The following is a 57,003-nucleotide window of genomic DNA, read 5'->3' as shown; positions in this document are numbered from 1 at the left end:
GTCGAAACGTCACTCAAAACAAAAACGAGCGAGGACCTCAAAATCCTCGCTCGTTTTTTTATCCGGCAGTTAGGGACGTTCCTTTTCTGCCGGCAGTTTAGGAACGCCCCTAACTGCCGGCTCGGGAACGACAAAGCGCTACTTCACCTCGACGGGTGCGGCGCCGGGGTAGCGGTCCTCAAAGTCCAGACGGTATTTGTTGTCGTTGGTGCCCGCTACGTTGTCGCGCGCCAGCGGCGCCACGATCTCGTCCTTGTGGTTTGCGGGGCTGGAGTACTCAAGGCTGATCTCCCAAGCGTCGCAAATGACGTCGATGCGATTCTCCAGGTCGTCATAGAGCGTGATGATATCTTTCCACGAGCTGTAATTCTGCGAGTCGATGGGAACGTCCAGGTCCTCGACCTCGTCCTTCAGGTCGTCGATCTGATCCTCGAGCGCCTCGGCGGCATCGCTGGCCGACTGACGCGAGCTTCGGTCATCCTTAAGGTAATACGTGTTGAATGTGGTGGCGCAGTCGCGAACCTGCTGATCAAGATCGGAGAGCCTGCTGTAGTAGGAGCTCAGCTGGTCGTAGACGTTCTGCTCGCTGATGGTGGCGGCATCGTGGACGTCATCGTCATCATCATCGTCAAGCTTGTTGGGGTCGCCCTTGACGGACGCATCGTCGTTATCGTGGTCGATCTTGACCTTCTCGATGGTTGTGCCCTTGGAATCGTCGGCGTTCTTGTTGAACGGTCCGATCATAAAGAATGCGACCAGCGCGATAATCACGGCGACCAGCACGGCGATGATGCCGATAAGCAGAGCGTTGTTGTTTTTGGGCGCGGCGGGAGCACCGGCCTGCGGAGCGGCGGTCGGTATGGGCTGCTGCGGCGCGGAGCCGGCTGGCGTCGCCCATTGCTGCGTCGCGCCAGCTTCCGGCTGGGGAGCGGGCGCGGGCTGATGGGCGGACTGTACGGTCACGTCTGCCTGCTGGGGCTGAGTCGCCGTGGGCTGCTGCGCAGACTGAACCGTGGTCGCGGCGGTGTCGAAGGCGGTGTCGGGCGCGGCGGCATGTTCGGCCGCCTGCGCATCCTCTTGCGACTGAGAGGCCTGGCCATCATCGGTTACCGGCGTTCCGCAGCTGGTGCAAAAACGCTCGTCGTCATTCAGAAGCTTGCCGCAATGGGTACAAAACCGGGACATGATGGTTCCTTCCATTCGATGTGTTGGCTAGATTATAAGGTGGTTCAGGTGCGGTTGGGCCGCGCCGGCCCAACTGGTTGTGTGAGGATAGTCGCGCCGCACAAGCCCTGTCGCATGCGTCACAATGAGTGCGGCGCGCTGGGTGTCCGGCGCGGCTGTTTATCGACGGCTCGGTAGAATGCGATGGTGGGGAGTGAGTCTGTGTACTGCGGCGAGCAAGGTCGGGGTGGCGGCGATAACACGGAGGCGTTCCGGTTCCCGCCGGGGGATGCGCCCCTCGCTGCGCGCGATTGCTCGCGTCGAGTGTTTTGTGCCGGGATGTTGACCGGAGCGCTTGCCTCGGTGATGAGTTTCGGCGGCTGTGCCGCGCGCCGCAACGAGGCTGGGGGCTCCGTTGCCCCTGCCAAACGAAAAGCGAATCATCCGTCCGCTCAAAAGGCGGAAGCTGTTTCCCGGGCTTCTTGGATCGCTGCCATTCAGCAAGATATCGAAGCCCTTGCCGAGCCGTATAGTGGGTCTACTTCGGTCTATGCTGTGGCGCTTGATCCACAAACGTTCGCGTCGCTCGATGGTGAAGTCGCTGTGGCGCCGGACGCGCGACGTGTGGCGGCAAGCATCATCAAGCTTCCCATTCTCGCTTGTGCGCTCGAGGCCGTGACGGCGGGCGAGCTGTCCCTCGACGAGCAGATAACGGTAACGCAACAGGATATCGTGGGTGGCAGCGGCAACATTCAGTCGCGCGGCGCGGGTGTGTCGTACAGTATTGACGAGCTGCTGCACGCTATGATCGCCCAGAGCGATAACGTGGCAGCGAACCTTGTTATCGGCAGACTGGGCATGGATACGGTCAACGAAACGTGTGCCGCATTGGGGCTGACCCAGACCGTGCTTGCTCGCCTGATGATGGATGCCGAGGCCCAGGCACAGGGTCACGAGAACTATACGAGCGCCCGTGATGCTGCGGTCGTGTTGCAGCGACTGGCGGCGGGGACAATCGCGACGCCCGAGCTGTGCGAGCGAGCGCGCGGATATCTGCTGGCGCAGGAAGACGCACGCGGTATTGTCGAGGGCGTTCCCGGCGGCGTTTTGGTCGCGCACAAAACGGGCAGTCTGGCGAATGCTCAGCACGATGCCGCAATCGTCTACGCCGAGCGCCCTTACGTGCTGGCAATCCTCACCCAGGACCTCGAACGCGAGCAGGCCCTAGCCCTCGAGCGCGACATTTCCTTCGCCATCAACGCCCGCGCCCACTCCTAACTTGCGGTGAAATAGGGATTGTATTTGCTGTTAGAAGGCGTATCTAGTCCCTATTTCACCGCAACTTAGAGGGTCGGCAGTTAGGGACATTCCTCTTCGGCCGGCACTTTAGGAACGTTCCTAACTGTCGCCTAGTCATTTAAGAACGTCCCCAATGACTAGGTGGGATTTGGGGTGCGCCGGACGCTGGGGTATCATGGCTTGGTTGCTATAACTTGCACTTTCGCGCCTTGTGGGAAGGGGATGCGCCCATGGCTTCTGAGCCCGCTCAACATAGCTTTATCACGCTCGAGGGCGTCGATGGCGCCGGCAAGTCCACGCAGGCGCGCCTGCTGGCCCGCGCGCTCGACCTCGCTGGCTATCAGGTCGTAACTCTGCGCGAGCCGGGCGGCACCGCCATCAGCGAAAAGATTCGCGCCCTGCTGCTCGACCCCGCCAATACGGCGATGGGCGACACCTGCGAGCTGCTGCTCTACGAGGCAGCGCGTGCCCAGCTGGTGCACGAGGTCATAGCTCCCGCCCTCGCTGCCGGCAAGGTGGTCCTATGCGACCGTTTCTACGATTCCACGACCTGCTACCAGGCGTTTGCCGATGGCCTCGACCGTCAGATGGTGCGCGATGCCAACAACCTGGCTGTCGCCGGTACGCATCCGGCGCTCACGCTCGTCTATCACATCACGCCCGAGCAGGCGGCGCTGCGCATGGCGGCCCGTGGTGTGGCCGATCGCATGGAGGCCAAGGGCATGGCTTTCCAGGAGCGCGTCTATCGGGGATTTTGTGCCATTGCTGCCGAGGAGCCCGCCCGCGTAAAGCTCATCGACGCCACTGCGTCGATCGCAGACGTCTTCACGCAAACGGTCGAGCTGGTTCGCGCGCACGGTCTCGACATTCCCCAAGATGCCGTCGCCGCCGCGCTTGCCCAGGAGGCTGAGTAACATGGCCCCCGCGCAGACAAGCCTGCTGGCCAAGCTCGACACCCAGGAACGCGTGCGCGACTTTCTGACCAACGCCATCGCAAGCGGCCGCGCATCGCACGCCTACCTGTTCTTGGGCGCGCCCGGGGCCGGTAAGCTCGACGCCGCATGGGCGCTTGCCCAGGCATTCCTGTGCGAGCGGGACGGCTGTGGTTCGTGCGACAGCTGCGTGCGCGTCGCGCGCCATACGCACCCCGACGTGCATTATTACACCCCCGAAAGCGCTACGGGCTACCTCATCGCGCAGACCCGCGAGCTGCTCGACGACGTGCCCTTGGCGCCCATCCGCGCCAAGGCAAAGGTCTACATCATCGACCGTGCCGAGCAGCTGCGCGCCAACACCGCCAACGCGCTGCTCAAAACGCTCGAGGAACCGCCCGAGGGTGTCATGTTCATCCTGTTGGGCACCTCGGCCGACGTGATGCTGCCCACCATCGTGAGCCGCTGCCAGTGCGTGCCGTTTCGGCTGGTGTCGCCCACTGTGGCCGCGCAGGCCGTGAGCCGCGCCACCGGTCAGGATCCCGCGCGCTGCCGCATGGCCGTCGCCGTGGCGGGAAGCCCTACGCGTGGCATCGAGTTCCTTAAGAGCGCCGAGCGCCAGGACGCCCGTCGCCAGATGGTCCGTGCCATCGACTCGCTCATCGCCGCCGACGAGGCCGATGTGCTCAGTCGCGCTAAGTCGCTCATCGTCGCCGTCAAGGCGCCGCTCGCCGAGGTCAAGTCCACGCAGGAAAAGGTGCTCGAGCAAAATGCCGACTACCTGTCGCGTGGAGCATTGAAGCAGCTTGAGGACCGCAACAAGCGCGAACTCAACGCGCGCGAGCGTTCGGGTATCATGGAAGCGCTGGCGAGCGCGCGGACGCTCATGCGCGACGTGCTGCTGACGCTTCAGGATGAGGCGGCAGACGTTGTGAACGAGGACGTGCGCGACACGATCGGGCGGCTTGCCGCGGCGACGAATGTTGCGGGTGCCACCCAGGCGCTCGAGGCGGTTGCCACCGCTGAGCGCAACATCGCCAGAAACGTTACTCCCCAGCTGGCCATCGAGGTCATGCTGTTCGATATCAGGAAGGCACTGAAATGCCGTTAGTCGTACCCGTTAAGTTTACCTACGCCTCGCGCGACCTGTGGTTCGACCCACAGGATCTGGATATCCTCGAGGCCGATTATGCCATTTGTTCTACCGAGCGCGGAACCGAGATCGGCCTGGTCACGGCCGATCCCTTCGAGGTGCCGCTCGACGAAATCGGTCAGCCGCTCAAGCCCGTGTTGCGCGTAGCGAGCGACATCGACCTGCAGCTTGCCGATGACCTGGCTATCCAGGGTGACGAGGCCATGGTCGACTTCCGCCGTCTGGTCAAGGAACTCGACCTCGAGATGAAGCCGGTCGGCGTCGAGTACCTGTTTGGCGGCGAGAAGGCCGTGTTCTACTTTGCGGCCGAGGAGCGCGTCGATTTCCGTCAGCTCGTCAAGGACCTGTCCTCGACGCTGCACATTCGCGTCGACATGCGCCAGATCGGTGTGCGCGACGAGACCCGCCTGGTGGGCGGCTATGCCCAGTGCGGCCAGGAGCTCTGTTGCACGCGCTTTGGCGGACAGTTTGAGCCGGTTTCGATCCGCATGGCAAAAGAGCAGGACCTGCCGCTCAACTCGTCCAAAATTAGCGGCGTCTGCGGCCGCCTGATGTGCTGCCTGCGCTACGAGTTCGAGGCGTACAAGGACTTTAAGAGCCGCGCGCCCAAAAAGAAGACGCTTATCGATACGCCGCTTGGCAAGGCGCGCATCCAGGAATATGACACGCCGCGTGAGCAGCTGGTGTTGCGCCTGGAGAACGGCAAAGTCTTTAAGGTCAACCTGGCCGACATGACCTGCTCCGAGGGCTGCAAAAAGAAGGCTGCCGAGCAGGGCTGCAACTGCCGTCCCGACTGCGTGACGCGCGATGTGCTCGAGCGTATCGAGTCGCCCGAGATGCGCCTGGCGCTTATGGAGCTCGACCGCGAGAACGGCGTCGACGTGGGCGATGGCCTGTCGAGCGCCGACCGTCTGGCCGGCACGTCGATGCCCAAGCGCCGCCGTCGCGATGCGGACGCCGATACCCGTGCCGGTCAGAGCCAGGGCGAGGGTCGCGGCCGCGGTAAGGGTCGCGGCAAGGCCGAGGCGCCCGAGGCTGAGGAGGCTGCCGGTGGACGTCGTCGCCGCAAGCGCTCGGGTTCGGGCGATGCCGGCGAGGCTGCTCCCGCAGGCAAGAATTCTCCCCGCGAGCGTGAGGCTCAGCAGCCTCAGCAGCAAAACCGCGGCGGTGGCATGAATCCCACGCGCCGTCGCCGCCGTCATTTGTCGAGCGAGGAGCGCGAGGACGCCTTCCGCGCCGCAGCCGCTCGCGAAGCCGGTGCCGCCCCCAAGGGTGGTTCGGGTTCCGATACGCCTGCCGACAAGGGTGGCAAGCAGCGCAACGATGACGAGCGCGCCCCGCGTCCGCGTCGTCGCCATTCCTCGGGCACGCAGCAAAAGCCCTCGGTGCCCTCCGTGGCCGATCAGGTCTCGGATGGCGAGGTCAAGGTCACGCGCCGTCGCCCTGGAGATGGCGGAGGGGCGGCTGCCAAGGCCGCGCGCGGCGCTGCTCGCGACGAACGCGAGTCGCGCGAAGATCGTGGTGGCGAGGGTTCGGCCGACCAGGGCCAGAAGCGCCGTCGCCGTCGTCGTTCCCGCAAGTCGCGTCAAGATGGCGGTGAGGGCTCGACCCAAAACTCGTCCGCACCGCAACCGCCCACCGGCGAATAGTGCACGCAAACGGATTTAACCTGCCTGACCCCAAACGCGTCGGGGTACCATGACGCTGAATCAACAACCCTCCCTGCGACCGAGCGTAGGGAGGGTTGTGTCGTGAAGAGACATTTGAATGTGTTGGGATGCCTGCAAGGTGCCGACATCCTACCGTTTGCGGATGAATTGCTACCGTTTGCCGAGCGGGCGGCGCACGAGGCGCTTGAGGCGTTGTCGCCCACGCGATGTGCCGGCTGCGAGCGCGCCGGTGCGCTTATTTGCCAAGACTGCCTGGCCGCGCTCGCGCTCATCGACCCGCGGCATAGCTGCACTCGATGCGGCGCCCCGTTTGGAGACTTGCTGTGCACCGAGTGCTCGGTCGAGGGTACGTCCTCGGCGATGGCCGAAGCTCTCGACCGGTGCCTGGCATGTGCCGTTTACACGCATCCGCTGCCGCGGATCATTAAAGCGTACAAAGACGCGGGCGAGCGACGCCTGGCGTCGTATCTGGCAGAGCTGCTATACGACACCGCCTTACATGCCCAGGTTGCGGCACCCGAACGCTTGGGCGGTGTGTTGTCCGGCGCCGATGCAGTGGTGTTTGTGCCCGCGACGGCGGCGGCGTTTCGGCGACGCGGCTTCGATCATATGGAAGCCATCGCGCGCCCATTTTGCGAGCTGTCGGGTGTTCCGCTGCTCGACGCCCTCGTTAAGTACGGCCATGGCGACCAGCGTGAACTCGGTCGTGAAGAACGCCGTGAACGCGCCCGAGGCATGTACGAGACCGTTGAGGACGTGCGGGGCCGCCGCCTGCTGCTTATCGACGACGTTATCACCACGGGTGCGACGATGGCAGCGGCTTCGGCGGAGCTCAAGCGCGCTGGTGCCGCGGCTGTTGATGGCCTCGCTATCGCACGCGTTTGGTAGGGGTGATTCGTGTGGCGGTAACAATCAGGCAGTGCAACAAACCGACAAAAGAGCAGCTAGCGGCTTCCGTGATCCTGACGGGCACCTCGGCGTTGCGTATGATTCGAGCCGAGCGCCGGCAGATGGGCTACATCGGCTGGAAGGACCTCAATCCCGATGAAGAGCGCCGCGTGCTGTGTACGTCATCGCCTTCGACCGAGGATATCTATCTTCCCGACCTGGTGCGAATTGGAGCCAAAAGCGGCGAGGTGCAAGAAGATCTGTGCTTGCTGGTGGGATCTGCGGCGCAGCGCCGACGCATGCCTGGCGTGGGCTGGTCCGTGTGTTCCGGGTTGCCTGTCGGCTCGATTCTAGAGGTGGAACCGGGGGTGTACAGCCTATCTCCCGAGGCCCTTTGTGTTGCCGTCGCCCGCGAGGTCGGCTGTATCCAGGCGTTTGCACTGGCCCAGGAACTGTGTTCCAAGATTTCACTAAGCGATCGCGGGAAGTATCTGCCTCCCTACACCTCGCCTGTTGCGAATAGACTTGCAAAGGACAAGGATCAACCGGCAGACGTGGGCTACTTTGAAGTCGAGCCGGTGCTGACGCCCGATCGCCTGGCAGATTACCTTGCGGCATGCAAGGGGAATGTGGCCAAACAACTGCTGCGCCTGTGTCCCTATCTGTCGGAAAACTTGCGCTCACCCATGGAGTGCATCATGCTCGCACTGTTTTCGCTTCCGTTTTCATATGGCGGATTTGCCTGCGGTCCCTTTAAGACCGACTACAAGATCGAGTTCGATGACCGCGCGCAGTCAATCTCGGGGATGCCGCATGCAGTTTGCGATGCGTATCAGGAAACAGCCCGGTTTGACCTGGAATACAACGGTGAGCTGGGCCATTCCTCCCGGAGGGGACGTATCCATGATGAAAAACGCAACACGGGCTTGATTACTATGGGAATCGAGGTCGCGACGGTCAACAACGAAATGCTCTGCGACATGCAAGCGATGGAAGCGCTCGCATGGCGCATCCACCAGCGTATGCGAAAGCGGTACCGGAATCGTGTCGATGCCCGCAGGAAGAAGCAAGAGGCGTTGCTTAACACGCTGCGGGCGTGTTTTGGGCTTAAGCCGGTCTAATTCGCGTCGAAAATAGGGGGTTAATCATATGCCCTGGCCAAAATATGGCAAATATGAGTACTGTCACTAAATCAGTAACAGCAAAATCAAGGAATTTAGGACTCGGAGGCGTCGTAAAGTAAGAAGATAATAAACAAATGTAGAATAACTAAGCATCAGGTTGGCGACACTGAGCGCAAAATCTGTCCGAGAGGCCAAAATTGTCTGCTACTAAATTGGTAACAGTACTCATATTTGCTATTTTTTGGCCACGGCACCCTGAGACGGGTGCCCCGGAGCTCCCCGTAGAGGAGCTCCGGGCTTCATGGGGGCACGAATAGTCCGCTCCGACCTGCAAAATCTGTGCTCACGGTGCGAATGACGCCCCTAACCTTAAACTTTAGCTTGAACTTAGCTATAATGCGCTACGTTCCTGCCAGGCTGTGGTTGCGGACGGACAAAATGTCCATCCTAGTCCAAGACAGACGCGGTCAAAGGGATCCACGTAAGCGACCGCGTGCGCGCGGCGCGATCATGGCGCGTCCTAGATGTAAGCCGCACCGTCCGTTCTACTTTCTTTGGGGCAATACCGCCTCGCGGGCGAGCGGGCCAGTCGTGAAGGTGGCTACGGCCTCCCGAGCAAACACCCCGGTGCGCAAGTGTGGGGTCAAATACCAGGTCAGCTGGTGGGAACAACCCGTTATTCCGCGCAACGCACGGATTGTATACGACACAGAAGGCAGGGTAGTGGACATGGTGAGGGGCAGCTTGATGCACGCGGCTCGGTTAGGTGCTGGGACCGCGGCGGTCATTGCCGTATTGGGCTTGAGCGGATGCGCGTTCAATCCGCTGTCCACGTTCACGACACCCACGATTGACCAGATCGAGCGCGAGACCGTCACCCCTGCGGTGTCGGACGATGCCCTGGTCACTCCCGGCACCCTGACGGTTGCCCTCGATACCTCCGATGCCCCGCAGGCCATGCAGGGCGCCGATGGCAACCTCACGGGCTACGCGGTCGACGCTGCCCGCGCCCTTGCAAGCCGCATGGGCCTTAAGGTTGCCTTCGTCGATGCGTCTTCTGCCGATTCCGCGCTTGGTGACAAAAAGGCCGACATCTTCATTGGTGACATCAATTCCACGGATGGTGACATCAGCACGCTTGGTACTTGCCTGTACGACGCTGCGGCAGTGTTCGGAAAGACGAGCGATGGCGAGTCGCTGAGCGTTTCCACCGAAACGCTTAACACCGCTACCCTGGGCGTTCAGACCTCTTCGGCCTCGCAGGAAGCGCTCGCCAAGCAGAGCATCACGGCCAACCAAAAGACCTTCTCCAACATCAACGAGTGCTTTGAGGCGCTCGAGTCCGGCGAGATAGACTACGTGATTTGCGATTCCACGGCCGGCGGCTACCTTGCGCGCCTGATGAGCCAGATCTCTTACGTCGGCGCGCTCGAGACACCCTCGACGCTCGGCGTCGCGGGCCTCGCGGCCAACGATGAGCTATGCCGTGCCGTGAGCGATGCCCTCGACGGTATCACGGTCGATGGCACGCTCGAGGCGGTCCACTCCATCTGGTACGGCACGATGCCCTATGACCTCACCACCAAGACGGTCTCGGGCGCCGACGTGCAGCCGACCGACACCGGATCCAGCGAGTCTGCATCCTCCGATTCGAGCAGCGAGGGTACAACCTCCGAGGATAAATCGTCCAGCCAGGAGGGCACTATCACCGACGACGACATTAACAAGCTCAATAGCTAGTTATTGCTAGGGGTGGCGTCTCCTATGCGCTAGGAGAGATGCCTCTTCACGGTTTCAACACGCACTACCGGGCTTCTCCAATAGGGGAGCCCGGCTTTTTCATCCAAATAAAACTAGCAGGTCAAAGCCAATTTTCGGGACCAAATACAAAGCCGCCGACGCCCTCCTATAGCGCACTTTGCCATGGAAAAGTACGAGACTTCGGTATGCGGTATCAAGCAATCGTTATTCGGGTCTTTAGGAATCCGCGTGATTAAATGCACGGCAATGGGTACATAGCCAGTACAGTAAGTCCCCGAGGCAGATTGGAGCCACGTATGGATATCAAGGTTTCTGGACGCAAGACGACGGTAACCGATGCTCTGCGTGCGCATGTGGATGAGAAGATCGGCGAGGCGCTCAAGGTTTTCGATATCGAGCCCATGACGGTCGACGTTGTACTTCGCTATGAGAAGAACCCCTCGAACCCCAACCCGGCAATCGTCGAGGTTACGGTTCGTGCCCGCGGCTCTGTGATTCGCGTTGCCGAGCACGGCGCAGATATGTATGCCGCCATCGATCTCTCCGCCGATAAGGTCACCCGCCAGCTGCGCAAGTTCAAGACCAAGGTCGTGGACAACCGCCAGGGCGGTGCCAGTGCAGCGGATGTTGCGCCGGTCGAGCGCGTCGAGGATCTGGCCGACCTGCTGCTGCCCGAGGAGGAGGACGACCTGCTCGTCCGCGAGAAGGTCATCGATGTCACCCCGATGACTGAGGAGCAGGCGCTGGTGCAGACCGATCTGCTGGGCCACGACTTCTACGTGTTCGAGAACGCGACGACTGGTCTCATCAATGTGGTGTATCACCGTAAGAATGGTGGATATGGCATCATCAAGCCCCGCATCGAAACACTTGACGAGTAAAATACGTTAACTTGCATGAGTTAACGGTTGGCGGCCATCCCATGCGGGTGGCCGCCTTTTTACGTAAGGAGTCGCTTTGATGGACAAGGCCGCATCCGCCGGTCATTCGAACCGTTGCCGCATCGTCGTCGATACCTGCTGCGACTTTAGCCCCGAGGTCGCTGCGAACCTCGATGTCGATATCCTGGGTTTCCCCTTCATTATCGATGGCGAAGAGCGCACGGACGACATCTGGTCGAGCATCACACCCAAGGAGTTCTACGACCGCATGCGCGCCGGCGCCCGCGTGTCCACCTCGGCTGTGTCGCTCGGTCGCTATATCGAGTTCTTTACCGAGTGCGCCAAAGAGGGCACGCCCACGGTCTACCTGTGCTTTACCTCGGCGCTGTCGTCGAGCTACAACTCCGCGTGCCAGGCGGCAGATGCCGTGCGCGCCGAGTATCCCAACTTTGAGCTGTACGTGGTCGACAACGCTCTGCCCTGCGCGACTGGCGCGCTCCTGGCGCTCGAGGCCGTGCGCCAGCGTTCGGCGGGACTGACCGCCAAGCAGCTGGTCGATTGGGCAAACGAGGCAAAGACCTACGTCCACGGCTACTTTACGCTCGAGAGCTTCGACGCACTGGCTGCTGGCGGCCGCATTCCGCCCGCGGCGGCGCAGCTCACGGCAAAGCTCGATGTCAAGCCCGAGCTCTCCTACGACCTGGCCGGCTCGCTGTCGCTGATCGGCGTCAACCGCGGCCGCAAGAAGGCGCTCAAGTCCATCCTCAAGTCGTTCCGCGAGAACTACGTGCCCGACCGCACCATGCCCATCGCCATCATGACGGCCGATGCCGAAAAGGACGGTGACTGGCTCGAAGCCGCCATCCGCAAGGAGGAGGGCTGCGCCGACGTCACAATCATTCGCAGCTCCGTGGGCCCCACCATTGGCTCGCACGTGGGCCCCGGCATGGTGGCCTGCGCGTTTTGGGGTAAGAACCGCGCCGACAAGGCGTCGCTTTCCGACCGCATCGCCCGTCGCGTGCGCGGTCAGTAGGCAAGTAACGCGGCCGTAATCGATCCCAGCTCACTGCCCAAACGCTGGCATCGAGTATTCAACCTGGTAACAACACCCAACCCAAAAGGAAAGGTTTCATGGCAAACAAGCTCTCCGTCGCATTTATCGGCACCGGAATCATGGGTGCCCCCATCGCCGGTCACATCCTGGATGCCGGCTATCCCGTCACGGTCAACAACCGCACCAAGTCCAAGGCTGCCGCGCTTATCGAGCGCGGTGCCGCTTGGGCCGATACGCCGGCCGATGCCGTGGCTAACGCCGATGTTGTCTTTACCATGGTGGGCTATCCCTCCGAGGTCGAGGAGCTCTACCTGGCGGGCGACGGCCTACTCGCGTGCACTAAACCCGGCGCGGTCCTGATCGACCTCACCACGAGCTCGCCCGAGTTGGCGCGCGACATTGCCGAGGCCGCCCAGGTTTCTGGTCGCATGGCGTTTGACTGCCCCGTCACCGGCGGCGAGTCGGGCGCTATCGCCGGTACGCTCACGGCTATCGTGGGCGCTACCGAGAACGACATCGCGCCGGTCCGCGACATCCTTGCCACCTTTGCGGCCAACATCTGCTGCTTCGACGGCGCCGGCAAGGGCCAGGCTGCCAAGCTCGCCAACCAGGTGTCGCTGGGCGCCTGCATGGTCGGCATGGCAGACGCCATGGCATTTGCCGAGCTGAGCGGCCTTGATCTGGAGAAGACCCGCCAGATGATCCTGGGCGGTACCGGCAAGTCCGGCGCCATGGAGAGCCTGGCTACCAAGGCGCTCGACGGCGACTACAAGCCCGGCTTTATGGTCGAGCACTTCATCAAGGACCTGCGCTTGGCGCTCGCCTATGCCGACGATCGCGAGCTTGCGCTGCCCGGCGCCGACGTGGCCTTTACGCTCTACGACATGCTCGATGCCATCGGTGGTGCCAAGCTGGGCACCCAGGCCATCACGGTCCTCTATAAGGAGGAGGCCGACGCCATCGCCGCCGGTCTGGACTGGTCGCAGTATCGTCCCGAAGAGCACGGTGCTCACGAGGACGGCTGCGGTTGCGGCGAGCACGGCGACGACCATGAGTGCGGTTGCGGCCACCACCATGGCGAGGACCACGAGTGCTGCGGCGGCCACGGCCATGATGATGGCCACGAGTGCTGCTGCGGCCACCATCACGGGGAGTAGCGCCCATGAGCTGGACGTTCGTGGTGCTTGCGCTGGTGCTCTTTCTCTTCGCGATCTACATTGGCTTTTTGTGCGGCCAGTGGGCGTGCGAAAAGCGCGTCATCACCAAGCGCGACTACTGGATTGCCAACTTTGCGGGAGCGGCGGCAGTCATCCTGCTGACCTGGGTGTTCTCGCTGTTCCCGCTGGTGCAGTTTGCGCCGATCGGCTGGCTCGGCGGCTTTATCGCCGGCCTTAAGATGAGCTTTGGCGAGTCCGTCGGTCCGTGGCGCAAACACGACGAGGTCTTTAACGTTAACAAGGCTCACCGCGCCGCCGCCGACGCGGGCGATGCCGAGGAGCGCCGCCGTGCGCGTCGCAATGGCGCGGCCGACCGACAGCTCATCTCGGTCACCGATGACAGCAAGGGTGCTGACAAGCACGCTAAGAAATAGTAAAAAGAGGTAACTATGGCAGAAAACAAAGACGAACAGCTCACCGACGAGGAGCTGGCACAGCTCCAGCTGGCAGAGGAGAACGAGAACGCCGTCGACCGCCTGGTCCAGGAGCTCGGCTGCCCCACGCGCCGCATCCGTCAGTTTGCCGCCCGCGTGCTGCACCTGCTTGCCGAGCGCGATCCGCAGCGTGTCGTGCCCTGCGTGCCCGCGCTGATCGAGGCGCTCGACCGCCCCGAGGCTCAGACCCGCTGGGAGGCTCTCGATGCCCTGGCGGCGCTCGCCACCACCTGCCCCGAGCAGCTGGGCGATGCCTTTGAGGGCGCCGAGACCGCGCTGTTCGATGAGATTTCGTCCACGCTGCGCTATGCCGCCTTCCGCCTGCTGTGCGTGTGGGGCGCCACGAGCGTCGAGCGTTCGCGCGAGGCTTGGCCCATCCTGGACGAGGCCATCCAGTGCTACCACGGCGACCTTGAGTATCGCGACATGCTCGGTTGCCTGTACGAGTTTGGCCGGGGCGAGATTGACGCCGAGGTCGCCGAGAAGCTCGCGCTGCGCCTTAAGTTCGACGCCGAGAACGGCAAAGGCAGCTATCTCAAGGCCCGTTCGAGCGAGATTTGCGAAATGCTTGTTAAACGTTTTGGCCTGGATCTCTCCAAAAAGAAGAAGCGTGCTAGCGTTAAAAAATCTGACGACGCCGAAGACGAGGAGTAACAGATTATGGCGCACGATGTAGTCCTGATTCCCGGTGACGGTATCGGTCCCGAGATTACGCAGGCCATGCGCCGCGTGGTCGAGGCCGCCGGTGTCCAGATCAATTGGAACGTCCAGGAGGCCGGTGCCGGTGTCATGGACGAGTTTGGCACGCCGCTGCCCCAGCACGTGCTCGATGCGGTCGCCGAGACCAAGGTTGCCATCAAGGGTCCCATTACTACGCCGGTTGGCACGGGTTTCCGCAGCGTTAACGTCGCCCTGCGCAAGCACTTTGACCTGTACGCCTGTGTGCGCCCTTGCCTGTCGCAGCCGGGCGACGGCTCGCGCTTCCGCGACGTCGACCTGGTCATCGTGCGCGAGAACACCGAGGACCTCTATGCCGGCATCGAGTTCGATGAGGGGGCTGCCGAGGTCGAGGAGCTCTCGCAGCTTGTCGAGCGCTCGGGTCAGAAGGCCTTCGCCGCCGATTCCGCTATCTCGATCAAGCCCATCTCCATCGCCAAGAGCCGCCGCATTGTGGAGTACGCCTTTGAGTACGCCCGCCGCTGCGGCCGCAAAAAGGTGACGGCCGTGCATAAGGCCAACATCATGAAGGCGACCGATGGCCTGTTCCTGCGCGTTGCGCGCGAGGTGGCCGCCAACTATCCCGATATCGAGTTCAACGACAAGATCGTCGACGCCACCTGCATGGGCCTGGTCCAGAACCCCAACGACTTCGATGTCCTGGTGCTGCCCAACCTGTACGGTGACATTGTGAGCGACCTGTGCGCCGGTCTGGTAGGTGGACTGGGTATGGCTCCGGGTTCCAACATCGGTGCCGACTGCGCCATCTTCGAGGCTACGCACGGCTCCGCGCCCGATATCGCTGGCCAGGATATCGCTAACCCCACAGCCGAGATTCTGTCCGCGGCTATGATGCTCGATCACCTGGGCGAGAACGGCGCGGCCAATCGCATTCGCGCCGCCGTTTCTGCCACGCTCGACGAGGGTGAGCAGGTTACCGGCGACGTTCGTCGTGCCCAGACCGGCTCCGTTGAGGGCGCTGTGGGCACGCAGGCCTTTGCCGATGCCGTTATCGCGCACCTGGCCTAAGGCATGCAGACTGCAAACGCCTAAATAGTACTTAAGTGTTTGCGTATAACCTGAGAATCAATACGCCCGGCGCTTTGTCGGGCGTATTCTATTGCGGACTATGTTTCCTAACAAGGAGTAACTGATATGGGTCTGATTCAAAAGAAGGACGAGAAGGACGAGATCGACGGCATCCAGATCATCGAGCGCGGCGAAGGCCCCGATGGTGATGAGGAGGAGAAGATCGATCTGGTCGCCGGTACGTCTGCCGAACATATTGCCGCCGGTACGACGGCCGAGGAGGAGGACGCTCGCCTGGAGGCAAAGATCGCCGCGGACGCCGCCGACGAGAACCTCATGCCCGAGGAGCAGGACGAGGACGACGATATCCTGGGTTCCGACGAAGACGACCGCGCATCCAAGCACAAGAAGACGATGATTGCCGCCTTTGTGGTTGCAGTCGTGATTGCTGCCGTGATTGGCTTCTTTATTGGCAATGGTGGTTTTGGCGGCAAGGGTGTCGGCTCGGCGACCCTCACCGAGGACCAGCTCGATTCGACCGTGGCAAGCTACAGCTACAACGGCAAGAAGAGCGACATCACCGCGCGCGAGGCCATTGAGAGCCAGTACAGCCTCGACACCGTCAAGGATGGCGATGGCAACTACACCGCTCCCTCTGCCGACGTCATCCTGTCCTACGTGCGCAACAAGATCCTGCTCGACGCTGCCGAGGACGAGGGCATCACCGTCTCTTCTAAGGAGATGAAGAAGTACGCCGAGGATTCCATCGGCACTTCGGACTACAAGACCATGGCCACGCAGTATGGCGTGTCCAAGGACCAGGCCAAGCAGATCGTCCGTCAGTCCGCGACGCTGCAGAAGCTCTACAAGAAGAAGGTGGGCGATAGCTCCGCAAGCATGCCGACCGCCCCGACCGAGCCTGCTGACGGCAACGAGGAGACCGCGAGCAAGGACTACGCCGATTACATCATCAAACTTGCCGGCGACGAGTGGGATAGCGAAAAGGGCACCTGGAAGGATGCCGACAGCACCTATGCCAAGGCCTTTGCCGACGATGCCTTTACGGCCGATAGCGCCACCTACAAGCAGGCCATGACCGCCTACTACACTGCTTATCAGCAGTATTCCTCGCAGGCTTCGAGCGCCAGCTCCAAGTGGACCGAGTATGCTAACGGCCTCTACGCCAAGGCCAACATCAGCATCTACGGCCTGTTTGCGTAAGGTTTGCCTGCACTACTGCGCGCTAACCGATCTACCTGATTGAGCCCGCTAGAACGGACAACGTTCTAGCGGGTTTTTTGTTACCGAAACCACTAGGGTAGGCCTCGCGCCCGCGCAAGCGCTCCATCGCGTATCCCCGATTCATATGGGAAAATAACTGTAAACGATTGCAAGTAACCGGTGAACGGTCGAAAACTACCGTTCACCGATAATCTCAAAACTGGTTCTAACTGGTATTAAGTCAAAAAGACCAATTCACATATCTTCACAATGACCTGCAATTTTTCTACACGCTATTTTTAGCCGCCCTGCGTTGTTTAGACACAGGAAAAGATCCGATCTTTTGCCAAAACATTTCGAAACGGTTTCAAAACCGCAGGTAGAAGTGTTAACGACCGGTAAACGGTCGATTTATCACCGTGAGCGGTGCAAAAACGTTTTACCGTATGAATCAACGAAAGCGACCTCTTTTGGGGTGATATAGTGACAACAACACGTCACGTGGTTACTACCAGTTTAGAAACCACTGGTCTTCAAAGAAGGCTTTCTAAGAAGCTTTAAGGGCGAGCGCCCGCTGGCTTCCGAAAATCATCGGACTCAGATTGTACACACCTTCGGAAGGGAAATTTGAATGGTTGGCTTTATTCTTACCGGTCATGGACAGTTCGCACCCGGCCTAGCTAGCGCTATCGCTATGGTTGCCGGCGACCAGCCCGCTTTTACCGTCGTTCCTTTTGAGGGCGACCAGGCTGCTTCCTACGGTGAGGATCTCCGCGCCGCTATTACCGCCATGCGCGAGGAGTGCGATGGCGTGCTCGTCTTTACCGACCTGCTTGGCGGCACCCCGTTCAACCAGTCGATGATGATTGCCCAGGATGTCGACAACGTCGAGGTTCTGACTGGCACCAACCTTCCCATGGTTATTGAGCTTCTGTTCCTCCGCGGCAATGCCACGCTCGCCGAGCTTGGCGAGCAGGCCGTGACCGTTGGCCAGACGGGCGTCACCGCCCAGACGGTCGCATCCGTTGCCGGCTCCGAGGAAGAGGATATCTTCGGCGACGAGGACGGCATCTAATGGCCGATTTCGGAGCCAACGTCCTGAGCTCCTCGGTCGCCCTTTTAGGCCTGCTTGTCATCATGGGCTTGATTTACACCGTCTGGTCGCAAATCAACATGAAGAAGAAGCAGAAGTACTTCAAGGAGCTGCACACCGAGCTCAAGCCGGGTCAAGAGGTTCTTTTCGCCGGCGGTATCTACGGAACCGTCAAAGGCATCGAAGGCGAGAAGGTCCAGATCAAAGTCCGATCCGGAGCCGTCGTAGATGTTTCGCGTTACGCGATTCAGGAGATCAAGTAACTGTCGTCAGCAAATAACGAAAGGAAGCTGATCAACATGGCAGAACCCAACATTCTTCTTACCCGCATCGATAACCGACTGGTTCATGGTCAGGTTGCCACCCAGTGGAACTCCACCCTGGGCTCCAACCTCATCCTCGTCGCCAACGACGACGTGGCGTCCAACACCATGCGCCAGAACCTCATGAAGATGGCCGCTCCCACCGGCGTCGCTACGCGTTTCTTCTCTCTGCAGAAGACCATCGACGTCATTGGCAAGGCGAGCCCGCGCCAGAAGATCTTCATCGTGGCCGAAACACCGGAAGACGTGCTTACGCTCGTCAAGGGCGGTGTGCCTATAAAGAAGGTAAACATCGGCAACATGCACATGTCGGAAGGAAAGCGCCAAGTCGCCACCTCCGTCGCAGTTAACGACGAGGATGTCGCTGCGTTTAAAGAGCTGCAGGAATTGGGGGTGGAGTTGGAGATCAGGCGCGTTCCGAGCACGCCTGTTGAGGACACGAGCAAGCTCTTCTCGTAATCCTCGTGATCCACGTTGTCAGGATTGAAACCCTGACGTTCTGTACGTGATATCCAAAGTGCGTACATACATTTTGAAAGGAGGAGCAAGATGGAATACACGATCTTCCAGGTCGCTCTGGTCTTCATCGTCACGTTCGTCGCGGCAATCGACCAGTTTAACTTCCTCGAGTCTCTCTATCAGCCCATCGTCACCGGCGCCGTCATTGGTCTTATCCTTGGCGACCTCAACACCGGTCTTCTCGTGGGTGGTACTTATCAGCTCATGACGATCGGCAACATGCCGATCGGAGGTGCTCAGCCGCCTAACGCCGTCATCGGCGGCATCATGGCAGCCATTCTCGCTATCGCTACGGGCCTCGAGCCCAACGCGGCAGTCGGCCTTGCCATTCCGTTCGCTCTGCTTGGTCAGCTCGGCGTTACCCTGGTCTTCACGCTTATGTCGCCGCTCATGTCCTCCGCGGACAACATGGCTCACAACGCTGACACCAAGGGTATCGAGCGTCTGAACTACTTCGCCATGGCTCTGCTCGGCCTGATCTTCGCTGTCGTCGTCACCCTGTTCTTCATCGCTGGCGCTACCATCGGTCAGACCATCGCTTCCGCCATCCCGACTTGGCTGCAGACCGGTCTCTCCGCTGCAGGCGGCATGATGCGCTTCGTCGGCTTCGCCGTCCTGCTCAAGGTTATGATGAACCGCGATATGTGGGGCTTCTTCCTCATGGGCTTTGGCCTCGCGCTCATCACCGTTGCCAACGATTCTCTGGCAACCCCTGCCCTGCTCATCCTCGCTCTCATCGGCTTCGGCATCGCTTTCTGGGACTTCCAGCAGCAGACCGAGCTGAAGGGTGCAGCTGTTTCTGACGGAGGTGACTTCGAAGATGGCATCTAATGAGTATGTGATCCCGGAGCACTACGAGGATCTCACTCCTGCTCCGCAGCTCGACCAGAAGACCCTCAACAAGATGGCTTGGCGCTCCTGCTTCCTGCAGGCCTCGTTCAACTACGAGCGTATGCAGGCCGCTGGCTGGCTCTACTCCATCATCCCCGGTCTGGAGAAGATCCACACCAACAAGAACGACCTCGCGGCTTCTATGAGCCACAACCTGGAGTTCTTCAATACCCACCCGTTCCTCGTCACCTTTGTTATGGGTATCGTGCTTTCGCTCGAGCAGAACAAGGTTGACATCCCCACGATCCGCGCCGTCCGCGTCGCCGCAATGGGCCCGCTCGGTGGTATCGGTGACGCTCTGTTCTGGCTGACGCTCGTGCCTATCACGGCCGGCATCACCTCCAACATGGCCATCAACGGCAACGCCGCTGCGCCGATTATCTTCCTGGTGATCTTCAACGTTGTCCAGTTCGCTCTGCGCTTCTGGCTCATGAACTGGTCCTACAAGCTTGGCACCAGCGCTATTGACGCTCTGACCGCCAACATGCAGGCCTTCACGCGTGCCGCTTCCATCATGGGCGTCTTCGTCGTCGGTTGCCTGGTCGTCACCATGGGTGGCACCCAGATCAACCTCCAGATCCCCAACGGCACCACCCGTGGCCTCTCCGCCACTACCGTGATCGTCTCCGAGAAGGAGGCCGAGAACTTCACCGGTATGGAGGGCATCGATACCGAGACCGCTGAGGCCGGTACCATCGCCATGACTAATGAGGACGGCGACGCCCTCACCGCCACCGATGCCGACGGCAACCCTGTCGAGTGCGGCGTCACCGATCTGGGCAACGGCATGGAGTCCGTTACCTACGGCACCGTTACCGAGGATCCGGTCAACTTCTCTGTTGCCGACACCCTCAACACCATCGTCCCGAAGCTTGTCCCGCTTATGCTTACGCTGCTGCTTTACTACATGTTCGCTAAGCACAGCTGGACCCCGACCAAGGGCATTCTCCTGCTCTTCGTCCTTGGCATCCTGGGCGCTGGCCCGCTTGGTCTCTGGCCGAGCATCTGGTAAGGCTCTAGCTTGAGGGGTGTGTCCCTACGCGGCTCACACCCCGACCCCTTAAGCCATGTGTATGTTAAAAGCCGCGTGCTCGAAAGAGCGCGCGGCTTTTGTTTTCTTGATGATTCGGGTGTGGCAGACTGATAATGCTAAACACCCTAGGTAGCTAGCCGAATTCGAGCAAAAGGGAGGATAGGATGGCGATCGGAGCGCGTAAGCAACCGCTGTACGATCAGCTGGTCGATATTCTGACCGAAAAGATTGACCATGAATATCGCGCCGGTGACATGATTCCTTCCGAGCGCGAACTTTCGGAGCGCTATGGTCTCTCGCGCACTACGGTACGCCTGGCTCTGCAGGAACTGGAGCGTTTAGGACTGGTGGTTCGGCAGCACGGTCGCGGTACCTTTGTGACCGACCGTTCGGCAAAAGCAACCAATCTTATGCAGTCCTACAGCTTTACCGAGCAGATGCGCGCGATGGGTCGAGAACCCGAGACCACGATTCTCGAGTTTTGCGAGATGGAGGCCGATAAGAATCTGGCCGAGCATATGGGATTGCGCATCGGTGATCGCATTTTTAAGCTCAAGCGCCTTCGTTCTGCCGACAACATGCCCATGATGGTCGAACGCAGCTATCTACCGGTTCGTCAATTTCTGTCCCTAAAGCGACCGCTGCTGGAGCGTAAGCCGCTTTACGATGTGATTGAGCAGGACTTTCAGCAAAAGATTCGCGTGGCCGAAGAGGAGTTCTATGCGAGCATAGCCCGTCCCACCGATGCCCACCTTTTGGGAATTGTCGAGGGCTCGCCTGTGCTCGATTTGGTCAGGACTACGTATAACGAGTCAAACGAGGTAGTGGAGTACACACTCTCGGTTGCTCGTGCCGATCAGTTTAAATACAAGGTTTACCACCAGCGCAGTAACTAGTGCTCGCATCGTTTCCATATGGTGATTCTTTGCATTTAACTGGTTACTACCAGATAACCAACCGAAGTGTATAATTGCACGTCAGAGGATTACTTCTAGAGAGAGGTATTAGAAATGTTCGAGAAGAGTGTCGAGGAGCTCACCGAGCTCGGCGCCCAGATCACCACGGCCGAGATTGCTCAGCAGCCCGAGCTTTGGCGTGATACGCTCAACATCTATCGCGAGAACAAGGAGGCCATCGAGGCCTTCCTGGCCGAGGCTCGCGCTATGGGCGAGGGTCGTCTGTCCGTTGTCTTCACCGGTGCCGGTACGTCCGACTATGTTGGCGATACCTGCGCCCCGTACCTGCGTCACGCTGGCAACACTGATCTCTACGACTTTAAGCCCATCGCCACGACCGACATCGTGAGCGCCCCGCGCGACTTCCTGCGTGCCGAGGATCCCACGCTCGTGGTTTCCTTTGCTCGCTCTGGCAACAGCCCCGAGAGCCTTGCCGCCGTTGCCGTTGCCAAGGAGCTCGTCCACAACGTCAAGTTCCTCAACATCACCTGCGCTCCCGAGGGCAAGCTTGCCGTCGAGTCTGCCGATGATCCCAACGCGCTGACGTTGCTCATTCCGCGCGCCAACGACAAGGGCTTCGCCATGACCGGTTCTTATTCCTGCATGACCCTGCTCTCCACCCTTATTTTCGACACTGCCTCTGACGAGCAGAAGGCCGAGTGGGTCGAGACGATTGCCAAGATGGGCGAGGAGGTCATCTCCCGTGAGCCCGAGATCGCCGATTACTTGGCTGGCGACTTCAACCGCGTGACCTACTTGGGTTCTGGCTCCTTCGGTGGCCTTGCCCAGGAGAGCCAGCTCAAGATCCTTGAGCTCGCTCACGGTCTGGTCGCTACTTCCTACGACACCTCCATGGGCTATCGTCACGGACCTAAGTCCTTCGTCGACGATAAGACGCTCGTCTTCGTGTTCGTCAATAACGACGCCTACACCCGTCAGTACGACATCGACATCCTCAACGAGATCGGTGGCGACGAGATCGCTCAGCACACCATCGCCGTTCAGCAGGAAGGTGCCACCGTCTATGAGGGTGAGTCCTTCACCTTTAAGGGCTACGAGGCACTTCCCGAGGGCTACCTTGCTCTGCCGTTCGTGATGTTTGCCCAGGCTATCAGCCTGCTCAACTCCGTGCGCGTGGGCAACACGCCCGATACGCCGAGCCCCACCGGCACGGTCAACCGCGTGGTTAAGGGCGTGACGATTCACCCCTTCACCGCTTAATCGCGTCCCCCTGTAAGGGCGCCCGTCCGCTCATAACGGCGGGCGGGCGCTTTTTGTTTTACGTGAGCTGGGTACAAGCATCACTACAGTCAACTGCTTTAGAAGCAAGGAGTGCATATGAGCACGTACGCAATTAAGGCTGACAAGTTCTTCTTGCCGGCAGGCCCGCAACTGGGCGGCTATCTTATGGTCGAGGATGGCGTCTTTGGCGCCTGGCAGGCCGACGAGCCCTCTTGCGAGATTAAGGACTACACGGGATCGTGGATCGCACCGGGTATGGTCGATACTCACATCCATGGCTTCTATAACCACTCAACTACCGATAACGATCCCGAGGGCATCGATATCAGCTCGACCGAGCTCGCCCGTCGCGGCACCACCAGCTGGCTGCCCACGACGTTCACCGATGGCGTCGAGCAGATCAAGGACGCCTGCGCCGCCATCGCTCAGGCGGACGAGGGTCGCGGCCCCGACTTCTGCGGTGCTCGCATTCAGGGCATCTACCTGGAGGGCCCCTTCTTTACCATGAAGCACGTGGGCGCACAGAACCCCGCTTACCTGATCGACCCCTCCGAGGAGGTCTTCGACCAGTGGCAGGAGGCTGCCGGCGGACGTATCGTCAAGAGTGCCATGGCCGCTGAGCGTGATGGCGCTGCCGCCTATGCTGCCGCCCTCAACGCGAAGGGCGTCGTGACCAGCATCGGTCACTCCGACGCTACCTACGATGAGTGCATTGCCGCCATCAATGCCGGCGCCAGCTGCTTTACGCACACCTATAACGGCCAGCGCGGTCTGCATCACCGCGAGCCCGGTGTCGTGGGTGCTGCCATGTCCACGCCCGAGACCTACGCCGAGATCATCTGTGACGGCAAGCACGTAAACCCTGCCGCCATCAAGGCGCTGCTGCAGGCAAAGGGCTGGCAGCACACGGTGCTCATCACCGACTGCCTGGGTTGCGGCGGCATGCCTGAGGGCAGCTACACCAGTGGTGGCATGGACGTCATCATGAAGGACAACCTGTGCTGGCTCGCCGACGGCAAGAGCATTGCCGGCTCGGTGCTCACGCTTGCCCAGGGCGTCAAGAACATCGTCGACTGGGGCATCGCCAGCGCCGATATCGCCATTCGCATGGCAACCGAGGTGCCGGCACGCTCCGCGCACATCGAGGGTAAGTGCGGCAGCATCATGCCGGGTCGCGACGCCGACTTTGTCGTGTTCGACCATGATCTCACCCTCGTCGAGACGTATGTTGGCGGCCAGAGCGTCGGCAACGCCTTTACCGAGTAACGATAGAAAAAGACGGCGGGCCCGAATCTGCTCGGACCCGCCGTATGGGTTAAACGCTCAAAAGCACCTTCACAGTTACAGTTTGTTGGCGATCTTCTTTGCCGTGCGCTTAACGCCGGCCACCAGACCTCCTGCAGGATGCTCCTTCTCGTATGCTAGGCGCTTCTCACGCTTGGCGTACTCTTCGACGATGATGTCGCCATACTCGTCTTCGATCTTGTCGAAGAAGTCGACGGCGCCCTTAATTTCCTCAGCGGTTGGGTGTCCCTTTTGGACACCGCCGGTGAGTTTGAACGGCCCCCACGTATCAAAGCCGGGGCAGCCGTAGACACCCATAAAGATGGCCTGCCTCATGCGGCAGATGCCATCGATATCCTTGCCGTACCACTTGTTTTTGCCGCCATAGGTCATAAGACCAAACACCTTGTCCTGCGGTTGCAGCACGTTAGTGAGCACGCGTGCCATATCTTTGTCGATCTCGGAGTAATAGATGCCCGTGGCGACACCGATCAGATGATATTCGTGCAGGTTGGGATACTCGTTTTTGCCGAGCGCCTTGACGTCGAGGGTATCGATCTCGGGGTGTGCCTCAACGATGGCGTCCACGAGCTTTTTCGTATTGCCGTGATGGCGCGAGGCGTAGAGGATGATGGTTCGCATAAGAAGGCCTTTCAGCTGTAATTGCATCAATGTCTGTATGGTACCCCGTTACATGGCTGGGATACCGGACGCATCGATGAACGTGCGGGTTTGTCCTTTGGTTAGGGCCGAGACGGGTACTTGCGAGCAAAAAGCAGTTGTTCGAAAGGATGGGCAATGGAATACGCTCTCTCCAACGATTCGATTTCTATTAAGGTGTCCACGGCCGGTGGTTCGTTTACCTCGATCGAGGCCGGAGGTCGCGAGTATCTGTGGCAGGGCGATCCCGCCGTGTGGTCCGGCCAGGCACCGATTTGCTTCCCGATTTGCGGAGGCTTGCGCGATAACAACGCCATGACGTTTGCCGGGCATCATGTAAAGCTCGCCCGCCATGGGTTTGCGCGCAAACAGGAGTGGAAGCTGCTGAGCCAGAGCGAGAACGAGCTGGCGATGTGCCTGGCTTCGGAGGATAACGCCGCGCTGCTGAGCGATTATCCGTACCCGTTTAAGCTTGTCGCTCGTTATACGCTCGAGGACGCTGCCGTGCGCGTTTCCTACGAGGTCACCAACGAGGGCACCGAGGACATGCCGTTCTTTATTGGCGGTCATCCCGGCTTTAGGTGTCCGCTCGATGAGGGCGAGGCCTATACGGACTACGAGTTGCGCTTTGAGAAGGACGAGGCTGCGGAGCTCTGCACCGCTGTCCCTTCGACTGGCTTGATTGACGTTACCAACCGCTCCAAGAACCCCATGGTGGGAAAGACGCTGCCTCTGTCGCATGAGCTCTTCGATTTTGCGGAGACCATCTTTGATGTGCTCGAGAGCCGTCAGGTCACGCTTTCCAAGAAGGGCGAGGACAAGGGCGTCCGCCTGAGCTTTGAGGGCTTCCCATATCTCATTGTGTGGAGCAAGCCCGAGGGCGATTTTGTGGCAGTTGAACCCTGGGGCGGCCTTTCGACCTGCTCCGATGAGGACGACGTGCTTGAGCACAAGCGCGGCTGCCTTATCGCCAAGCCCAAGGAGACCGTCGTTCGCTCGTTCACGATTGAGATTCTGTAATTCCGTTTTGTCGACTCGTATCGCGAGGCACAAGGAGCCTGCGAGATAAGGAGCTAAAAATGATCCTCACCGTTACGATGAACCCGTCTGTCGATACGCGCTATCAGCTCGATGAGCTCGTCATCGACGACGTCAACCGTGTGACGCCCGAAAAGACCGCCGGCGGCAAGGGCCTTAACGTAGCCCGCGTCCTTGGTCAGTTGGGCGACGATGTTGTGGCAACCGGCCTGCTTGGTGGCCATATGGGCGCCTATATGGCCGAGCTCATGGACGCTAACGGCATTAAGAATGATTTTGTGCCCATCAAGGGCGAGACTCGCATTTGCCTCAACATCCTCCACGCCGGCAACCAGACCGAGCTGCTCGAGAGTGGCCCGACAATTGCCCCCGAGGAACTCGATGCCTTTACTGCCAAGTTTACTGAGCTTGCGGGCAAGGCCGACGTCGTCACCATTTCGGGTTCTCTGCCCCGCGGTGTCGAGGCGGACTACTATGCCAAGATCACGGGCATTGCCGAGAACGCCGGAGCCAAGGTGCTGCTCGATACCTCGGGTGCTTCGCTCGAGGCCGCCCTTAAGTCCGAAATTAAGCCCGAGCTGGTCAAGCCTAACCTGACCGAGATCAACGGCCTTCTGGGTACGAGCTTTACCACCGACGATGTGGACGAGCTCCGCGCCGCGCTCGCTTCTGACGCCCGCTTCTCCGATATCCCCTGGGTCGTCGTGTCCATGGGCGCTGCCGGCTCTGTTGGCTTCCACAATGGCCGTGCGTTCCGCGCAAAGACGCCCGATATCCCTGCCGTTAACGCCACGGGCTCTGGTGACTCCACTATCGCGGGCTTCGCGCATGCCATCGCTGCTGGCGCAGACGACGAGACGGTGCTGCGTACCGCCAACACTTGCGGCAAGCTCAACGCCATGGATCCCATGACTGGCCACTTGGTTATGGATCGTTGGGACGAGGTCTACAACGGCGTTGTCGTGACCGAGCTGTAAGAGCTTGGGCATCGGCCTCGGCATCGCTTGCTAGCTCATGTTGACGACAAGTGCGGTAGCATTATGCCGGGGCGCGACGCCGACTTTGTCGTGTTCAATCCCGACCTTACCCTGGTCGAGACGTATGTGGGTGGCAACAGCGTCGGTAATGCGTTTACCGAGTAGCCGCCAAAGGAACGATCCGAGAGGGGATTTAGATGATTTACGGTGCATTGGGCGATATCGAGGAGTACCGCGGAATGCTCAAGGGCCTCGACGTGCTGATTGACTGGCTCGAGGAGAACGACCCGGCGGAGCTCGAGGTCGGCAGCCATCCGATTCTGGGCGACAAGGTCTATGCGAACGTCATGGCTCCCACGACGCGTTCGGAGGCCGAGGCCCACTACGAGACGCATCAGCGCTATCACGACCTGCAGATCGACGTCGAGGGTCGCGAGGCCTTTAAGGTCGCCACGGGCAGCCTGACTCCGGTCCAGGAGTTTGACGAGAAGGACGACTACGATCTGGTCGATTCAGACGCCTCGATCGCCGGCGATCTTGCCGACGACAAGTTCGCGCTGTTCGTTGCCGGCGAGCCTCACATGCCCACGCTCGAGTTCTCGGGCGATGGTGCGCAGCCGGTCAAGAAGATCTGCTTTAAGCTGCTTGCAGATGCTTACTGGGAGGAGTAACGCGCTGCTCGGCTGAGCTGTTCGTGTTGTGAGCGTTTTCCTTTGGGGGAGCGCGCTTAGGCCCCGCTGATCGCGGTTCCTTTGGGGATTGCGGCTGGCGGGGCTTTTTGTTGAGTAGGGGAGTTGCCGGCGGCGTTGTGCTTGGATTGGCGGATGCGCGCCCGAAATCGGCAACAAAAAAGCCGCCCGAAGGCGGCTATCTTGTGCAATGGAGCCAGCGACCGGGCTCGAACCGGTGACCCCCGCTTTACGAGAGCGGTGCTCTACCAACTGAGCTACGCTGGCGGCCATGTGATGGCGCAACTGAGGCGTCAACGGCTGTCTATGATACGGGACATCGCACATCCGCGCAAGGGTTCTGACGGCTTTTCTCACGTTAAATGCACTAATATTAGAGGCGTGATGTCTGCGGCGTCCATCTGGCGCTTGACCAGCTGTTGAGTTGGTGGTCGACGTCCCGCTCGTATGGGTCTCAAACAGAATGGGGCAGCCATGGCTCAACCCAAGATCCTTCTCACACGTATCGACGACCGTTTCATTTACGGACAAGACGTTGAGCTGTGGAACGAAGCCGTGGGTTCCAACCTTGTCCTAATCGTCAACGATGAGATCGCGGCAGATTCGCGCCAATGGGCACCCATGAGGGTGGCGGCGCCAGAAGGCGTTTGGACGCGGTTTTTCTCGGTACAAAAGGCCATCGACATCATTCATACCGCAACGCCTCGCCAATTGATTCTGATCATGGTGGCCTCACCCTCCGATGCGCTCGCGCTGGTTAAGGGCGGTGTGCCAATAGCCAAGATCAGCATCGGCCATATGCAGGCAGGGGAGGGCAAGCGCTCTGCAACGCCTGCTGTTGCCGTAGACGATACGGACATCGCCGCCTTCAAAGAGTTGCAAAAGCTCGGCATAGAGCTAGAAATTCGCTATCTTCCCAGTTTCGCCCCCGACTCCATCGGCAATCTGTTCAACTGATCCCTTGGGGACGGAGGAAAACGGATCATTTTGCCCTTGCGAGGGACGCGCGCGATGCCGCCTGTCAAAAACTATGCCCATTTACTACGTTTGATCGGTTATCGCCGAGCATGTCGAATTTGAGAAAAACAAAACCGCAGGTAGACGGCTCACGCATTTAACAAAAACCGGTGCATGGTCGAGCATCCCGGGCTAAACGTAGTAAATGGGCATAGTTTTGATATGTCACTCATACAGTCACAGCGAAAAAGAGCCCAAAAGATGAAAAACGCCCGTCGGCGGTGTGCCGGCGGGCGTTGCTGTGCGATATGTCGCGTTGTGGGCCTAGTGCCTCATAAAGTGGTATTCGATCACATTGCTGTAGGGATGACCGGGGCCCACGATGCCCTGGGGGAACAGCGCATGGTGCGGCGTGTCAGGATACATTTCGGCCTCGAGGGCAAAGCCGGCGCCCCAACCATAGTTGGCATCGTCTTTGGCGTGTTCGTCGCCCAGCCAGTTGCCGGTGTAGAGCTGCACGCCCGGGGCAGTGGTGTAATAGTCCAGCTCACGGCCGGTCCACATCTCCTCGACGTGCATCGCGCGGCGCAGATTACGGCCGTACTGATAGCCATCGATGCACAGGCAGTGGTCGTAGCCACGGGCCTGCTTAATCTGCGGGTCGTCGGCTTCCATGCCGGGCGCGACGGGGCGCAGCTCACGGAAGTCAAACGGCGTGCCCTCGACCGGAGCGATCTCTCCGGTGGGGATATTCTGCTCGTTGATGGGCAGGTAGTGGGCAGCGTTAGCAACAAAGAAGTGCTCACAGTCCATGCCGGCGTTGTGACCGGCAAGGTTAAAGTACGTGTGGTTGGTCATGGACACGTACGTGGCGCGGTCGCTCTCGCAGCCATACTCGACACGAAAGACGCCGGTGCGCGTCACGGTAAACACGGCCGTAAAGGTGCGGTTGCCGGGGAGGCCCAGTTCACCGTCCTCAAGCGAGGTGGTCATGCGCACGGCATTGTGAACCTCGTCGAGCTCAACGTCCCATACGCGCTTGTGCAGACCATGCTCAAGATCGCTGTGCAGGTTGTTGGTGCCCTCGTTGGCGGGCATATGCCAGTCCGTGCCGGCGATGGTGATCGTGGCACCTGCAGTGCGGTTGGCCACAGGTCCGATGGTCGCGCCAAAGCAGGCGGGGTTGTCAAAGTAATCCTCGAGCTTATCGAAGCCCAGCACCACATCGCGCGCGTTGCCGGGGATGTCGGGCACGTCGATGCCCAGCACGGTGGCGCCAAAGTCCATAATGCGAACGCAGATCTCGGGCCCGTTGAGGGTGTAACGATGAACGGGGGTACCGCACGGCGCGGTGCCGAAAAGCTCGGAAGTGATCATTTGGTTCCTAACATCGAGGTATTTCCGACAAACTGTAGCGCGAACAGGCGAGATTATCACTACACCCCACTAAAGCAGGGGGTATTTTTCTCAAAAAAGTGATGATTGAGCTGTACGGGCGTTCATTTTTGACACGCACGGGTCTGATACAATTTGTTCGTTACTGTTTGAATTGACGTGAGCGTGGAACAGCGAGGACTCATCGTGATTAAAGCGGAGCGACAGGATAAGGTTCGGCAGCTGCTCGAAGAGCAGGGCACGGTCTCGGTCAAGGAGATTTCGGATGCGTTAGGTGTCTCGGATATGACGATCCGCCGTGACCTTGAGGAGCTTGCGAGCCTGGGCGAGATCGAGCGCGTGCACGGCGGAGCCCGCAGTGCGCAGGGCCGTCCACACGCTATGCTGCGCCATGAGTATTCGCACAGCGAAAAGCGCACCAAGCATGCCGAGGAAAAGCTGCAGATTGCGCGCCGTGCTGTGGAGCTTATCGAGGAAGGCTCGACCATCTTTTTGGGCACGGGCACTACGGTGGAGCAGATGGCCTCGATGCTGCCGGCGTTTCGCCTGCGCATCGTGACTAATTCGCTTTCGGTGTTTAACCTGCTCGAGGCACGCGAAGACTGCGACCTGTGTCTCGTGGGCGGTATGTACCGTCGCCGCACCGCCGCTTTTGTGGGGCCAACGGCCGAGGATACTCTGCGTGCGTTGGGTATCGATGCGGCGTTTATCGGCGCCAACGGCATTCTGGATGGCGACGTGTCTACGTCTAATATGGATGAGGGTCGTATCCAGCAGCTCGCCTTTAGCAAGGCCGACTCGCGCTACCTCATCGCCGACTCCAGCAAGATCGGCAAGCGCGACTTCTACACCTTCTGTCGACTGGACAATTTGGACGCCGTGGTGTGCGAACCGGGCATCGCCGCCGAGGATCGTGTCGCCATCGAGGAACATACGCGGGTCATCTGCTAGCTAATGCTACAGACGATACTTCTGCCCCCTGCCGGCGCGGGGGTACCGCTTTACAATGACGCGTAAAAATTTGCGCGCCATTTTACGTGTCAACGTGACGCGATTTGACGCGCAAATAGGAATTCATGGGCGCTCGGAAGATCGACGGAGTTCGTGAACCTGCAACTTGGTTGGGTAGCGTACGAAGTCCTCCAGCGGGACCGAATATGTTTTCGGTATCATATCGGTATCAAATGATACCGAAAGTATGTTCGTGATACCGAAAACTAGAAACCATGCTTTATAACTGCTTGGAAAGTTCGGATTTGACTATCTTATTGTCTCGATCTGTAACAGTTAGACGGTTAAAAGTGGGCTACGTGTTACAGATTGAGATATTTCTGCTCGGGCGTTCTGTTTGTCTTGATCTGTAACAGCTAGGGCCGAAATACTCGACTAGATGTTACAGATCGAGACAAACGTGCGGCGCGGCTCGGTTAAAAACAAAAAGGCCGCATACGAACCCGTGGAGGGATTCGCATGCGGCCGACAGGGGGTATGCGGCGGAAACTAGGCCATGAGCAGGCCGGTCTCCGCGACGTTCTTGTACCAGTACGCGCTCGCCTTGGGATAGCGCTTCTGGGTCTCAAAGTCGATGTAGAACAGGCCGTAGCGCTTGTTGTAGCCGTTGGTCCAGGAGAACTGGTCCTGTAGCGACCACACAAAGTAGCCGTCGACGTTCACGCCGCCGTCGATCGCCTTGAGGATCCACGCGAGATGCTGGCGCATGTAGTCGATACGAGGGGCGTCGTCGATAAAGCCATCCTCGAAGTCGTCCTTATAGCCCATGCCGTTCTCGGTGATGTAGATCTTCTTGTAGTTGGGGTAATCGTTCTTAATGCGAAGCAGCAGGTCGTAGAGGCCCTCGGGATAGATGATCCAGTCCCAATCGGTGGTGGGAACGCCTTCGCGCACGCATGACTCGCCCACGCCCTTGAGGAACCAGCGCGAAGAGCCCTTGTCGCCGGTGCCATTGTGGTTGATGTCGTTTTCGCCCTCGGCGGCACGCAGGAACTGGCACTTGTAGGTGTTGACGCCCAGGCAATCGTTGTAGGGGAGCGCGGCGGTCAGCGCGGCGATGTCCTCGTCACGGACGTCGAGCTCGCCGCCGGCGATATGGGCCAGCTTGGTCGCGGCTTCCATGGTGTCGGCTGCATAGTGGCCGCGGAAGGTGGCGTCGAGTACCCAGCGGTTGTTGATGACGTCGGCCATGCGAGCTGCCTCGCAGTCGGCAGCGCTGCTGGGATCGAGGGGATACTTGGGCTCCAGGTTCTGGACAATGCCGATCTCGCCCTCAAAGCCGCCCTCGTGGAAGGCGACGACGGCCTTGGCATGGGCCACCATCATGTTGTGCATGAGCTGGAAGGCCTTGTCCAGGCGATACTTCTCGCCGTGCGGCCAGTTGCCGACGATAAAGCTGCCCTCGGCGGTTGCGGGAATCTCGTTAAAGGTAAACCAGTGCTTGACCTCGGTGAACTCGGCAAAGCAGAACTTGGCGTACTCGACAAAGGCGTCGATCGTCGTGCGCGTCAGGAAGCCCTCGCCGCCGTTCTGGTAAAAGGCCTCGGGCGTATCAAAGTGATCGAGCGTGACATAGGGGATAACGCCGGCTTTGTTGCAGGTGGCGAAAAGCTCGTGATAGAAGGCGACGCCCTCGGGGTTAATCTCGCCAGTGCCGTTGGGGAAGATACGGCTCCAAGCGATGGAGACGCGAATACCGTTGATGCCGAAGCGCTGGCACAGGTCAATATCGACCGGGTACTTGTTGTAGAAATCGCTTGCAGGATCGGGGGAGAAGCGACCCTGGGCTGCCAGGAAATCGTCCCAGGGCACTTTGCCCTTGCCGTGCGTACGGGTCTCGCCCTCAACCTGGTAAGCAGCGGTGGCGCCGCCAAACACAAAGCCGTCGGGGAACTGCATGGGGTTGGTCATGAGTCATCCTTTCTGTGGGATACGAATAGGGAGAGGTGCCCGAACCGGGAATCCGGGCACCAACAGAGGGAGGAACTAGTCGAGGTTCTCGCGGAGCCACTTGATGGCGCCAGCGGGGTCGCGGGTAAGGTCGATATATTCCTTACCGCGGGGAGCGAGCAGCTTAATGCCCAGACGATCGGTGTCGGCCTTCATGTCGTTGTAGTAGCTACGAACCTGCGGGGCGAGCACGATGACGTCGTACTGATCCATGATGGCGGTGTGCTGGCCATAGGCGCCTGCGGAGGAAGCGATGTTCTCTCCGGTCTGCGCGGCACCTTCCTTGATGGCGTTGGCAAGCATGGCAGAGGTGCCGGCGCCGGCGCACAGGACGAGGACTTTCAGGCCGTCGACATCCTTCTTAGCGGATGCATCGGCAGCGGGCTCGGGCTGATCGGCGACAGGCTCGCTGTCGGCGGCGGCAGCGGTCGTCTCGACGGAAGCGGTCGTCTGCTCGACAGCGGGCGCAGAGGTGCTGGCGGCGATGGTGGCAGCACCATCGGACTCAAGACCCAGCTCGGCGGCGCGCTCGGCCTCCTGGTCGCAGAGCAGCTTATCGTATGCCTTCAAGAACGGCAGGTAGATGATGGCGTCCAGCAAGATGATGATCGCGACAAACACCAAGGCGATAAGCTGGAAGTTCGTGGTGATGAAGATGCCGATGGGGGCAGGGGTGGCCCAAGGCACCACGAAGGAGAAGCCGTTCATGCCCACGTTATCGATAAAGAACTTGGCAACACTCACGTTGACGCAGCCGGCGGCAACAAAGGGGATGAGCATGTAGGGGTTAAGGATCATCGGCGCGCCAAAGAGCAGCGGTTCGTTGACGGCGAAGGCAACAGGAACAATCGAGGCCTTACCGACGGCTTTGAGCTGCTTGGACTTCATAAAGAGAATCAGCAGAAGCGGCACGATGAAGGTGGCGCCGGTGCCGCCGAACTCACCCACGAGCGACATGTTAAAGGTGAGGGAGTGGGCGGGGTGGCCACCGGCCAGCAGAACCTGCAGGTTCTCGGCCTGGTTGGCAAGACGGATGGGGTCGATGCCCGGCTGGACGATCGAGGGGCCGTGGACGCCGATGAACCAGAAGAACGCGGTGGCTGCCTGGATAAGGATAAGTCCGGGATAGGTCTCTGCCGCAGTGAAGAGCGGGGAGAGCAGTTTGATAAGCAGCTCGGAGAACGGAACGCCCATGAGGTTGCGCACGACGACATCGATGATGCCGCAGATGATGACGGCGCCGCCGAAGGGGATGATGTCGCGGAAGTTCTGAGCGATGGCGCCCGGGACCTCCTTGGGCAGCTTAATGGTCAGATCGCGCGAGACACAGAACTTATAAACCCACACGGTAATGAATGCGGCGATATAGGCCGAGAACAGACCGCGCGTACCCATGCTGGTGCAATCGAAGACCGAAAGCTCGGAGCCGTCGAACTTGGTGGTGAACTGCGTAACAGCGAGAAGCAGCATGCTGCACTGGGCGGCCACCATGGTGGAGCCGTCGTTGAGCACCTTGCCGGCGGGCATGCGACGGTTCATGGAAGCCGTGAAGTTCTTGGCGGTGGTGCCGGCAACCATGATGCCCATGACGCCCATGGTGAAGTTGTACAGCTTGTTGCACCAGTCGATGAGCGGCTGGGGCAGCGTGATGCCAACGACGCCGGGAAGGGTGGCGATCAACAGGAAGATCGAAGAGGTGAGGACGATGGGCATGCACCCAAGGAATCCGTCCTTGATGGCCTGGAGGTAGATGTTCCTCGAGATCTTCTCAAAGAACGGTTGATGCTTTTCGAGCATCTTTACGATGGCGTCCATAGAGCTCCTTTGCTACTTGATGCGCGATGCATGTGGATGGAACTGGTCGTCGATGGATGGTCAGGACTGCCCGGAAACCTTCCAGGTAAGGAAGGCATTGTGAAATGACAACGTTGTCATTTCGTTAATGACAACGTAAGACATTTCTAGAAAGGCAACAAGGATTTGCGGGTGAACGGTCGGGATTGTCCGGTAAACGGTAAATTTGAAAGTTGAGCAGGTAGTGTATGCTAGGACGCAAAGAACAATCAACAGGGAACTGACTGGAGAAGCATTGGCAACGATGGACAAGAAAAGCGTCTCAATGAACGATGTGGCACTTGCCGCGGGCGTTTCCCTCAAGACGGTGTCTCGTGTGATCAATGAGCCTGATAGCGTACGCGAGTCGACACGCGATAAGGTCCATGCTGCCATGGAGGCGCTTGGGTTCCGGACCAACTTTGCCGCGCGTTCACTCAAGTTGGGTCGTTACGGGTGCATCGGTGTAGTGATGTTCCATTTGTCGGGCGGCGCCGTAGACATGATTGACGGTATTGCCGACGCTGCCGAGGAGCGCGGGTTTGCGATCACGATGATCAAGAAGCGTGCGGGGGATAAGATGACCCTTGCAGATGCAGCGCGCAGAATGTCACAGCTTCCCGTCGACGGCATGATCTTCAACCTGCGTCAGATGGTCGACGACTTTGATACCTTCGAGGCGCCGAAAGACCTCAAGACGGTGATTATCACGCCGATGGAGCATCCTACCTGCTCTACCGTCAGTGACGATCAAGAGGGCGGCGCGCGCATGGCGTGCGAGTACTTCTTGGATCACGGTCACAAGAACGTGTATTTCATTTCGGGTAAGCAAGAGTCGCTGTCGAGTCAATGTCGTATGAAGGGTTGGCGTGCGGCGCTCAAGGCGCGCGGCCTTGAGCCGCCCGAGCCGCTGCAGGGCGATTGGGGTGCGGATAGCGGGTATGCTGCAGGTCTCGTGCTTGCCGATAAGCCCGACTGTACGGCGGTCCTAGCCGCCAACGATTGCATGGCCAACGGCGTTATGACGGCTCTGCGCGATAAGGGGCTGAGCGTACCCGACGATGTGTCCGTGATCGGCTTCGACGATGAGCTCTACAAGACGATTCCCAACTCGATTTTGACATCGGTGAAGTTTCGTCATCGCGAACTTGGTGTCCGCGCGCTCAACGAGGTGGTCGCGGGTCTGGAAGCCCCGAGCTCCAGAAGCCGTACGCTTGTCTCGGGCGTGCTGGTCGAGCGTTTCAGCGTGAAGGACTTGCGGGCGTAGACGTGCTCGGCCTATTCCGTTTGTCTCAATCTGTAACAGCTAGGACCCAAAAACTCGGCTAGATGTTACGGATCGAGATTTTTGGCCCGGCTTATTCCGTTTGTCTCGATCTGTAACAACTAGACGGTCAAAAGTGGTCTACATGTTACAGATTGAGATTTTCGGCTTGGCCTGTGCGTTCATCTCGATCTGTAACAGCTAGGACCGAAAAACTCGGCTAGATGTTACAGATTGAGATGAACAGGAGGACGGGTGCGGTCTAAACAAAATGGCCCGCGCATCACACATCGATGCACGGGCCATTTATTGTCTGCAAGCGGCAGGTGGTGTCAGCGTCTTATGCCTCGAGGTTTTCCTCGATCCAGGCGACGGCACCCTTGGGATCCTTAGTGAGGTCGATGTACTGTTTGCCCTTGGGCGACAGCAGCGTGATGCCCAGGCGGTCGGTGTCGGCCTTCATCTCGTTGTAATAGGTGCGAACCTGCGGAGCCAGGACGATGACGTTGTACTGGTCCATGATGGCGTAGTGGCTGCCGTAGGCACCGGCGTTGGCGGTAATGTCGATGCCCAGCTCGTCGGCGCCTTCCTTAAGCGCGTTGGCGAGCAGTGCAGAGGTGCCGGCGCCAGCGCACAGAACCAGAACCCTCAGATCCTTGCCCTTAAGGGCGGACGGAGCTGCGGAGGCCTCAGTGGCAGAAGCGGTCTCGACAACAGGAGCCTCAACGGCGGGGGCGGCAGCGGTCTTGACGGCCTTGGTCTCCTCGGCCTCTTCTTCGGCCAGGGTCTCGGCCTCCTGCTTGCACAGGACGTTGTCGTAGGCCTTGCAGAACGGGTAGTAGATCAAGAAGTCAACGACCAGCAGGACGACAACCAGGACCAGAGAGATCGGCTGGAAGTTGGTGTCGATGAAGGTGCCGATCGGTCCGGGGAGTGCCCACGGCATGGCATAGATAAAGCCGTTCATGCCCAAAAAGTCGATGAAGAACTTACCAATGAGGACGTTGGCCACGGGGGCAAACAGGAACGGGATCAGGAAGTACGGGTTGAGGATGATGGGCGCGGCGAACAGCAGCGGCTCGTTGACGGCGAACATCACGGGTACGACAGAGGCTTTGCCGACGGCCTTGAGCTGCTTGGAGCGCATAAAGAGCAGGAAGATGATCGGGACAATGAACGTGGCGCCGGTGCCGCCGAGTTCGCCGATGTAGTTACCGAAGTTCTCGGTCAGGGCGAGGGCGGGGTGACCGCCGGCCTGCAGCGTGGCGAGGTTGGTGGTGATGTTGCCAAACAGCGCGGCGTTGAGGGCAGGCTTAACGACCGAGGGGCCGTGGATGCCCATGAACCAGAACAGCGGGATCATGAACCAGATGAGGGCGAGGCCGGCGTAGGAATCGGCAGCGGCGAACAGCGGGCTCACCAGCGTGGAGATGACGTTGGCAAACGGGACGGCCAAGCAGGTGCGGCAGATAACGTCGATGACGGCGACAAACAGGATGGAGAAGCTGAAGGCGAAGATGTCGCGGAAGTTCTGGGCGATGGCGCCGGGGACTTCTTTGGGCAGCTTGATGGTGATGTCTCGCTTAATGCAGAAGGCATAGATGTTGACCGTGGCAAATGCGGCGACAAAGGAGCTCAGCAGGCCCTTGGTGCCCATGTTGTCGGTAAAGAACACCGAGACATCGGCGCCGTCGATCTTGGCACTCGTCTGGGTAACGGCCAAGATGAGCATAGCGCACATGGCGGCGACCATGGTGCTCGTGGCGTTGATGGCCTTGCCGGCAGGCATGCGGCGGTTCTTGGAGCCGGTCAGCGCGCTTGCGGTGGTGCCGGCGACCATGATGCCCACGACGCCCATCGTGAAGTTGTAAACCTTGTTGCAGAAGTTCACGACGTCGACGTTCCACCAGTCGGGCAGCGTAAAGCCGCCGACCGTGGCGACAACGCCCGGCAGGGTCGAAATAAGCAGGAAGACAGAAGAAGACAGGATGATGGGCATTGCTGCCAAAAAGCCGTCTTTAATGGCCTGAAGGTAGATGTTCTTAGAGACCTTGTCGAAGTACGGCTGACCTTTCTCCAAGAACTTAACGATCGATTCCATAGTTCACGCTCCTCTTTGCATGAAATCTTAATGGCATGGACGTTGAAAACCTATATGGTCTCCCGCTTGCTAAAAGCCCGGGTGCAGGCGGGGTCGGTCCCAGGGGGAGAGAGGGGAGCGGCTGGGTTTGTATCGCATAGGGCCGCTCCCTTCTCGGGGGAAAGCGAGGCGATGCGCTACTGCGCGTCCGCCATAGTGTCGGCGAGCTCCTTGTACCAGAGTGCCGACTGCTTGATGTAGCGTTTTTGCGTGTCGAAGTCGATGTAGAACAGGCCGTAGCGCTTGTTATAGCCGTTGGCCCACGAGAACTGGTCCTGCAGGCTCCAGATAAAGTAGCCCTGGACGTCGACGCCCTCGGCGCGCGCCTGGAGCACCTTCTCCATGTGCTGGTCGACAAAGTCGATGCGCTCGGGATCGGCGACGATGCCGTTTGCGTCGGGCTCGGGGTCCTTGTGGCCCAGGCCGTTTTCGGTGATATAGATGACGGGGAGGTTGGGATAGGTGGCGCTGATGTGCTTGAGCGTGTCGTAGAGGCCTTGCGGGTAGATGAGCCAATCCCAGTCGGTGGTGGGGATACCCGGCATATCGACCTGCTGCCCGACGCCCTTAAACTTAAAGCACGAGGTGCCCTTGTCTCCGGTGCCGTTAAAGCTGTTGGTGGACTCGCCATCGTAGGCGGCGATAAACGCCGACTGATAGTAGTTGAGGCCGAACATATCGTTGCGGGGCGCCGCCTTGGCGAGCTCCTCCATGTCGCTGTCCTCAACCGTAAGCGTGGCGTTGTTGGCACGCAGAATCTCGTTGATGAGTGAGAGGGTGCGCGCGGAGTAGTGGCCCAGGAAGGCGCCGTCCATGATGAAGTCGGTGTAGAAGGCGTTGTACAGGTCGGCGGCGTGCTGGTCGGCGGGCGAGTCGGTGGCAGGATATGCCGGCGTCAGGACGTTGACCATGCCAATGCGGCCGCCCAGGTGCTCGGTCTCGTCAAGATCCTTATACAGGTTGACGGCGCGGGCGTGGGCAACGAGCTCGTTGTGCTGGCTCTGGATGCCGCTCGTCACATCAAAGTGATGGTTGGGCGGGAAGTTGCCTTGGATGTATTGGGAGTGCGAGAGGCTGATGAGCTCGTTGATGGTGAACCAATTCTTGACCTCGCGGAACTCGCGGAAGCAGAACTCGGCATAGCGCACATAGGCGTCGACGGTCTTGCGGTTGAGCCAGTCGCCCTGGTTGAACAGGGCGGCGGGGGAGTCAAAGTGATGCAGGGACACATAGGGCTCGACGCCATACTTTTTGCAGCAGGCGAACAGCTCGTGGTAGTGCTTAACGCCCTCGGCGAGGGGCTCGGCATCGTCGCCGTTGGGGAAGATGCGGGTCCAGGCGATGGACACACGGATGGCGTTGAGCCCATGCTCGGCAGAAAGGCGGATATCCTCCTCGTAGCGGTTGTAGAAATCACTGGCCGGGTCGGGCAAAAAGCGACCCTGGGCGACAAGGTAATCGTCCCACATGGTCTTACCCTTGCCTGCCACCTTCGTGGAACCTTCCGTTTGGTACGCGGCGGTTGCGGCGCCCCAAACAAAGCCCTTCGGCAGCTGCTGTACGCGGTTTAGCAAAGACATATGCATACACCCTCTCGTCTCGCTGTTCGATATTGTGCGTTTGTGCTCAGGAGGCTCCCTGGTTAGCGTTCAGCGGTGAAAAAGCCCGATAAACACTATCTTAAAATGATTAGAACCAAAATAAGCACGTGAACATTTGACAATGAGCACGTTAACATCCGGCTGGGATGTATAGAAACAAAACAACTTCAAACAGCCGCGAACGGTTGTATTTGTTCGGTAAGCGGTTTTGATTGACAGAAGTTTTCATGTTGTGGTATATGGCTCGGGTATCATGAGCACGTTATCAATGTATGTACGATGCGCCATGGGCGCGGGGAATAGTTGGGAAGCAGGTTAGCGTGGAAGGCATGGCTCAGCGGACAAGGAATGGTCGTTCGGCGAGCGCGGCAGAGGTTGCGGCGCTCGCTGGCGTGAGCCGCCAGACTGTGTCTCGCGTGGTCAACGGTATGCCCAACGTGACGGAAAAGACGCGCAAGCGTGTGCTGGCCGCCATGGAAGAGCTGGGCTTTCGTCCCAATTTTGCTGGAACGGCGTTGCGCGGCGGGTCGTATCGTTCTATTGGCCTGTGCATGTACAACATCACACGTGTCGGTAACCTGGCGACGCTCGAGGGTATCATGCAAGCGGCGCGCGAGCATGATTTTGCCGTCACTATGATCGAGATGGGCGGCGACAAGCCCTATACACTTGCCGATGCCTCGCGCCGCATGGTCGAGCGACCCGTCGACGGCATGATTCTCAACATGAACCGCATGGCTCCCGATTTTGAGGAGTTTGTTCCCCAGCCGGGAGTGCGAACGGTCATCCTGTCCATGTATGCGCATCCGCGCTGCACGACGATCGACTCCGACCAGTATGGTTCGTGCGAGCTGTTGACCAATTATCTGCTGGAACATGGTCACTCGAATATGCGGTTTGTGGCGGGTCCGGAAAACTCGATTTCCTCGCGTTTTCGTGAGGCCGGTTGGCGCGATACGCTGGGTCGTGCTCATGTCGATGCCGCTCCGATGCTGCGTGGCGATTGGAGTGCGGACAGTGGGTACGCCATGGGCGAGCGGATTGCGGCCGAGGTGCTTGCCGGCGGGTCGCAGGCGCCGACTGCCGTGCTTGCGGCAAATGACCAGATGGCGCTGGGCGTTATCGCCGCGCTCGAGAACGCGGGCCTGTCCGTGCCCGACGACGTGAGCGTGGTTGGTATCGACGACGCACTCGAGGGACTTGTTCCTCACAATCGGCTGACGACGTTGCGATTTGATTTGCGCGGTGTCGGTAAGCTTGCGTTTGAGGCGGCGATTGGAGAGAGCTCGTCTATCGAGGCGATTCATGTGCCGAGTACGTTGGTCGAACGCTCGACTGTCAAAGATATACGGGCGTAGGTTCAGCTCGTTCTGCCTATTTGTCTCAATCTGTAACAGCTAGGACCCAAAAAACTCGGCTAGATGTTACAGATTGAGACAAACGGCTTCCGACCTGAACAAAAAGGTCGGGGGCGGCGCGCCGTGTGACGTGCCGCCCCCGGCTGAGAAATGGGGACAGGTTGTGTGAGCGGGCAACCCCGCCAGTCGCTAGTCCAGACGACGGGTCTGCGCCACGTGCTTATACCAGTATGCGCTTGCCTTGGGCGTGCGCTTCTGGGTTTCAAAGTCAACGTAGAAGAAGCCGTAACGCTTGTTGTAGCCATTGGTCCAGGAGAACTGATCCTGCAGGCTCCACAGGAAGTAGCCGCCCACGTTGACGCCCACCTCCATGGCCTTGAGCAACCAGCGCAGGTGCTGCTCGATATAGTCGATGCGCGGCTGGTCGTCCACAAAACCGTCCTTGTAGGGGTCCTTGTAGCCCATGCCGTTCTCGGTGATGAAGATCTGCTTGTAGTTGGGGTAGCGTTGCTTAATGTAGACGAGCAGATCGAACAGGCCCTCGGGATAGATGATCCAGTCCCAGTCGGTGGTGGGGATGCCAGGCTTGTTCACATGCTCGCCAATACCCTTAACGCGCCAGCGGCCAGTGCCCTTCTCGCCCGTACCGTTGTGGTGCAGGTCGTTCTCGCCATCGTAAGCCTTCAAGAAGCGGCACTGGTAGTTGTTAACGCCCAGGTAGTCGTTGTAGAGCGCGGCCTCGCGCATAATCTCGAGGTCCTCGTCCAGGATCTCGATGGTGCCGCCCGAGACGGCAGCCAGGCGGTTGGCGCACTCGAGGGTGTCGGGGGCATAGTCGCCGCGGAAGGTGGCGTCGAGCAGAAACTGGTTCTGCAGCACGTGCTCGTTGTTGGCGGCTTTGATGTCGGCGGGGTCGTTCTCGTTGAGCGGATACTTAAACTCCAGCGACTGAATGACGCCGATCTTGCCCTTAAAGCCGCCGTTGTGGAAGGCCAGCACGGCCTTGGCGTGGGCGAGCATCATGTTGTGCTCGCACTGGAAGGCCTCGGCCAGATGCGCCTTGACGCCACCGGGGAAGGTGCCCTCGATGTAGGTGTTGGAGGCGTCGGCCCAGATCTCGTTAAAGGTGAACCAGTAGGTCACCTGGTCGGCGTACTCCTTAAAGCAGAAGGTGGCAAAGTCCACAAAGGCGTCGATGGTCTCGCGGTTGAGGAAATCGCCCTTCTCAAAGAGGGGCAGCGGCGTGTCAAAGTGATGCAGCGTGACGAACGGCTCAACGTGGTGCTTATGGCACTCGGCGAAGAGATCGTGATAGAACTGGACACCCTCGGGGTTGATTTCGCCGGTACCGTTGGGAAAGATGCGGCTCCAGGCGATGGAGAGGCGAATGCCGTTGATGCCGAACTCCTCGCACAGCTCCAAATCGACGGGGTACTGGTTGTAGAAGTCCGAAGCGGGATCGGGGGAGAAGCGCCCCTGGGCCTCCAGGAAGTCGTCCCAGGCAACCTTGCCCTTACCGTGGGTGCGGGTCTCGCCCTCTACCTGGTAGGCAGCGGTGGCGCCGCCAAAGACAAAGTCCTCGGGAAACTGCGCAGGCGGGTTGGTGACGCTAGCGGGGTTAACGGACATGATGATCCAATCGTCTAAATCGAAGGGCCAGCCGGTCTTGGATGGTCGGCTGGCCCTGAGCGTTACTTACTTCGAGAGTTGCTCGCTTACGAAGGCGAGAGACTTGTCGCCGTTCTGGGAGAGCTCGATGTACTGCTTACCGCGGCAGGCGACGCATTTGTTGCCCACGCGCTCGCAGTCCTTCTGCAGGTCGGCCAGGTAGCTGGCGGCCTGCGGGGCCAGGACGACCAGGTCAAAGTCGGGGAGCATGTCAACGTGGTTGCCATAGGCCTCGGCAGCGGTCTCAAGATTGATGCCGCGCTCTTTGGCGGCCTTGGCCAGTGCGTTGGCGAGCAGGCCCGAGGTTCCGCCGCCCTGACAGAGTACGAGCACGCGCTTGCCGTTGAGGTCGCTGGCGGCTGTAGCTTCTGTGGTGGCAGCGGCGGGGGCGTCGGACTTCACGGCCTCGGCAGCAGCGCCGGCGGCAACGCTCTTGGCGTCAGCCTTGCCCTGGAAGGCATCGTTGAGCTTGGCAGCCTTCTCGGCGTTCTTGGCGGCGAGCTCCTCCTCGGAAATCTCGGCCTCCTCGGCGCACTTCTGGGCGTCATAGGCACGGAAGAACGGATAGTACAGAACGAAGTCGACGACCAGGATAAGGGCGAGCATCACAAAGGCGAGCGGCTGGAAGCCCAGGCCCATGATGGTGCCGATGGGGCCGGGGACGGTCCAGGGCAGGGTGTACATAAAGCCGTTCATGCCCAAGAAGTCGATAAAGATCTTGAGGATCCAGATATTGGCGATCGGGGCAAAGACAAACGGGACAAAGAAGACGGGGTTGAGCACGATGGGTGCGGCGAACAGCAGCGGTTCGTTGACAGCGAAGCAGACCGGGACGATGGCGGCCTTACCGACAGCGCGCATCTCCTGAGACTTGGCCAGGAAGCAGAACATAAAGACCAGGACGAGCGTGGCGCCGGTGCCGCCCATGCAGACGACGAAGTACTGGGCACCCTGGGTCAGAACAGCGGAAGCGTGCTGACCGGCCTGGAACGCAGCCAGGTTGTCGGTCATGTTGGCAACGAGGGCGGCGGCGATGGCAGGCTCGACGATCGAGGGGCCGTGGACGCCGACGAACCAGAACAGGCTCATGGCGCCGTAGATCACAGCGAGGCCGATGTAGCCGTCGGCAGCGGTGAACAGGGGCTGGAACACCTGGATTACGCCCTGGGCAAAGCAGAAGCCAAAGGCAGCGCGGAAGGCGATGTCAAAGACCCAAAAGACGGTGATGCAGACGGAGAAGGGGATGATGTCCTTAAAGGTCTGTGAGATGTTGGGCGGAACCTGCTCGGGCATCTTGACGGTGATGTTGCGCTTAATGAAGAACTTGTAGATGATGCCGGTCACAAACGCAGCGATGAAGGCGGTCAGCAGGCCTTTGGAACCAAGGTAGGTGGTGTTGAAGCCGCTGGCGGCGTCCGTGGCGATTGTGTCGCTCGAAAGGAGCAAGAAGCCGATGATGGCCGCGCACATGCACGAGATGAAGTTGATCTGGTTGTTCTTGGGCAGGTCGCGGTTCTGCGCGTCGGCGAAGTGCTTGGCCGTGGTGGCGGCGCAGGCGATGGCCAGGATGCCCATGGAGTAGTTGTAGCACTTCCACAGGGCGTTGTTGATGTCATCGGGCCAGTAGAAACCCCAGATGTTGGGGACCGAGGCTACCAGGCAGAAGATGGACGAGAAGATGATGATGGGGATGACGGAGATAAAGCCGTCGCGGATCGCCTTGAGGTACTTGTTGCGGGCGATCGCGTTGAAAAAGGGCTGGCCTTTTTCGATGGTGGCGATAAGTTGCTCCATGCAATGCTCCTAAGAGTCGGTGGGTTAACAACGATGGTAGCTTTTGGCGTTCGGTTGCCAAAATGTTGACGTTGCCATTTTGCGACACAAAAAAAGACGCGAACCGGTGGTTCCTGTGCCTGCGAACCGTCGATTCCTTATACGTAAACGTTTGAGCCGCCCGGTGGCTCTGTGTTTGCGCAATGGCAACGTTAACATTTGGTCGACAAAAGCCGTTCGGGGAAGCAAAAATGTCGGTGAACGGTAGGTTTTGGGTGGTGAGCGTATGGTGGGGGAGGCGTTAGATATACTTGAAGACGTTTCATTTGACTGCGCAGGGTGCCACCAATGGCATCGTTGACATAGAAAGATCGACCTATGGCCGCTGTTAAAAAATCGGTATCCGTCAAAGACGTAGCGCGCCTCGCGGGCGTCTCGGAGCAGACGGTCTCGCGCACCGTGCACGATTCGCCCAGCGTGCGCCCCGAGACCAAGGAACGCGTGCGTGCCGCCATGCGCGAGCTGGGGTATCGCCCCAATTTTGCCGGTCGATCGCTGCGCCGTGGCAGGTTTAAGACCGTCGGCGTCGCCATGTTCAACATTACCGGTACCGGCAACCTCGACCGTATGGAGGGCTTTGCCGCCGCGGCCGACAAACATGGCTATGCCATCACCCTCACTAAAGTAGATGGACACCCCTATACCCTCGAGAGCGCATCGTCACGCATGAGCGCGCTGCCGGTAGACGGTATGGTCGTGATCATGAATCGCATGCCGGCGGACTTTGGCACCTTCGAGCCGCTGCCCGGCATGCAGACGGTGCTCGTTACGATGCTGGAGCACCCGCTCTGTTCAACGGTCGATAACGACCAGTTCGATTGCTCGCGCCAGGTGGTCGAGTACTTGCTGGGGCGGGGGCACAAAACCGTGCACTTTATTTCGTGTCCCGAGCGCTCGCTTTCGGGCATGCGGCGCGAGGAAGGCTGGCGCGAGACATTGCGCGCGCATGGTATTGAACCGCCGCGACTCGTCCGTGGGGATTGGACGGCACAGAGCGGATATGCTGCTGGTCAGGCTCTGGCGGAAGATCCGACCTGTACGGCCATTTATGCTTCCAACGATGCCATGGCCTACGGCTGCATTCGCGGGCTCGAGTCGTGCGGAAGGCGTGTGCCCGAGGACGTGAGCGTGGTGGGTGTTGATGACAGCCTGGGCGATATCGTGCCCGACCGTCGCCTGACCACGGTGCGCTTTGACAACAAGCGCGTCGGCATGTGGGCGGTCGACAAGATTGCCGGCGCCGATGGGGGTGCGTCTGGCGTGGAGCGCATGCTGATCCCCGGTGTGCTCGTAGAGGGCGATACGGTGCGCGATTTGCGTTAGGGTGCGGCTCTGTTTGGGTTGCCGATAATTGTGTTCGATATTGTTCAGATTGGTTTAAAAACCGTTCACGGGCGAAAAGTGACCGTTCATAGTTCGAAATTACGTTTTGAGCTGTTCTTTTTTGTTTGAATGTTATTGTTTCTGTCATACACAACGCAGCGCGTATGCCCGGACGCGATGCTCTCCATTGGTTCATATGTGAAAGGAACGCAATATGGCAACCAAAGAAGAAATCTCGATGGTTGGATTCGAGATCGTCGCATACGCAGGTGACGCCCAGACCGATCTGCTTGCAGCGCTCGATGCTGCTCGCGAGGGTGACTTTGAGAAGGCCGAACAGCTGCACAAGGATGCCAGCGATGCGCTCATCGGTGCCCACGACACGCAGACCAAACTGCTTTCGCAGGAGGCCGGCGGTGGCGAGATGGAGATGACCTTCATCATGGCTCACGCTCAGGACACCCTCATGACCACTATGATCCTGGAGAAGCAGACCCGCTTTACCATCGATGCCTACAAGCGCATCGCCGAGCTCGAGGCCAAGCTCGCCTAACGAGCCCTCACAACCAAGCCCCCTTCCAAAAGCTCTGCCGCTACCCGCGGCAGGGCTTTTTCTGTCCTCCTCCAAGTTGCGGTGAAATGGGGACTGAATAGGGGCCGGCGGGCGCAAAACAACCCCTATTCCACCGCAACTCATCCCGAGACAGTCATTGGGGACAGTCTTGGAGCACCGTTGTCCTCCCGTTCGATTTTTGCTCGGTGGGTATACTTCCATCCGCAATACAGGCCGGAATGAGGAGGTATCCAAATGCCGGACAACGGATTGATGCAAAAGAAAGATGCGCACGAGATGGCTCATGGGCGTCCTGTCCAGATAACCGAGCACACGGCGGTAACCGAGCTGCAGCCCAGTCTGTCCGATGTCGTGTGCGCAAACAAAAAGCTGCAGATTGGCTTTATCGTTGCGCTCGTGGTACTGGCGCTGCTGTCGGGCTTTGTAGCTCGTCCGCATTTCGCCGATACCAAAACTTGGGACTCCACCATCGAGGTTATCGACCAAAAGAAAGGCAACGTTTTGGCGCTCACGACCTCGTGCGTGGCGCTGTCTGCGGGTATTACGGCGCTGCCGGGTGATACGGGAACGCCGGTTGCCGAGCAGCTCGCGCAGCTTTCAGGCAACCTTGGTATCGTGCTTGCCGTGCTCTACCTCGAGAAATACCTGCTAACCATTTTGTGGTCGGTTGGCTTGGGCATCTTAATCCCGTTTGCGTTGGTGCTCTTTGCGGTGTCGCTCGGCATTCACGGGCGCTGGAGCACGAGCACTGTCCTGCGCCGTGTGGCGACGCGCGTACTGGTGGTTGCCGTGATCGGCATGGCGCTCGTGCCCGCGAGCGTATGGGTGTCGCAAAAGGTCGATGAAACGTATCGCGTAAGTATTGAGCAAGCTGAGCAAAAGGCTGCGGACGCTGCGGACGCGGCCGACACCACGGACAAGTCAGCCGAGACCAGCTCAAAATCGAACAAGAAAAAATCCGAGACCACGGAGTCCAAAAACGTGCTCGAGCAGTTGACTGATGGGGCATCGAGCCTAGTTACGTCGGTGACCAGCGGCGCCAAACAGATGACCGACGAGATCGTGCAGCAGGTGACCGATCTGATCGAAGGTGTCATCGTGATGATCGTGACCTCGTGCGTGATTCCACTGCTGGTGCTCGCGGCGTTTTTGTGGCTGGGGCACGTGCTGCTGGGGATCGATATCTCCGGTCCCGCGAACTATCTGACGGGCCGTTTCTTGAGCGCTCCGTCTAAACATGCCAAGAAGAGCGGGCAGTCTGAGTAGCTAAAACAGCTGTATATACCGGGGAATACCGCCGAAGGGCGGCCGAGACACGTTCTCGGCCGCCTTTTTGTTTGTTGAACACGTGGTCACTACGTCCGCGCCGGGCCCAAACGGCCAGCAATCATCCGTAAACGGTATTTGTTCAAAAAAGAACAAAGATAAACAAATAATTCTTGCAGTTACTGTTCGAATGTGTTCAAATAAACATGAACAGTGAAGAACCGCACATTCAGATGCCCGGACCTGAACGCGATTCAACACTTCCAAACAGAAACTACGCACCTGCGTATCTCTCAAGGAGGATGTCATGAGGGTTGTAATCGCTTCCGATGCCGACGGTATGTCGATGAAGGAGTCCATCAAGGAGATGCTCATCGCCGACGGTCACGAGGTCGTCGACTATTCCGAGACCCCTGCCGCGGACTTTGTCGATTCCGCGACCGCCGTTGCCAAGGACCTGCTGGAGCACAAGGATTCCCAGGGCTTCGCATTCGATAAGTACGGCGTCGGCTCCTATATGGCCGCCGTCAAGATCAAGGGCATGGTCGTCGCTAACATTTCCGACGAGCGTTCCGCCTACATGACCCGCGAGCACAACGGCTCGCGCATGGTCACCATGGGCCCGGGCGTTGTGGGCACCGAGGTCGCCAAGAAGATCGCCCGCGAGTTCCTGCGCGCCCAGTACGCCGGCGGCCGTCACCAGATCCGTGTCGACATGCTCAACAAGATGGCCTAACGAGAGCCACCGAGAACTCGAACTTCTACCTCAACTTGTGAATTCAGACGAAAGGACGTTCTGATGAAGAAGACCATCGCAATCGGTTGCGACCATATCGTTACGGACGAGAAGATCTATCTGGCCGACCGCCTGGAGCAGGCTGGCTACAAGGTGCTCGACTGCGGCACCTACAGCCACACCCGTACGCACTATCCCATCTACGGTAAGGCCGTGGGCGAGGCTGTTGCCAGCGGCAAGGCCGACTTTGGCGTGGCCCTGTGCGGCACCGGCATCGGCATCACCAACGCCGTCAACAAGGTTCCCGGCGCTCGCTGCGCTCTGGTCCGCGACATGACCTCTGCCCTGTATGCCCGTCGCGAGCTCAACGCCAACATCGTGGGCTTTGGCGGCAAGATCACCGGCGAGTTCCTGATGGCCGACATCATGCTTGCTTTCCTGGAGGAGCCCTACGAGAAGACTCCCGAGCACGATGCCCTGATTGCCAAGATCGATGCCTGCAACAAGGCTGACGCCGAGGCTCAGGCTGACCCGCACTTCTTTGACGAGTTCCTCGAGAAGTGGGACCGCGGCGAATACCACGATTAGCGGGTATCCGGCGTAATTAACTAGTCCGTTGACGGCTCGCGTTTCTGTGATGGGGCGCGGGCCGGTTTTCTATCAGCCCAATTGGCCCAGCGGGCTGTCGTAAGAAAGGGAAGGCTCCTATGGAGTTTGTTCTTGATAACGGTTTGATTCGCGTGGCACTGAGCACGGCTGGCGGATCGTTCACTTCGATTAAAGCCAACGGTCGCGAGTACCTGTGGCAGGGCGATCCCTCGGTCTGGTCGGGCCAGGCACCTATTTGCTTTCCGATTTGCGGCGGCCTTCGCGACGGTCACGCAATGACCATGGGCGGCCGCGAGGTCAAGCTCGCCCGCCACGGCTTTGCGCGCAAACAGGAGTGGAAGCTCGAGGAGCAGAGCGACAACATGGTTGCGCTGAGCCTAAGCTCTGCCGACCATGCCGAGTTGCTCGAGCAGTACCCGTATCCGTTTAAGATTGTTGCTCGTTACACGATCGATTCGGAAAAGGTGGCCGTGTCGTACGAGGTGACCAATGAGGGCACCGAGGACATGCCGTTCTTTGTGGGCGGTCACCCCGGCTTTAAGTGCCCGCTTGACGAGGGCGAGTCCTATGACGACTACGAGCTCCGTTTTGAGCAGCGTGAGGCCGCCGAGCTCTGTACTGCCGTTCCCTCGACGGGCCTGATTGATGTTGAGCATCGCAGCAAGAACCCCATGATCGGCCAGAACCTGCCGCTGACCCACGAACTCTTCGACTTCGCGGAGACCATCTTCGACGTGCTCGAGAGCCGCGTGGTTACGCTGACCAAGAAAACCGAGGACAAGGGCGTGCGCCTGACGTTCCCCGATATGCCATACCTGATTGTGTGGAGCAAGCCCGAGGGCGACTTTGTGGCCGTGGAACCGTGGGGTGGTCTGTCCACCTGCTCCGACGAGGACGATATTCTGGAGCACAAGCGTGGCTGCCTGGTTGCCAAGCCGGGGGAGACCGTCACCCGCGGCTTTGAGATCGAGACCCTTTAACGAGCTATCGTATGTTTGGGGTGGGCCATGCCGCCCCGGAACAGGAGTTCAACATGATTCTGACCGTTACCATGAACCCGTCGATCGATACGCGCTATCAGCTCGACAAGCTGATCATCGACGATGTTAACCGTGTGACGCCCGAAAAGACCGCTGGCGGCAAGGGCCTCAACGTGAGCCGCGTGCTGCTGCAGCTGGGCGACGACGTGCTCGCGACTGGCCTGCTCGGCGGCCACATGGGTGCCTATATGGCTGAGCTTATGGATGCCGACGGCGTTAAGAACGACTTTGTGCCCATCGCCGGTGAGACGCGCATTTGCCTGAATATCCTGCACGAGGGCAATCAGACCGAGCTTTTGGAGAGCGGCCCGCAGATCGCCCCGGCCGAGCTCGAGGCCTTTACGGTCAAGTTCGCCGAGCTTGCAGCGAAGGCGGACGTTGTGACGCTTTCGGGCTCGCTGCCGCGCGGCGTCGATGCCGGCTACTATGCCGAGCTCGTCAAGATCGCCGAGGAGGCGGGCGCCAAGGTGCTGCTCGACACCTCGGGTGCATCGCTGGAGGCCGCGCTGGAGTCCGACGCTAAGCCTGAGCTCGTAAAGCCCAACCTGACCGAGATTAACGGCCTGCTGGGTACGTCCTTTACGACTGATGATGTCGATGCCCTGCGCGAGGCGCTCGCCGCCGATGGCCGCTTTGCCGGTATTCCCTGGGTTGTCGTTTCGATGGGCGCTGCCGGTTCGGTGGGCTTCCATGAGGGTCGCGCGTTCCGCGCCAAGACGCCCGCGATTGCGGCTGTGAACGCGACGGGTTCCGGTGACTCGACCATCGCCGGCTTTGCGCATGCCATTGCTGCCGGCGCCGACGACGTCACGGTGCTCAAGACCGCCAATACCTGCGGCAAGCTCAACGCCATGGATCCCAAGACCGGCCACCTGGTCATGGACCGCTGGGACGAGGTCTACAACAGTGTTGTCGTGACTGAACTGTAGGGTTACGCGGTTTTATCAAACCGCGTAACGGCGCGACGCTGCAAACGTCCCTAAGCGGCAATCTGACGTTCAATCGTCGGGCATGACCAAAAGGTCAATGCCCTCCTCTTTCACGTCACCTTGCTCGCTTAGGGGCGTTTTCGCTGTCGTTGCCAAGACACCGGCGTTGCCTTGGTCGCAAGTAGTCATTGGGGACGCTCTTTAATGACTAGTCGTTTAAGAACGCCCCTTAAGAATGATCCCAATGACTACACTCAAAAACGGCGCCCGTCGGCGATGTTGCCGGCGGGCGCCGTTGTCGTGTAGGTGGCTATGTCGTGCGGGCTGCTGTTGAACGTTCGGGCCCGTGCTCTATAGCGAGTCGATAAAGCGCTGCTGGGCGGCGCGGCCGGCTTCGTCCCACTTAAAGACGCCGGCGTTGTCGAGCACGTGGCCAAACACCACGCCGACCTCTTCGTGCAGGATGTCGATGGCGTTGTCGGCCGTAAGCTCGTCGGCGCGGCGGGCAAAGACGTCCTTGGCCCATGCGGCGTGGCTGCGGCAAAGGTCGTCGCCCTCGAGCGCGCCAGCAAGGTCGTAGCTGGCATCGGCCTTGGCCGCCAGCAAGTGCTCGCGGACAGCGCCGAGCTCGGGAACCAAGCGCGGCGGCAAAATGGCCAGGCCCATGACCTCGATCAGGCCGATGTTCTCCTTCTTAATATGGTGGTACTCAGCATGCGGGTGGAATACGCCCAGCGGATGCTCGTCGGTCGTGATGTTGCAGCGAAGCGCCAGGTAGGCCTCGTAGATTTCGCCGCCGGCATTGCCGCGGGAGTCGACGCGGCGGATGACGGGCGTCACGGTGTTGTGCGCCACGCCGTCGGCTGTGTGCGCGATGACGCCCACCGACTCATCGGTCCACTCGCGCCAGGCGAGGATAATCTTCTCGGCGGCGTCGAGCAGCTGGGCGCGGTCGTGCGAGCGCAGCCGCAGCACCGAAAGCGGCCACTGCAACACGGTACCGCTGACCTGGTCAAAGCCGGGCACGTTAAACTGCGAGACTTCGGTGGCATGCATCATGGGGAACTCGTGTGCGCCACCCTGGAAGTGGTCGTGTGACAGAATCGAGCCGCCCACGATGGGCAGGTCGGCGTTGGAGCCAATAAAGTAGTGCGGGAACAGGTCCACAAAATCGAGCAGGCAGGTCAGCCCCTTGCGGTCGACGTGCATCGGACGATGTTCGGAGCTCATGGCAATGCAGTGCTCGTTAAAGTACGCGTACGGGCTGTACTGGAAGCCCCAGCGCTCGCCGTCGAGCTTAATGGGGATAACGCGCAGATTCTGGCGGGCGGGATGGGCGCCGCCGTCGGCTGCAGCGGAGCGTCCGGGATAGCCCTCGTTTTCGATGCACAGCTGACAGGCGGGATACTTCTCGCCCGTGTTCTTGGCTGCACCTGCCGCGGCGATATCGCGCGGGTCCTTCTCGGGCTTGGACAGGTTGATGGTGATCTCAAGATCGCCCCAGTTGGTGGGGGTGCTCCATTTGATGTTGCGCGCGATGGCGGCGCGGCGCACGTAACCGGCATCGCAGCACAGGCCGTAGAACCAGTCGGTCGCGGCGCGGGGCTCGTTGACGCCCATGCGGCCGTTGAACTCTTCGTTTACAACCGAAGGCCTTGGCATGAGCGCGCCCATGATGCGCATTGCGATGCGGTCGCGGCCCGACACCGTGTCCTCGGCAGCACCGTTGGCAACGGCGGCCTCGGCAAGCGCGGCAAGCGTGCCCTCCAGGTCAAAGTCGGGGAGTGTATCGGGGTGCACGAGCGAAATCTTCTCGGTCTTGAGCGCCCAGGTCATGTCGAGTGCGGGGCCCGTGGAGCCGATGCACTCCAGAATGGTGTTGTATGCCCAGATGCGATCGTCCTGTCCGATCATCGATCGGTGGATGGCATATTCGATGAGGCCCTGCGCGGCCTCGCGCACATCAGTCATTACAGCCATGCCGCGTAAGCCCCCTTGTCAGAGATGGCGTAGTGACGGGCAGAGCCCTCGCCCAGCCAGCCGTTCATCTTGGCAATGAAGGTGTCGACCAGATCGAGCGGCACGAAGGCCTGGATGGTACCGCCAAAGCCGCCGCCGTGAATACGAACGGCGCCACGGCCGTCGAGCACATGCTCGGCAAGAGCAAGTGCGTACATGGAAGGCTGCTCGGCACCCAGTTTGGCAACAACATTCTGCAGGTACATGGCGGAGCTGGCGCCGGACTCGCGCGTCAGAACCAGGAACTGGTCAATGTCGCCGGCGTTTAGGGCCGCCCAGCGCTTATCGACCAGGCCGTTCTCGTACCAGTAGTGAACGGCGCGCAGGCAGGCACGGTCGCCCAGCTTGGCGCGCAGCTCGGGGAGCTTGGCGTCAAAGTCCGCCACGTTTACCTCGCACAGGCGTGCCTTGCCAAACTCGGCAGCGACGTCCTGCATCTCGCGCGGAACGGCGGCGTAGTCGTCGGTGGCGGCCACGTGGTCGGCACCGACCTTAACGAGCACGAGCGCATAACCGTGATCCTCAAAGTTGAGCTCGAGCTTCTGGGTTTTAGGCTGAGCCTGATCCTCAAAGTCCATGTAGGCGAGGCCGCCCAAGCAAACGGCGGCCTGGTCCATCAGACCGCAGGGCTTGCCGTAATAGTTGTTCTCGGTGCGCTGGCTCATCTGGGCGAGCGCGACGGGCTCGATGGCGGGTGCGTCCCAGAGCGTCTCCATGGCGCGACCGTATGCCGCCTCGACAGCAGCGGAGCTCGAAAGACCGCCGCCCGAGGGGACGGAGCAGGTGAAGGCAAAGTCGAAGCCCTGGGGCTCAACGCCCAGAGCAGCGATTTCGTGGGCCATGCCGCGGACGAGGCTCGCGGACGTGCCCTTCTCGGACTCCTGAACGTCTAGCGTGTCGAGCGCGATTTCAAACGTGGGATAGCCCTCGTCGGCTACGCGAACCTTGTTGGAATCGGTTGCCACGGCGATGCCGTCGACGGCGACATCGAGCGAGCCGGCGATAACGTGGCCGCCCTCGTGGTCGGTGTGGTTGCCACTGATCTCGGAACGGCCGGGCGCGTGCACATAGAGCACCTGGCGGTCGCCGATGGGGCCAAACTCCTCCTCAAACAGTTTGGTGAGCGTGGCGAATGTCTTTTCGTCGGGGGTGGTCATGGGAGTCCTTTCCTTGGCGCGCACGGGTGGGTTTTGCGTCGTTATGAGTACGTTAACAACTTGAAGCGGCATGAACCAAGTGTTCACAATACCGCACGTTACGGGCTATGTTAACGTACTCATAACACATCGCTTGTCACTTTTTGAGAATCTGGTAATCGGTAGAAATTCAGCCGTGAACGGTACTGCCGTATGGACTTATAAAGCAGAAGAGATGCAGATAGAAAAAGTAGAGTACGTTAACATGCGTCCGACGATAGCGGGCCTCGGCGCGGGATGTATTTCTGCCCGGGCCGGCATTCACGCTATTCAGATCTCGCAAGGGTGAAGGTGATCCTGTGGCAAGGCGCCCGTCCAACGATACCAGTTCGCGTCCGGTCTCCATGGCCGACGTCGCCCGCGCTGCCGGCGTTTCGCAGCAGACGGTTTCGCGCGTCGCCAACGGCTTGCCTAACGTTAACGAGCAGACGCGCCAGCGCGTACAGGCCGCTATGCAAAAGCTCGGCTTTCGTCCGAGTTATGCCGGTCGCTCGCTGCGCGACGGCCGTTATCATTCGGTCGGCCTGTGCGTCAACGATGTCACCAAGTTCGGCAACCTCTCAATGATCGACGGCATCGCCAGCGCTGCTCGCGAGCATAATTGCGCCATCACGCTGGTCGAGATGTCCAAGACCGAGGAGTTTTCGCTTGCCGAGGCCACGCGTCGTATGGCCGCATTGCCGGTGGACGGCATCATTATCGGCATGAGTCGCATGGCGCCCGATTTTGAGACGTTTGATCCACTGCCGGGCATTGGCACGGTCATCGTTACCATGTACGCGCACCCGCGGGTGACCACGGTCGATTCCGACCATTACGGCTGCTCGCTATTGCTTATGGATCACCTGTTTGAGCTAGGGCACGAGCAGATTCGCTATATTGGCGGCCCGTCATTCTCGGTCGACGAGCAATTTCGTCGCGCCGGTTGGCAGGATGCACTCGAGCGTAAACACATCGAGCCGGCAGAGCCGCTCGAGGGCGACTGGTCTGCCAACAGCGGCTACGAGGCCGGCAGGTACCTGGCCGAGCACGATCGCACCATGACGGCGATTTACGCGGCAAACGACCAGATGGCAAATGGCGCGATTGCAGCGCTGCGCGATAGCGGTCTGCGCGTGCCCGAGGACGTGAGCGTGGTGGGCGTCGACGATTCGCTCGATGATTTTGTGGCACACAACGAGCTCACGACCGTTCGATTCGATTTGCATCAGCGTGGACGCGAGGTGTTCGAGCACGCGGTTCCCAAGGCGGGGGCAACGGACAAAACCGTTGCCATTCGTATTCCCGGCCAGCTTATCGTTCGACATACCACGGCAGCTCCGCGCACATAGTTTTTGCAGGTCAATGGCGATATATTCCGCCTCAATAACAATCGATAAGGATGCTGGCAGATAGCCGTGGCTCTAAAGGCGAGTGCTATGATAGACGGGCTCTTTTGTCTATCTAGGAGGCTTGCCTGATGGAGATCACCAAGGATATCCGCTACATTGGCGTTAACGATCACGACATTGACCTGTTCGAGGGCCAGTACGATGTGTCCGAGAACGGCATGGCATACAACAGCTACGTTATCTTGGGCGACAAGATCGCCGTCGCCGATTCGGTTGACGCTGACTTTGTCGACGAGTGGCTCGGCAACCTCGAGGCCGTGCTCGATGGTCGTACGCCCGACTACCTGGTCGTTCATCACATGGAGCCCGATCACTCCGCCGGCATCGCTGCCTTTATGGAGCGCTATCCCCAGGCGCAGATCGTGGCCAGCATGGGTGCCTTCCGCATGATGGTCAACTACTTTGGCACCGACTTCCCCGAGCGCAAGATGGTCGTCAAAGAGGGCGATGTGCTCGACCTGGGCGGCCACAGCCTAACCTTTGTCGGCGCCCCCAACGTTCACTGGCCTGAGGTGATCTTCTCCTACGAGTCCACCGACAAGGTGCTCTTTAGTGCCGACGGCTTTGGCAAGTTTGGCGCCAACGACATCGAGGATCCCGAGGGCTGGGCTTGCGAGGCTCGCCGCTACTACTTTGGCATCGTCGGTAAGTTCGGCAAGTTCGTGCAGACCGTGCTCAAGAAGGCCGCCGACCTGGACATTCAGATCATCTGTCCGCTCCACGGCCCCGTACTGACCGAGAACCTGGGCTATTACCTCGACACCTATAACACCTGGTCGAGCTATCAGCCCGAGGACGAGGGCATCACGATCGCCTATGCGAGTGTGTATGGCCATCTGAAGGCTGCCGTCGAGGAGCTCGCCGCAGCGCTTGAGGCTCGCGGCCAGAAGGTCTCCGTCTTTGACCTGGCTCGCGACGACATGGCCGAGGCCGTTGAGGATGCGTTCCGCTACGACCGTCTGGTGCTCGCTTCCATCACCTATCAGGGTGAGATCTTCCCGTTCATGAGCACCTTTATCCATACGCTTGCCGAGCACGCCTATCAGAACCGTACGGTGGCACTCGTCGAGGCCGGCTCCTGGGCGCCCACCGCTGCCAAGGTTATGGCCAAGGAGCTCGAGGGCATGAAGGACATCACCTTGGCGCAGAACAAGGTGACCGTGCTGGGCTCGCTCAACGACGCCTCGCGCGCTCAGATCGAGGTCCTCGCCGACGAGCTTTCCAAGTAGCGATATTTCGCTTTTAACGAGCAAAACCACCACAAAGGGGACAGTGAACTGCCTCCCATTTCTTGGACATCGGGAAATGGGAGGTTTTCCATGAGTATAGACCTCAGGGTGAAGCACGACCTGGAGTCCAGGAGGCGGGCCGTCGAGCTCTTCGACGCCGGCGTCGGCTGCAAGCCGGCGGCCGAGGCCCTGTCCGTCCCCCGCGAGACCGTGAGAGAATGGCAGTGGGTATACCGGGCGTTCGGAAGCGAGGCGCTGCTGTCCATGGGCGGGAAACAATCCAGGTACACATTCGAGCAGAGGGTCGCCGCGGCGTCGGCCGTGGTCGACGGCGGGATGGCGAAGGCCGACGCTATGGCCGAGTTCGGGATCAGGTCGAAGTCCCCGCTGGAGCGCTGGTGCAGGCTCTACCGCGAGGGCGGCGCCGAGGCG

The 57,003-nt window shown here is 59.8% G+C and carries 50 protein-coding genes and 1 tRNA gene; 39 read left to right on the top strand and 12 right to left on the bottom strand.

The window, feature by feature from the left end; all coding sequences use genetic code 11:
• Positions 1–138 precede the first annotated feature (138 nt).
• Positions 139–1,185 carry a zinc-ribbon domain-containing protein gene (locus HMPREF9463_RS05760; protein ID WP_035137690.1) on the bottom strand — a complete coding sequence of 349 codons (1,047 nt, stop codon included), beginning with the start codon at positions 1,183–1,185 and terminating at the stop codon, positions 139–141.
• Between the two features lie 318 nt (positions 1,186–1,503).
• Between HMPREF9463_RS05760 and HMPREF9463_RS10725 the strand changes: the two genes are divergently transcribed.
• The 22 genes from HMPREF9463_RS10725 (at position 1,504) to nagA (ending at position 23,867) form a co-directional block, all read left to right on the top strand.
• Positions 1,504–2,442, top strand: coding sequence for a serine hydrolase (locus tag HMPREF9463_RS10725; RefSeq protein WP_198019935.1), 939 nt, complete (start codon positions 1,504–1,506; stop codon positions 2,440–2,442).
• Between the two features lie 251 nt (positions 2,443–2,693).
• Positions 2,694–3,377: a dTMP kinase gene (gene tmk, locus HMPREF9463_RS05750; RefSeq protein ID WP_035137689.1), complete on the top strand. Its 684-nt coding sequence runs from the start codon at positions 2,694–2,696 to the stop codon at positions 3,375–3,377.
• Between the two features lies 1 nt (position 3,378).
• Entirely contained in the window at positions 3,379–4,506 is a 1,128-nt protein-coding gene (locus HMPREF9463_RS05745; RefSeq protein ID WP_035137688.1) for a DNA polymerase III subunit, read from the top strand.
• On the top strand, positions 4,497–6,197 hold the full coding sequence (locus HMPREF9463_RS05740) for a PSP1 domain-containing protein (protein WP_035137687.1): 1,701 nt from the start codon (positions 4,497–4,499) through the stop codon (positions 6,195–6,197). The genes HMPREF9463_RS05745 and HMPREF9463_RS05740 overlap by 10 nt, the downstream gene beginning before the upstream one ends.
• Before the next feature lie 102 nt (positions 6,198–6,299).
• On the top strand, positions 6,300–7,106 hold the full coding sequence (locus HMPREF9463_RS05735) for a ComF family protein (RefSeq protein ID WP_232219761.1): 807 nt from the start codon (positions 6,300–6,302) through the stop codon (positions 7,104–7,106).
• Between the two features lie 11 nt (positions 7,107–7,117).
• Positions 7,118–8,227 carry a hypothetical protein gene (locus HMPREF9463_RS05730; RefSeq protein WP_035137686.1) on the top strand — a complete coding sequence of 370 codons (1,110 nt, stop codon included), beginning with the start codon at positions 7,118–7,120 and terminating at the stop codon, positions 8,225–8,227.
• Positions 8,228–8,977: 750 nt separating this feature from the next.
• Positions 8,978–9,970, top strand: coding sequence for a substrate-binding periplasmic protein (locus HMPREF9463_RS05725; protein ID WP_232219760.1), 993 nt, complete (start codon positions 8,978–8,980; stop codon positions 9,968–9,970).
• Between the two features lie 317 nt (positions 9,971–10,287).
• The gene (gene hpf, locus HMPREF9463_RS05720; protein ID WP_035137685.1) at positions 10,288–10,872 is read left to right on the top strand and encodes a ribosome hibernation-promoting factor, HPF/YfiA family; all 585 of its coding nucleotides are present in this window, start codon (positions 10,288–10,290) and stop codon (positions 10,870–10,872) included.
• Positions 10,873–10,951: 79 nt separating this feature from the next.
• Entirely contained in the window at positions 10,952–11,905 is a 954-nt protein-coding gene (locus tag HMPREF9463_RS05715; protein ID WP_035137684.1) for a DegV family protein, read from the top strand.
• A 98-nt stretch (positions 11,906–12,003) separates the two neighbouring features.
• Positions 12,004–13,083 carry an NAD(P)-dependent oxidoreductase gene (locus HMPREF9463_RS05710; protein ID WP_035137682.1) on the top strand — a complete coding sequence of 360 codons (1,080 nt, stop codon included), beginning with the start codon at positions 12,004–12,006 and terminating at the stop codon, positions 13,081–13,083.
• 5 nt (positions 13,084–13,088) lie between these two features.
• Positions 13,089–13,517, top strand: a complete 429-nt coding sequence (locus HMPREF9463_RS05705) for a hypothetical protein (protein WP_022094617.1) — start codon at positions 13,089–13,091, stop codon at positions 13,515–13,517.
• 15 nt (positions 13,518–13,532) lie between these two features.
• Positions 13,533–14,231 (top strand): hypothetical protein, encoded by a 699-nt coding sequence (locus tag HMPREF9463_RS05700; RefSeq protein ID WP_022094616.1) that lies wholly within the window; start codon positions 13,533–13,535, stop codon positions 14,229–14,231.
• 6 nt (positions 14,232–14,237) lie between these two features.
• Positions 14,238–15,323 (top strand): isocitrate/isopropylmalate dehydrogenase family protein, encoded by a 1,086-nt coding sequence (locus HMPREF9463_RS05695; RefSeq protein ID WP_035137681.1) that lies wholly within the window; start codon positions 14,238–14,240, stop codon positions 15,321–15,323.
• A gap of 126 nt (positions 15,324–15,449) precedes the next feature.
• The gene (locus tag HMPREF9463_RS05690; RefSeq protein ID WP_022094614.1) at positions 15,450–16,544 is read left to right on the top strand and encodes a hypothetical protein; all 1,095 of its coding nucleotides are present in this window, start codon (positions 15,450–15,452) and stop codon (positions 16,542–16,544) included.
• A gap of 631 nt (positions 16,545–17,175) precedes the next feature.
• Entirely contained in the window at positions 17,176–17,619 is a 444-nt protein-coding gene (locus HMPREF9463_RS05685; RefSeq protein WP_035137680.1) for a PTS sugar transporter subunit IIA, read from the top strand.
• Entirely contained in the window at positions 17,619–17,900 is a 282-nt protein-coding gene (yajC, locus tag HMPREF9463_RS05680; protein WP_035137679.1) for a preprotein translocase subunit YajC, read from the top strand. The genes HMPREF9463_RS05685 and yajC overlap by 1 nt, the downstream gene beginning before the upstream one ends.
• A gap of 36 nt (positions 17,901–17,936) precedes the next feature.
• Positions 17,937–18,419: a PTS N-acetylgalactosamine transporter subunit IIB gene (gene agaV / locus HMPREF9463_RS05675; RefSeq protein WP_035137678.1), complete on the top strand. Its 483-nt coding sequence runs from the start codon at positions 17,937–17,939 to the stop codon at positions 18,417–18,419.
• Positions 18,420–18,509: 90 nt separating this feature from the next.
• Positions 18,510–19,310 (top strand): PTS mannose/fructose/sorbose/N-acetylgalactosamine transporter subunit IIC, encoded by an 801-nt coding sequence (locus HMPREF9463_RS05670; RefSeq protein ID WP_035137676.1) that lies wholly within the window; start codon positions 18,510–18,512, stop codon positions 19,308–19,310.
• Positions 19,300–20,382, top strand: coding sequence for a PTS system mannose/fructose/sorbose family transporter subunit IID (locus tag HMPREF9463_RS05665; RefSeq protein WP_035137675.1), 1,083 nt, complete (start codon positions 19,300–19,302; stop codon positions 20,380–20,382). The genes HMPREF9463_RS05670 and HMPREF9463_RS05665 overlap by 11 nt, the downstream gene beginning before the upstream one ends.
• A gap of 185 nt (positions 20,383–20,567) precedes the next feature.
• On the top strand, positions 20,568–21,299 hold the full coding sequence (locus HMPREF9463_RS05660) for a GntR family transcriptional regulator (protein WP_022094608.1): 732 nt from the start codon (positions 20,568–20,570) through the stop codon (positions 21,297–21,299).
• Between the two features lie 114 nt (positions 21,300–21,413).
• Entirely contained in the window at positions 21,414–22,580 is a 1,167-nt protein-coding gene (locus HMPREF9463_RS05655; protein ID WP_035137674.1) for an AgaS family sugar isomerase, read from the top strand.
• A 117-nt stretch (positions 22,581–22,697) separates the two neighbouring features.
• Entirely contained in the window at positions 22,698–23,867 is a 1,170-nt protein-coding gene (gene nagA / locus HMPREF9463_RS05650) for an N-acetylglucosamine-6-phosphate deacetylase (protein WP_035137673.1), read from the top strand.
• Between the two features lie 75 nt (positions 23,868–23,942).
• On the opposite strand, the gene HMPREF9463_RS05645 is transcribed toward nagA, so the two are convergent.
• A complete protein-coding gene (locus tag HMPREF9463_RS05645; RefSeq protein ID WP_035137672.1) occupies positions 23,943–24,527 on the bottom strand; it encodes an NADPH-dependent FMN reductase family protein in 585 nt (194 codons plus the stop codon).
• A gap of 156 nt (positions 24,528–24,683) precedes the next feature.
• On the opposite strand from HMPREF9463_RS05645, the gene HMPREF9463_RS05640 reads away from it, so the two are divergent.
• The 3 genes from HMPREF9463_RS05640 to HMPREF9463_RS05630 all read left to right on the top strand — a co-directional run bounded on the left by HMPREF9463_RS05640 (position 24,684) and on the right by HMPREF9463_RS05630 (position 27,231).
• Positions 24,684–25,565 carry an aldose 1-epimerase family protein gene (locus HMPREF9463_RS05640; protein WP_035137671.1) on the top strand — a complete coding sequence of 294 codons (882 nt, stop codon included), beginning with the start codon at positions 24,684–24,686 and terminating at the stop codon, positions 25,563–25,565.
• A gap of 59 nt (positions 25,566–25,624) precedes the next feature.
• Positions 25,625–26,560 (top strand): hexose kinase, encoded by a 936-nt coding sequence (locus tag HMPREF9463_RS05635; RefSeq protein WP_035137670.1) that lies wholly within the window; start codon positions 25,625–25,627, stop codon positions 26,558–26,560.
• A gap of 197 nt (positions 26,561–26,757) precedes the next feature.
• Positions 26,758–27,231, top strand: coding sequence for a NanQ anomerase/TabA/YiaL family protein (locus HMPREF9463_RS05630; RefSeq protein ID WP_035137668.1), 474 nt, complete (start codon positions 26,758–26,760; stop codon positions 27,229–27,231).
• Positions 27,232–27,440: 209 nt separating this feature from the next.
• Here HMPREF9463_RS05630 and HMPREF9463_RS05625 read toward each other — a convergent pair.
• A tRNA-Thr gene (locus tag HMPREF9463_RS05625) sits at positions 27,441–27,516 on the bottom strand.
• Between the two features lie 207 nt (positions 27,517–27,723).
• Here HMPREF9463_RS05625 and HMPREF9463_RS05620 point away from each other — a divergent pair.
• Positions 27,724–28,206, top strand: coding sequence for a PTS sugar transporter subunit IIB (locus tag HMPREF9463_RS05620; RefSeq protein WP_035137667.1), 483 nt, complete (start codon positions 27,724–27,726; stop codon positions 28,204–28,206).
• Positions 28,207–28,530: 324 nt separating this feature from the next.
• On the opposite strand, the gene HMPREF9463_RS05615 is transcribed toward HMPREF9463_RS05620, so the two are convergent.
• Positions 28,531–29,583 (bottom strand): aldose epimerase family protein, encoded by a 1,053-nt coding sequence (locus HMPREF9463_RS05615; RefSeq protein ID WP_035137665.1) that lies wholly within the window; start codon positions 29,581–29,583, stop codon positions 28,531–28,533.
• Between the two features lie 204 nt (positions 29,584–29,787).
• On the opposite strand from HMPREF9463_RS05615, the gene HMPREF9463_RS05610 reads away from it, so the two are divergent.
• Complete coding sequence (locus HMPREF9463_RS05610) at positions 29,788–30,552, top strand: DeoR/GlpR family DNA-binding transcription regulator (protein WP_035137663.1); 765 nt, start codon at positions 29,788–29,790, stop codon at positions 30,550–30,552.
• 549 nt (positions 30,553–31,101) lie between these two features.
• Here HMPREF9463_RS05610 and lacG (HMPREF9463_RS05605) read toward each other — a convergent pair.
• Both lacG (HMPREF9463_RS05605) and HMPREF9463_RS05600 read right to left on the bottom strand, forming a co-directional pair.
• Positions 31,102–32,523 carry a 6-phospho-beta-galactosidase gene (gene lacG / locus HMPREF9463_RS05605; protein WP_198019934.1) on the bottom strand — a complete coding sequence of 474 codons (1,422 nt, stop codon included), beginning with the start codon at positions 32,521–32,523 and terminating at the stop codon, positions 31,102–31,104.
• A gap of 75 nt (positions 32,524–32,598) precedes the next feature.
• A complete protein-coding gene (locus HMPREF9463_RS05600) occupies positions 32,599–34,377 on the bottom strand; it encodes a PTS lactose transporter subunit IIBC (protein WP_035137662.1) in 1,779 nt (592 codons plus the stop codon).
• A 283-nt stretch (positions 34,378–34,660) separates the two neighbouring features.
• Here HMPREF9463_RS05600 and HMPREF9463_RS05595 point away from each other — a divergent pair, with 283 nt between their 5' ends.
• The gene (locus HMPREF9463_RS05595; RefSeq protein WP_035137661.1) at positions 34,661–35,662 is read left to right on the top strand and encodes a LacI family DNA-binding transcriptional regulator; all 1,002 of its coding nucleotides are present in this window, start codon (positions 34,661–34,663) and stop codon (positions 35,660–35,662) included.
• A 337-nt stretch (positions 35,663–35,999) separates the two neighbouring features.
• On the opposite strand, the gene HMPREF9463_RS05590 is transcribed toward HMPREF9463_RS05595, so the two are convergent.
• Together HMPREF9463_RS05590 and lacG (HMPREF9463_RS05585) are read right to left on the bottom strand one after the other, a co-directional pair.
• On the bottom strand, positions 36,000–37,760 hold the full coding sequence (locus HMPREF9463_RS05590) for a PTS lactose transporter subunit IIBC (protein WP_022094682.1): 1,761 nt from the start codon (positions 37,758–37,760) through the stop codon (positions 36,000–36,002).
• A 176-nt stretch (positions 37,761–37,936) separates the two neighbouring features.
• Positions 37,937–39,385, bottom strand: coding sequence for a 6-phospho-beta-galactosidase (gene lacG / locus HMPREF9463_RS05585; protein WP_006234822.1), 1,449 nt, complete (start codon positions 39,383–39,385; stop codon positions 37,937–37,939).
• Between the two features lie 344 nt (positions 39,386–39,729).
• On the opposite strand from lacG (HMPREF9463_RS05585), the gene HMPREF9463_RS05580 reads away from it, so the two are divergent.
• Positions 39,730–40,758 carry a LacI family DNA-binding transcriptional regulator gene (locus HMPREF9463_RS05580; protein WP_035137660.1) on the top strand — a complete coding sequence of 343 codons (1,029 nt, stop codon included), beginning with the start codon at positions 39,730–39,732 and terminating at the stop codon, positions 40,756–40,758.
• A 189-nt stretch (positions 40,759–40,947) separates the two neighbouring features.
• Here the strand turns inward: HMPREF9463_RS05580 and lacG (HMPREF9463_RS05575) are convergent, their stop codons facing one another.
• Positions 40,948–42,387: a 6-phospho-beta-galactosidase gene (gene lacG / locus HMPREF9463_RS05575; protein ID WP_022094685.1), complete on the bottom strand. Its 1,440-nt coding sequence runs from the start codon at positions 42,385–42,387 to the stop codon at positions 40,948–40,950.
• A 66-nt stretch (positions 42,388–42,453) separates the two neighbouring features.
• A complete protein-coding gene (locus HMPREF9463_RS05570; protein ID WP_035137659.1) occupies positions 42,454–44,220 on the bottom strand; it encodes a PTS transporter subunit EIIC in 1,767 nt (588 codons plus the stop codon).
• A 357-nt stretch (positions 44,221–44,577) separates the two neighbouring features.
• Between HMPREF9463_RS05570 and HMPREF9463_RS05565 the strand changes: the two genes are divergently transcribed.
• From HMPREF9463_RS05565 to HMPREF9463_RS05535, 7 genes are all read left to right on the top strand, one after another.
• Positions 44,578–45,582, top strand: a complete 1,005-nt coding sequence (locus tag HMPREF9463_RS05565) for a LacI family DNA-binding transcriptional regulator (RefSeq protein WP_035137658.1) — start codon at positions 44,578–44,580, stop codon at positions 45,580–45,582.
• Between the two features lie 214 nt (positions 45,583–45,796).
• Complete coding sequence (locus HMPREF9463_RS05560; protein WP_006234827.1) at positions 45,797–46,135, top strand: PTS lactose/cellobiose transporter subunit IIA; 339 nt, start codon at positions 45,797–45,799, stop codon at positions 46,133–46,135.
• Positions 46,136–46,390: 255 nt separating this feature from the next.
• Positions 46,391–47,422: a hypothetical protein gene (locus tag HMPREF9463_RS05555; protein ID WP_035137657.1), complete on the top strand. Its 1,032-nt coding sequence runs from the start codon at positions 46,391–46,393 to the stop codon at positions 47,420–47,422.
• Positions 47,423–47,729: 307 nt separating this feature from the next.
• Positions 47,730–48,158 (top strand): galactose-6-phosphate isomerase subunit LacA, encoded by a 429-nt coding sequence (gene lacA / locus HMPREF9463_RS05550; RefSeq protein WP_006234830.1) that lies wholly within the window; start codon positions 47,730–47,732, stop codon positions 48,156–48,158.
• A 63-nt stretch (positions 48,159–48,221) separates the two neighbouring features.
• Positions 48,222–48,746, top strand: a complete 525-nt coding sequence (gene lacB / locus HMPREF9463_RS05545) for a galactose-6-phosphate isomerase subunit LacB (protein ID WP_006234831.1) — start codon at positions 48,222–48,224, stop codon at positions 48,744–48,746.
• A 119-nt stretch (positions 48,747–48,865) separates the two neighbouring features.
• Complete coding sequence (locus tag HMPREF9463_RS05540) at positions 48,866–49,747, top strand: aldose 1-epimerase family protein (protein WP_035137656.1); 882 nt, start codon at positions 48,866–48,868, stop codon at positions 49,745–49,747.
• A gap of 53 nt (positions 49,748–49,800) precedes the next feature.
• Positions 49,801–50,736 carry a hexose kinase gene (locus HMPREF9463_RS05535; RefSeq protein ID WP_035137839.1) on the top strand — a complete coding sequence of 312 codons (936 nt, stop codon included), beginning with the start codon at positions 49,801–49,803 and terminating at the stop codon, positions 50,734–50,736.
• A 351-nt stretch (positions 50,737–51,087) separates the two neighbouring features.
• Here the strand turns inward: HMPREF9463_RS05535 and HMPREF9463_RS05530 are convergent, their stop codons facing one another.
• Positions 51,088–52,716 carry a UDP-glucose--hexose-1-phosphate uridylyltransferase gene (locus HMPREF9463_RS05530; protein ID WP_052044098.1) on the bottom strand — a complete coding sequence of 543 codons (1,629 nt, stop codon included), beginning with the start codon at positions 52,714–52,716 and terminating at the stop codon, positions 51,088–51,090.
• Positions 52,707–53,912, bottom strand: a complete 1,206-nt coding sequence (locus HMPREF9463_RS05525) for a galactokinase (RefSeq protein WP_035137654.1) — start codon at positions 53,910–53,912, stop codon at positions 52,707–52,709. The genes HMPREF9463_RS05530 and HMPREF9463_RS05525 overlap by 10 nt, the downstream gene beginning before the upstream one ends.
• 383 nt (positions 53,913–54,295) lie before the next feature.
• Here HMPREF9463_RS05525 and HMPREF9463_RS05520 point away from each other — a divergent pair, with 383 nt between their 5' ends.
• The 3 genes from HMPREF9463_RS05520 to HMPREF9463_RS05510 form a co-directional block, all read left to right on the top strand.
• Complete coding sequence (locus tag HMPREF9463_RS05520; protein WP_052044120.1) at positions 54,296–55,282, top strand: LacI family DNA-binding transcriptional regulator; 987 nt, start codon at positions 54,296–54,298, stop codon at positions 55,280–55,282.
• 128 nt (positions 55,283–55,410) lie between these two features.
• The gene (locus HMPREF9463_RS05515) at positions 55,411–56,571 is read left to right on the top strand and encodes an FprA family A-type flavoprotein (protein WP_035137652.1); all 1,161 of its coding nucleotides are present in this window, start codon (positions 55,411–55,413) and stop codon (positions 56,569–56,571) included.
• Between the two features lie 90 nt (positions 56,572–56,661).
• On the top strand, positions 56,662–57,003 hold a 342-nt coding region (locus HMPREF9463_RS05510), incomplete at its 3' end, for a helix-turn-helix domain-containing protein (RefSeq protein ID WP_035137651.1).

Origin of the sequence: Collinsella sp. 4_8_47FAA (assembly GCF_000763055.1) — a bacterium.
Classification (GTDB): Bacteria; Actinomycetota; Coriobacteriia; order Coriobacteriales; family Coriobacteriaceae; genus Collinsella.
The sequence above is the reverse complement of the archived record's forward strand: the minus strand, read 5'-3'. Positions and strand labels throughout refer to the sequence as shown.

Excerpts from the sequence above, each read along its gene's own strand:
- HMPREF9463_RS05760 (WP_035137690.1), bottom strand. The coding sequence starts at position 1,185 with ATGTCCCGGTTTTGTACCCATTGCGGCAAGCTTCTGAATGACGACGAG.
- HMPREF9463_RS10725 (WP_198019935.1), top strand. The coding sequence starts at position 1,504 with ATGTTGACCGGAGCGCTTGCCTCGGTGATGAGTTTCGGCGGCTGTGCC.
- tmk (WP_035137689.1), top strand. The coding sequence starts at position 2,694 with ATGGCTTCTGAGCCCGCTCAACATAGCTTTATCACGCTCGAGGGCGTC.
- HMPREF9463_RS05745 (WP_035137688.1), top strand. The coding sequence starts at position 3,379 with ATGGCCCCCGCGCAGACAAGCCTGCTGGCCAAGCTCGACACCCAGGAA.
- HMPREF9463_RS05740 (WP_035137687.1), top strand. The coding sequence starts at position 4,497 with ATGCCGTTAGTCGTACCCGTTAAGTTTACCTACGCCTCGCGCGACCTG.
- HMPREF9463_RS05725 (WP_232219760.1), top strand. The coding sequence starts at position 8,978 with ATGCACGCGGCTCGGTTAGGTGCTGGGACCGCGGCGGTCATTGCCGTA.
- hpf (WP_035137685.1), top strand. The coding sequence starts at position 10,288 with ATGGATATCAAGGTTTCTGGACGCAAGACGACGGTAACCGATGCTCTG.
- HMPREF9463_RS05715 (WP_035137684.1), top strand. The coding sequence starts at position 10,952 with ATGGACAAGGCCGCATCCGCCGGTCATTCGAACCGTTGCCGCATCGTC.
- HMPREF9463_RS05710 (WP_035137682.1), top strand. The coding sequence starts at position 12,004 with ATGGCAAACAAGCTCTCCGTCGCATTTATCGGCACCGGAATCATGGGT.
- HMPREF9463_RS05705 (WP_022094617.1), top strand. The coding sequence starts at position 13,089 with ATGAGCTGGACGTTCGTGGTGCTTGCGCTGGTGCTCTTTCTCTTCGCG.
- HMPREF9463_RS05700 (WP_022094616.1), top strand. The coding sequence starts at position 13,533 with ATGGCAGAAAACAAAGACGAACAGCTCACCGACGAGGAGCTGGCACAG.
- HMPREF9463_RS05695 (WP_035137681.1), top strand. The coding sequence starts at position 14,238 with ATGGCGCACGATGTAGTCCTGATTCCCGGTGACGGTATCGGTCCCGAG.
- HMPREF9463_RS05690 (WP_022094614.1), top strand. The coding sequence starts at position 15,450 with ATGGGTCTGATTCAAAAGAAGGACGAGAAGGACGAGATCGACGGCATC.
- HMPREF9463_RS05685 (WP_035137680.1), top strand. The coding sequence starts at position 17,176 with ATGGTTGGCTTTATTCTTACCGGTCATGGACAGTTCGCACCCGGCCTA.
- yajC (WP_035137679.1), top strand. The coding sequence starts at position 17,619 with ATGGCCGATTTCGGAGCCAACGTCCTGAGCTCCTCGGTCGCCCTTTTA.
- agaV (WP_035137678.1), top strand. The coding sequence starts at position 17,937 with ATGGCAGAACCCAACATTCTTCTTACCCGCATCGATAACCGACTGGTT.
- HMPREF9463_RS05670 (WP_035137676.1), top strand. The coding sequence starts at position 18,510 with ATGGAATACACGATCTTCCAGGTCGCTCTGGTCTTCATCGTCACGTTC.
- HMPREF9463_RS05665 (WP_035137675.1), top strand. The coding sequence starts at position 19,300 with ATGGCATCTAATGAGTATGTGATCCCGGAGCACTACGAGGATCTCACT.
- HMPREF9463_RS05660 (WP_022094608.1), top strand. The coding sequence starts at position 20,568 with ATGGCGATCGGAGCGCGTAAGCAACCGCTGTACGATCAGCTGGTCGAT.
- HMPREF9463_RS05655 (WP_035137674.1), top strand. The coding sequence starts at position 21,414 with ATGTTCGAGAAGAGTGTCGAGGAGCTCACCGAGCTCGGCGCCCAGATC.
- nagA (WP_035137673.1), top strand. The coding sequence starts at position 22,698 with ATGAGCACGTACGCAATTAAGGCTGACAAGTTCTTCTTGCCGGCAGGC.
- HMPREF9463_RS05645 (WP_035137672.1), bottom strand. The coding sequence starts at position 24,527 with ATGCGAACCATCATCCTCTACGCCTCGCGCCATCACGGCAATACGAAA.
- HMPREF9463_RS05640 (WP_035137671.1), top strand. The coding sequence starts at position 24,684 with ATGGAATACGCTCTCTCCAACGATTCGATTTCTATTAAGGTGTCCACG.
- HMPREF9463_RS05635 (WP_035137670.1), top strand. The coding sequence starts at position 25,625 with ATGATCCTCACCGTTACGATGAACCCGTCTGTCGATACGCGCTATCAG.
- HMPREF9463_RS05630 (WP_035137668.1), top strand. The coding sequence starts at position 26,758 with ATGATTTACGGTGCATTGGGCGATATCGAGGAGTACCGCGGAATGCTC.
- HMPREF9463_RS05620 (WP_035137667.1), top strand. The coding sequence starts at position 27,724 with ATGGCTCAACCCAAGATCCTTCTCACACGTATCGACGACCGTTTCATT.
- HMPREF9463_RS05615 (WP_035137665.1), bottom strand. The coding sequence starts at position 29,583 with ATGATCACTTCCGAGCTTTTCGGCACCGCGCCGTGCGGTACCCCCGTT.
- lacG (WP_198019934.1), bottom strand. The coding sequence starts at position 32,523 with ATGACCAACCCCATGCAGTTCCCCGACGGCTTTGTGTTTGGCGGCGCC.
- HMPREF9463_RS05600 (WP_035137662.1), bottom strand. The coding sequence starts at position 34,377 with ATGGACGCCATCGTAAAGATGCTCGAAAAGCATCAACCGTTCTTTGAG.
- HMPREF9463_RS05595 (WP_035137661.1), top strand. The coding sequence starts at position 34,661 with ATGGACAAGAAAAGCGTCTCAATGAACGATGTGGCACTTGCCGCGGGC.
- HMPREF9463_RS05590 (WP_022094682.1), bottom strand. The coding sequence starts at position 37,760 with ATGGAATCGATCGTTAAGTTCTTGGAGAAAGGTCAGCCGTACTTCGAC.
- lacG (WP_006234822.1), bottom strand. The coding sequence starts at position 39,385 with ATGCATATGTCTTTGCTAAACCGCGTACAGCAGCTGCCGAAGGGCTTT.
- HMPREF9463_RS05580 (WP_035137660.1), top strand. The coding sequence starts at position 39,730 with ATGGCTCAGCGGACAAGGAATGGTCGTTCGGCGAGCGCGGCAGAGGTT.
- lacG (WP_022094685.1), bottom strand. The coding sequence starts at position 42,387 with ATGTCCGTTAACCCCGCTAGCGTCACCAACCCGCCTGCGCAGTTTCCC.
- HMPREF9463_RS05570 (WP_035137659.1), bottom strand. The coding sequence starts at position 44,220 with ATGGAGCAACTTATCGCCACCATCGAAAAAGGCCAGCCCTTTTTCAAC.
- HMPREF9463_RS05565 (WP_035137658.1), top strand. The coding sequence starts at position 44,578 with ATGGCCGCTGTTAAAAAATCGGTATCCGTCAAAGACGTAGCGCGCCTC.
- HMPREF9463_RS05560 (WP_006234827.1), top strand. The coding sequence starts at position 45,797 with ATGGCAACCAAAGAAGAAATCTCGATGGTTGGATTCGAGATCGTCGCA.
- HMPREF9463_RS05555 (WP_035137657.1), top strand. The coding sequence starts at position 46,391 with ATGCCGGACAACGGATTGATGCAAAAGAAAGATGCGCACGAGATGGCT.
- lacA (WP_006234830.1), top strand. The coding sequence starts at position 47,730 with ATGAGGGTTGTAATCGCTTCCGATGCCGACGGTATGTCGATGAAGGAG.
- lacB (WP_006234831.1), top strand. The coding sequence starts at position 48,222 with ATGAAGAAGACCATCGCAATCGGTTGCGACCATATCGTTACGGACGAG.
- HMPREF9463_RS05540 (WP_035137656.1), top strand. The coding sequence starts at position 48,866 with ATGGAGTTTGTTCTTGATAACGGTTTGATTCGCGTGGCACTGAGCACG.
- HMPREF9463_RS05535 (WP_035137839.1), top strand. The coding sequence starts at position 49,801 with ATGATTCTGACCGTTACCATGAACCCGTCGATCGATACGCGCTATCAG.
- HMPREF9463_RS05530 (WP_052044098.1), bottom strand. The coding sequence starts at position 52,716 with ATGGCTGTAATGACTGATGTGCGCGAGGCCGCGCAGGGCCTCATCGAA.
- HMPREF9463_RS05525 (WP_035137654.1), bottom strand. The coding sequence starts at position 53,912 with ATGACCACCCCCGACGAAAAGACATTCGCCACGCTCACCAAACTGTTT.
- HMPREF9463_RS05520 (WP_052044120.1), top strand. The coding sequence starts at position 54,296 with ATGGCCGACGTCGCCCGCGCTGCCGGCGTTTCGCAGCAGACGGTTTCG.
- HMPREF9463_RS05515 (WP_035137652.1), top strand. The coding sequence starts at position 55,411 with ATGGAGATCACCAAGGATATCCGCTACATTGGCGTTAACGATCACGAC.